The sequence below is a fragment of the Acidimicrobiales bacterium genome (genome assembly GCA_035512495.1).
GTDB lineage: Bacteria > Actinomycetota > Acidimicrobiia > Acidimicrobiales > CADCSY01 > DATKDW01.
Genome location: DATKDW010000052.1, coordinates 1 through 55814 on the forward strand (window position 1 = coordinate 1; position 55814 = coordinate 55814).

Annotated in this window: 60 protein-coding genes and 5 tRNA genes (1 of these 65 running past the window's edge); 26 read left to right on the forward strand and 39 right to left on the reverse strand. The window is 70.8% G+C overall.

The annotated features are described in order from the left end of the window. Window positions 1–15: 15 nt before the first annotated feature. The gene (locus tag VMN58_07025; protein ID HUF32947.1) at window positions 16–585 is read right to left on the reverse strand and encodes a TetR/AcrR family transcriptional regulator; all 570 of its coding nucleotides are present in this window, start codon (window positions 583–585) and stop codon (window positions 16–18) included. A gap of 87 nt (window positions 586–672) precedes the next feature. Here VMN58_07025 and VMN58_07030 point away from each other — a divergent pair, with 87 nt between their 5' ends. Beyond that, entirely contained in the window at window positions 673–2022 is a 1350-nt protein-coding gene (locus VMN58_07030) for a carotenoid oxygenase family protein (GenBank protein ID HUF32948.1), read from the forward strand. A gap of 93 nt (window positions 2023–2115) precedes the next feature. On the opposite strand, the gene VMN58_07035 is transcribed toward VMN58_07030, so the two are convergent. Next, entirely contained in the window at window positions 2116–3372 is a 1257-nt protein-coding gene (locus tag VMN58_07035) for a glutamate-5-semialdehyde dehydrogenase (GenBank protein HUF32949.1), read from the reverse strand. 145 nt (window positions 3373–3517) lie between these two features. On the opposite strand from VMN58_07035, the gene VMN58_07040 reads away from it, so the two are divergent. The 3 genes from VMN58_07040 to VMN58_07050 are packed head-to-tail and all read left to right on the forward strand — an operon-like array spanning window position 3518 to window position 6751. Further along, the gene (locus VMN58_07040; GenBank protein HUF32950.1) at window positions 3518–4270 is read left to right on the forward strand and encodes a hypothetical protein; all 753 of its coding nucleotides are present in this window, start codon (window positions 3518–3520) and stop codon (window positions 4268–4270) included. Window positions 4271–4273: 3 nt separating this feature from the next. Then, window positions 4274–5932: a murein biosynthesis integral membrane protein MurJ gene (murJ, locus tag VMN58_07045; GenBank protein HUF32951.1), complete on the forward strand. Its 1659-nt coding sequence runs from the start codon at window positions 4274–4276 to the stop codon at window positions 5930–5932. Window positions 5933–5962: 30 nt separating this feature from the next. Beyond that, the gene (locus VMN58_07050; GenBank protein ID HUF32952.1) at window positions 5963–6751 is read left to right on the forward strand and encodes a PspA/IM30 family protein; all 789 of its coding nucleotides are present in this window, start codon (window positions 5963–5965) and stop codon (window positions 6749–6751) included. Between the two features lie 9 nt (window positions 6752–6760). On the opposite strand, the gene VMN58_07055 is transcribed toward VMN58_07050, so the two are convergent. The 3 genes from VMN58_07055 to obgE are packed head-to-tail and all read right to left on the reverse strand — an operon-like array spanning window position 6761 to window position 10323. Then, on the reverse strand, window positions 6761–7942 hold the full coding sequence (locus VMN58_07055) for an LLM class flavin-dependent oxidoreductase (protein ID HUF32953.1): 1182 nt from the start codon (window positions 7940–7942) through the stop codon (window positions 6761–6763). Window positions 7943–7997: 55 nt separating this feature from the next. After that, window positions 7998–9095: a glutamate 5-kinase gene (gene proB / locus VMN58_07060; protein ID HUF32954.1), complete on the reverse strand. Its 1098-nt coding sequence runs from the start codon at window positions 9093–9095 to the stop codon at window positions 7998–8000. 1 nt (window position 9096) lies between these two features. Continuing rightward, on the reverse strand, window positions 9097–10323 hold the full coding sequence (gene obgE / locus VMN58_07065) for a GTPase ObgE (protein ID HUF32955.1): 1227 nt from the start codon (window positions 10321–10323) through the stop codon (window positions 9097–9099). Window positions 10324–10417: 94 nt separating this feature from the next. On the opposite strand from obgE, the gene VMN58_07070 reads away from it, so the two are divergent. Continuing rightward, window positions 10418–11494 carry an HD domain-containing protein gene (locus VMN58_07070; protein HUF32956.1) on the forward strand — a complete coding sequence of 359 codons (1077 nt, stop codon included), beginning with the start codon at window positions 10418–10420 and terminating at the stop codon, window positions 11492–11494. A 111-nt stretch (window positions 11495–11605) separates the two neighbouring features. Here the strand turns inward: VMN58_07070 and rpmA are convergent, their stop codons facing one another. From rpmA to VMN58_07085, 3 genes are all read right to left on the reverse strand, one after another. Beyond that, on the reverse strand, window positions 11606–11872 hold the full coding sequence (rpmA, locus tag VMN58_07075) for a 50S ribosomal protein L27 (GenBank protein HUF32957.1): 267 nt from the start codon (window positions 11870–11872) through the stop codon (window positions 11606–11608). A 1-nt stretch (window position 11873) separates the two neighbouring features. Further along, the gene (rplU, locus tag VMN58_07080) at window positions 11874–12188 is read right to left on the reverse strand and encodes a 50S ribosomal protein L21 (GenBank protein ID HUF32958.1); all 315 of its coding nucleotides are present in this window, start codon (window positions 12186–12188) and stop codon (window positions 11874–11876) included. 97 nt (window positions 12189–12285) lie between these two features. After that, window positions 12286–12720, reverse strand: coding sequence for a hypothetical protein (locus tag VMN58_07085; protein ID HUF32959.1), 435 nt, complete (start codon window positions 12718–12720; stop codon window positions 12286–12288). Between the two features lie 106 nt (window positions 12721–12826). Here VMN58_07085 and VMN58_07090 point away from each other — a divergent pair, with 106 nt between their 5' ends. Further along, the gene (locus tag VMN58_07090) at window positions 12827–13156 is read left to right on the forward strand and encodes a helix-turn-helix transcriptional regulator (GenBank protein HUF32960.1); all 330 of its coding nucleotides are present in this window, start codon (window positions 12827–12829) and stop codon (window positions 13154–13156) included. Further along, window positions 13153–13692: a hypothetical protein gene (locus VMN58_07095; GenBank protein HUF32961.1), complete on the forward strand. Its 540-nt coding sequence runs from the start codon at window positions 13153–13155 to the stop codon at window positions 13690–13692. The genes VMN58_07090 and VMN58_07095 overlap by 4 nt, the downstream gene beginning before the upstream one ends. Before the next feature lie 29 nt (window positions 13693–13721). Here the strand turns inward: VMN58_07095 and VMN58_07100 are convergent, their stop codons facing one another. The 13 genes from VMN58_07100 to tig all read right to left on the reverse strand — a co-directional run bounded on the left by VMN58_07100 (window position 13722) and on the right by tig (window position 28743). Further along, on the reverse strand, window positions 13722–15560 hold the full coding sequence (locus tag VMN58_07100) for an Rne/Rng family ribonuclease (protein ID HUF32962.1): 1839 nt from the start codon (window positions 15558–15560) through the stop codon (window positions 13722–13724). Next, on the reverse strand, window positions 15451–16302 hold the full coding sequence (locus tag VMN58_07105; protein HUF32963.1) for a TIGR03936 family radical SAM-associated protein: 852 nt from the start codon (window positions 16300–16302) through the stop codon (window positions 15451–15453). The genes VMN58_07100 and VMN58_07105 overlap by 110 nt, the downstream gene beginning before the upstream one ends. Next, window positions 16299–18224 (reverse strand): TIGR03960 family B12-binding radical SAM protein, encoded by a 1926-nt coding sequence (locus VMN58_07110; protein HUF32964.1) that lies wholly within the window; start codon window positions 18222–18224, stop codon window positions 16299–16301. Before VMN58_07110 ends, VMN58_07105 begins: the two co-directional genes overlap by 4 nt. 101 nt (window positions 18225–18325) lie before the next feature. After that, window positions 18326–20287, reverse strand: coding sequence for a penicillin-binding protein 2 (gene mrdA / locus VMN58_07115; GenBank protein ID HUF32965.1), 1962 nt, complete (start codon window positions 20285–20287; stop codon window positions 18326–18328). Window positions 20288–20339: 52 nt separating this feature from the next. After that, complete coding sequence (mreD, locus tag VMN58_07120) at window positions 20340–20846, reverse strand: rod shape-determining protein MreD (protein ID HUF32966.1); 507 nt, start codon at window positions 20844–20846, stop codon at window positions 20340–20342. After that, the gene (gene mreC, locus VMN58_07125) at window positions 20843–21676 is read right to left on the reverse strand and encodes a rod shape-determining protein MreC (GenBank protein HUF32967.1); all 834 of its coding nucleotides are present in this window, start codon (window positions 21674–21676) and stop codon (window positions 20843–20845) included. The genes mreD and mreC overlap by 4 nt, the downstream gene beginning before the upstream one ends. 15 nt (window positions 21677–21691) lie before the next feature. Further along, window positions 21692–22702, reverse strand: coding sequence for a rod shape-determining protein (locus tag VMN58_07130; GenBank protein ID HUF32968.1), 1011 nt, complete (start codon window positions 22700–22702; stop codon window positions 21692–21694). A 158-nt stretch (window positions 22703–22860) separates the two neighbouring features. Then, the gene (gene ndk, locus VMN58_07135) at window positions 22861–23274 is read right to left on the reverse strand and encodes a nucleoside-diphosphate kinase (GenBank protein HUF32969.1); all 414 of its coding nucleotides are present in this window, start codon (window positions 23272–23274) and stop codon (window positions 22861–22863) included. Window positions 23275–23334: 60 nt separating this feature from the next. Next, the gene (locus VMN58_07140) at window positions 23335–24651 is read right to left on the reverse strand and encodes a folylpolyglutamate synthase/dihydrofolate synthase family protein (protein ID HUF32970.1); all 1317 of its coding nucleotides are present in this window, start codon (window positions 24649–24651) and stop codon (window positions 23335–23337) included. Window positions 24652–24670: 19 nt separating this feature from the next. Beyond that, window positions 24671–25267 carry a hypothetical protein gene (locus VMN58_07145; GenBank protein ID HUF32971.1) on the reverse strand — a complete coding sequence of 199 codons (597 nt, stop codon included), beginning with the start codon at window positions 25265–25267 and terminating at the stop codon, window positions 24671–24673. Window positions 25268–25369: 102 nt separating this feature from the next. Further along, complete coding sequence (gene clpX, locus VMN58_07150; protein ID HUF32972.1) at window positions 25370–26650, reverse strand: ATP-dependent Clp protease ATP-binding subunit ClpX; 1281 nt, start codon at window positions 26648–26650, stop codon at window positions 25370–25372. Between the two features lie 27 nt (window positions 26651–26677). Continuing rightward, complete coding sequence (locus VMN58_07155) at window positions 26678–27355, reverse strand: ATP-dependent Clp protease proteolytic subunit (GenBank protein HUF32973.1); 678 nt, start codon at window positions 27353–27355, stop codon at window positions 26678–26680. Continuing rightward, complete coding sequence (tig, locus tag VMN58_07160) at window positions 27352–28743, reverse strand: trigger factor (GenBank protein ID HUF32974.1); 1392 nt, start codon at window positions 28741–28743, stop codon at window positions 27352–27354. Before tig ends, VMN58_07155 begins: the two co-directional genes overlap by 4 nt. 117 nt (window positions 28744–28860) lie before the next feature. On the opposite strand from tig, the gene VMN58_07165 reads away from it, so the two are divergent. The 7 genes from VMN58_07165 to VMN58_07195 all read left to right on the forward strand — a co-directional run bounded on the left by VMN58_07165 (window position 28861) and on the right by VMN58_07195 (window position 34092). Then, window positions 28861–28933 (forward strand) — tRNA-Pro (locus VMN58_07165). A gap of 42 nt (window positions 28934–28975) precedes the next feature. After that, window positions 28976–29049 (forward strand) — tRNA-Gly (locus VMN58_07170). A gap of 14 nt (window positions 29050–29063) precedes the next feature. Beyond that, on the forward strand, window positions 29064–29543 hold the full coding sequence (locus tag VMN58_07175; GenBank protein ID HUF32975.1) for a hypothetical protein: 480 nt from the start codon (window positions 29064–29066) through the stop codon (window positions 29541–29543). A 129-nt stretch (window positions 29544–29672) separates the two neighbouring features. Beyond that, window positions 29673–30557: a phenylalanine 4-monooxygenase gene (locus tag VMN58_07180; protein HUF32976.1), complete on the forward strand. Its 885-nt coding sequence runs from the start codon at window positions 29673–29675 to the stop codon at window positions 30555–30557. Next, the gene (gene hppD / locus VMN58_07185) at window positions 30557–31681 is read left to right on the forward strand and encodes a 4-hydroxyphenylpyruvate dioxygenase (GenBank protein ID HUF32977.1); all 1125 of its coding nucleotides are present in this window, start codon (window positions 30557–30559) and stop codon (window positions 31679–31681) included. Before VMN58_07180 ends, hppD begins: the two co-directional genes overlap by 1 nt. Before the next feature lie 4 nt (window positions 31682–31685). Continuing rightward, a complete protein-coding gene (gene fahA / locus VMN58_07190) occupies window positions 31686–32927 on the forward strand; it encodes a fumarylacetoacetase (GenBank protein ID HUF32978.1) in 1242 nt (413 codons plus the stop codon). A gap of 1 nt (window position 32928) precedes the next feature. Continuing rightward, window positions 32929–34092 (forward strand): homogentisate 1,2-dioxygenase, encoded by a 1164-nt coding sequence (locus VMN58_07195; GenBank protein ID HUF32979.1) that lies wholly within the window; start codon window positions 32929–32931, stop codon window positions 34090–34092. Between the two features lies 1 nt (window position 34093). On the opposite strand, the gene VMN58_07200 is transcribed toward VMN58_07195, so the two are convergent. Beyond that, window positions 34094–34167, reverse strand: a tRNA-Arg gene (locus tag VMN58_07200). A gap of 152 nt (window positions 34168–34319) precedes the next feature. On the opposite strand from VMN58_07200, the gene VMN58_07205 reads away from it, so the two are divergent. The 5 genes from VMN58_07205 (at window position 34320) to VMN58_07225 (ending at window position 36992) form a co-directional block, all read left to right on the forward strand. Next, window positions 34320–34396, forward strand: a tRNA-His gene (locus VMN58_07205). A 63-nt stretch (window positions 34397–34459) separates the two neighbouring features. Continuing rightward, window positions 34460–34531, forward strand: a tRNA-Lys gene (locus tag VMN58_07210). Between the two features lie 238 nt (window positions 34532–34769). After that, window positions 34770–36443, forward strand: coding sequence for an HNH endonuclease (locus tag VMN58_07215; protein ID HUF32980.1), 1674 nt, complete (start codon window positions 34770–34772; stop codon window positions 36441–36443). Beyond that, a complete protein-coding gene (locus tag VMN58_07220) occupies window positions 36436–36750 on the forward strand; it encodes a DUF4258 domain-containing protein (protein ID HUF32981.1) in 315 nt (104 codons plus the stop codon). Before VMN58_07215 ends, VMN58_07220 begins: the two co-directional genes overlap by 8 nt. Then, window positions 36750–36992: a YgiT-type zinc finger protein gene (locus tag VMN58_07225; GenBank protein ID HUF32982.1), complete on the forward strand. Its 243-nt coding sequence runs from the start codon at window positions 36750–36752 to the stop codon at window positions 36990–36992. Before VMN58_07220 ends, VMN58_07225 begins: the two co-directional genes overlap by 1 nt. 11 nt (window positions 36993–37003) lie before the next feature. On the opposite strand, the gene VMN58_07230 is transcribed toward VMN58_07225, so the two are convergent. The 11 genes from VMN58_07230 to VMN58_07280 form a co-directional block, all read right to left on the reverse strand. Next, the gene (locus VMN58_07230) at window positions 37004–38236 is read right to left on the reverse strand and encodes an AAA family ATPase (protein HUF32983.1); all 1233 of its coding nucleotides are present in this window, start codon (window positions 38234–38236) and stop codon (window positions 37004–37006) included. A gap of 58 nt (window positions 38237–38294) precedes the next feature. Next, a complete protein-coding gene (locus VMN58_07235) occupies window positions 38295–38477 on the reverse strand; it encodes a helix-turn-helix domain-containing protein (protein HUF32984.1) in 183 nt (60 codons plus the stop codon). A gap of 301 nt (window positions 38478–38778) precedes the next feature. Further along, window positions 38779–39114: a hypothetical protein gene (locus VMN58_07240; protein HUF32985.1), complete on the reverse strand. Its 336-nt coding sequence runs from the start codon at window positions 39112–39114 to the stop codon at window positions 38779–38781. Between the two features lie 121 nt (window positions 39115–39235). Beyond that, on the reverse strand, window positions 39236–40369 hold the full coding sequence (locus VMN58_07245) for a hypothetical protein (GenBank protein ID HUF32986.1): 1134 nt from the start codon (window positions 40367–40369) through the stop codon (window positions 39236–39238). After that, window positions 40366–40710 carry a sigma factor-like helix-turn-helix DNA-binding protein gene (locus VMN58_07250; GenBank protein ID HUF32987.1) on the reverse strand — a complete coding sequence of 115 codons (345 nt, stop codon included), beginning with the start codon at window positions 40708–40710 and terminating at the stop codon, window positions 40366–40368. Before VMN58_07250 ends, VMN58_07245 begins: the two co-directional genes overlap by 4 nt. After that, window positions 40711–40896, reverse strand: a complete 186-nt coding sequence (locus VMN58_07255) for a hypothetical protein (GenBank protein HUF32988.1) — start codon at window positions 40894–40896, stop codon at window positions 40711–40713. A 251-nt stretch (window positions 40897–41147) separates the two neighbouring features. Beyond that, window positions 41148–41726, reverse strand: coding sequence for a hypothetical protein (locus VMN58_07260; protein HUF32989.1), 579 nt, complete (start codon window positions 41724–41726; stop codon window positions 41148–41150). A gap of 160 nt (window positions 41727–41886) precedes the next feature. Beyond that, complete coding sequence (locus VMN58_07265) at window positions 41887–42507, reverse strand: DUF4272 domain-containing protein (GenBank protein ID HUF32990.1); 621 nt, start codon at window positions 42505–42507, stop codon at window positions 41887–41889. Between the two features lie 256 nt (window positions 42508–42763). Continuing rightward, window positions 42764–44077, reverse strand: coding sequence for an FAD-binding oxidoreductase (locus tag VMN58_07270; GenBank protein ID HUF32991.1), 1314 nt, complete (start codon window positions 44075–44077; stop codon window positions 42764–42766). Between the two features lie 1144 nt (window positions 44078–45221). Next, window positions 45222–45614 (reverse strand): SRPBCC family protein, encoded by a 393-nt coding sequence (locus VMN58_07275; GenBank protein ID HUF32992.1) that lies wholly within the window; start codon window positions 45612–45614, stop codon window positions 45222–45224. Window positions 45615–45905: 291 nt separating this feature from the next. Then, entirely contained in the window at window positions 45906–46886 is a 981-nt protein-coding gene (locus VMN58_07280; GenBank protein HUF32993.1) for a bile acid:sodium symporter, read from the reverse strand. Between the two features lie 144 nt (window positions 46887–47030). On the opposite strand from VMN58_07280, the gene VMN58_07285 reads away from it, so the two are divergent. The 4 genes from VMN58_07285 to VMN58_07300 all read left to right on the forward strand — a co-directional run bounded on the left by VMN58_07285 (window position 47031) and on the right by VMN58_07300 (window position 49109). Beyond that, the gene (locus tag VMN58_07285; protein HUF32994.1) at window positions 47031–47267 is read left to right on the forward strand and encodes a type II toxin-antitoxin system CcdA family antitoxin; all 237 of its coding nucleotides are present in this window, start codon (window positions 47031–47033) and stop codon (window positions 47265–47267) included. Further along, on the forward strand, window positions 47264–47593 hold the full coding sequence (locus VMN58_07290) for a type II toxin-antitoxin system PemK/MazF family toxin (protein ID HUF32995.1): 330 nt from the start codon (window positions 47264–47266) through the stop codon (window positions 47591–47593). The genes VMN58_07285 and VMN58_07290 overlap by 4 nt, the downstream gene beginning before the upstream one ends. Before the next feature lie 161 nt (window positions 47594–47754). Next, window positions 47755–48030 carry a GNAT family N-acetyltransferase gene (locus VMN58_07295; protein ID HUF32996.1) on the forward strand — a complete coding sequence of 92 codons (276 nt, stop codon included), beginning with the start codon at window positions 47755–47757 and terminating at the stop codon, window positions 48028–48030. 89 nt (window positions 48031–48119) lie between these two features. After that, window positions 48120–49109, forward strand: a complete 990-nt coding sequence (locus VMN58_07300; protein ID HUF32997.1) for a hypothetical protein — start codon at window positions 48120–48122, stop codon at window positions 49107–49109. A 96-nt stretch (window positions 49110–49205) separates the two neighbouring features. Here the strand turns inward: VMN58_07300 and VMN58_07305 are convergent, their stop codons facing one another. The 3 genes from VMN58_07305 to VMN58_07315 all read right to left on the reverse strand — a co-directional run bounded on the left by VMN58_07305 (window position 49206) and on the right by VMN58_07315 (window position 51141). Next, complete coding sequence (locus VMN58_07305) at window positions 49206–49646, reverse strand: PIN domain-containing protein (GenBank protein ID HUF32998.1); 441 nt, start codon at window positions 49644–49646, stop codon at window positions 49206–49208. Continuing rightward, window positions 49643–49963 (reverse strand): AbrB/MazE/SpoVT family DNA-binding domain-containing protein, encoded by a 321-nt coding sequence (locus VMN58_07310; protein HUF32999.1) that lies wholly within the window; start codon window positions 49961–49963, stop codon window positions 49643–49645. Before VMN58_07310 ends, VMN58_07305 begins: the two co-directional genes overlap by 4 nt. A 137-nt stretch (window positions 49964–50100) precedes the next feature. After that, complete coding sequence (locus VMN58_07315; GenBank protein HUF33000.1) at window positions 50101–51141, reverse strand: serine hydrolase domain-containing protein; 1041 nt, start codon at window positions 51139–51141, stop codon at window positions 50101–50103. 155 nt (window positions 51142–51296) lie between these two features. Here VMN58_07315 and VMN58_07320 point away from each other — a divergent pair, with 155 nt between their 5' ends. Beyond that, window positions 51297–51686, forward strand: coding sequence for an MmcQ/YjbR family DNA-binding protein (locus VMN58_07320; protein ID HUF33001.1), 390 nt, complete (start codon window positions 51297–51299; stop codon window positions 51684–51686). 25 nt (window positions 51687–51711) lie between these two features. Beyond that, on the forward strand, window positions 51712–52914 hold the full coding sequence (locus tag VMN58_07325) for an FAD-dependent oxidoreductase (GenBank protein ID HUF33002.1): 1203 nt from the start codon (window positions 51712–51714) through the stop codon (window positions 52912–52914). Between the two features lie 91 nt (window positions 52915–53005). Here VMN58_07325 and purE read toward each other — a convergent pair whose 3' ends face one another. Next, window positions 53006–53506: a 5-(carboxyamino)imidazole ribonucleotide mutase gene (gene purE / locus VMN58_07330; protein ID HUF33003.1), complete on the reverse strand. Its 501-nt coding sequence runs from the start codon at window positions 53504–53506 to the stop codon at window positions 53006–53008. Continuing rightward, window positions 53503–54633, reverse strand: coding sequence for a 5-(carboxyamino)imidazole ribonucleotide synthase (locus VMN58_07335; protein HUF33004.1), 1131 nt, complete (start codon window positions 54631–54633; stop codon window positions 53503–53505). The genes purE and VMN58_07335 overlap by 4 nt, the downstream gene beginning before the upstream one ends. Before the next feature lie 153 nt (window positions 54634–54786). On the opposite strand from VMN58_07335, the gene VMN58_07340 reads away from it, so the two are divergent. Continuing rightward, a complete protein-coding gene (locus VMN58_07340; protein ID HUF33005.1) occupies window positions 54787–55503 on the forward strand; it encodes an alanyl-tRNA editing protein in 717 nt (238 codons plus the stop codon). 22 nt (window positions 55504–55525) lie between these two features. Here VMN58_07340 and VMN58_07345 read toward each other — a convergent pair whose 3' ends face one another. Beyond that, window positions 55526–55814: the 3' end of a dienelactone hydrolase family protein gene (locus VMN58_07345; protein HUF33006.1), read on the reverse strand. It continues 431 nt past the right edge of the window; only the last 289 of its 720 coding nucleotides appear in the window; its start codon lies off the right edge, out of view — the gene reads right to left on this strand; it ends in the stop codon at window positions 55526–55528.

A 55814-nucleotide genomic window follows, 5' to 3' on the forward strand; every position in this document is an offset into this window, starting at 1 on the left:
CGCCGAGGGGACGGGTCACGGCGGCCCGAAGAGGAACGACGCGGCGCGGCGAGCGAGGTCTTCGGGGTCCTCGCCCTCCTGGCAGGGCAGGACCCCTGCCAGCCACAGGGTGGCCAGCCCGTGGACGAGGGACCAGGCGGCGACCGCGGCGTCGACGCCGCGCTGGCCTTCACCGGCCACGTCGGCCGCCGGGGGGTAGAGCAGCGCTGCCTCCGCTGCCAGGGCCGCCTTCAGCTCCGGGTCGGAGGCGTGGACGAGGTCGGGGCGGAACATCACCTGGAAGTGGGCCGGGTGGCTCGTGGCGAAGCCCACGTAGGCCACGCCGACCTCGAGGAACGAACCGGTGCTGGCCATGACGTCGGCGAGCGCGTCCGCAAGCTTCCGGTGCCCCTCGGCGGCAAGGGCGGTGAGGAGACCGGCCAAGTCGCCGAAGTGGTGGGCGGGCGCGGCGTGGCTCACCCCCGCCCGGCGCGCCACCTCCCGCAGCCGGAGTCCGGCGGGGCCCACCTCGCCCACCACCTCGAGGGCGGCGTCGAGCAGCGCCCGGCGGAGGTCGCCGTGGTGATAGGAGCGCTCCGTGGTCACACCGCGACGTTAGCCCGGACTTGCCATTGACAAGATCCCTGAGAGAGCGCATCTTGTCAATGGCAAGACCCGACGCCGGGAGGCACCATGACCGACACGACCGCCGTCGCCGACCCCTTCCTCAGCGGCGGCTACGCGCCAGTCGCCGACGAGGTCGTCATCGACGACCTGGCGGTCACCGGTCGCATCCCCGAGGCGCTCGCCGGCCGATTCCTGCGCACCGGCCCCAACCCGCTGGGCGCACCCCCCAGCCCCTACCACTGGTTCCTCGGCGACGGCATGGTCCACGGCATCGAGCTCGACGGCGGCCGGGCCCGCTCCTACCGCAACCGGTGGGTCCGCACCGACCCCGTGGCCGACGCGCTCGGCGAAGCCCGTCGCGAGGGGCCGGCCCAGCCCATGTACGACTCGAGCAACACCAACGTGGTCGCCTTCGCCGGCCTCACCCTGTCGCTCACCGAGGGTTGCCAGCCCTACGTGCTCGACGCCCACCTCGACACCATCGGCCGGGCCGATTTCGGCGAGCCCCTCCGCCACGGCATGACCGCCCACCCCAAGGTCGACCCGGTCACCGGCGAGCTGCATGCCTTCTCCTACTGGTGGGAGCCGCCGTGGCTGCTCTACCACCTGATCTCACCGGAGGGCCGGCTGCTGCGCACCGAGGCCATCGACCTCCCCGCTCCGGTCTCCATGCACGACTTCGCCATCACCGAGCACCACATCGTCTTCTTCGACCAGCCGGCGGTGTTCGACCTCGGGGCGCTGGCGACCACCGGCTTCCCCTTCCGCTGGACGCCGGAGAACGGCGCCCGCCTCGGCCTGCTGCCCCGGGACGGCTCCGGCGCCGACGTCCGGTGGGTCGACGCCCCGCTCGGCTACAGCTACCACCCATTGAACGCCTACGAGGACGGCACCTCCATCACCGTGGACCTGCCGCTGATCTCCAGCGCCCACGACGTCGAGGGTCCCCTCGGCGGCGGAGCCGACCGGTGGGCACGGTTCGAGCGGTGGACCGTCGACCTCGCCAGCGGCCGCCTCGGCGCCGACCTGCTCGACGATCAGGCCCAGGACTTCTCCCGGATCGCCCCCGGCCGAGTGGGTCTCCCCCACCGCTACGGCTACACCATCGAGCTCGGCAACGGCATGCCCTACGACGCGACCCGCACCTTCAAGCAGGACCTCCGAGACGGGACGCGGGCCGAGCACGAGTTCGGACCGGGCAACCACCCGGGCGAGCTGTCGTTCGTTCCCGACCCGGAGCGGGCGACCGACGAGGACGGTGGCTGGCTGGTGGGCCTCGTCCACCACGACGACGAGGAGCGCACCACGCTCGTGATCCTCGACGCCCAAGACGTCGCCGGCCCGCCGCTGGCCGAGGTGCGCATCTCCCGCCGCGTGCCCTACGGGTTCCACGGGGCATGGGTGCCCGCCCGGTGAAGCGTGCACCTTCTGGCACCAGGAACGCGCTGCTTCCCGGCGCGTTCCTGGTGCCAGAACGATGATCGGGGTCGCCCTGAGTCGTCGGGGCCGCTAGCCGCGCACCTGGCCGTCGCCCATCACCACGTACTTGGTGGTGGTGAGCTCGCGAAGTCCCATGGGACCCCGGGCGTGCAGCTTCTGGGTGGAGATGCCGATCTCGGCACCGAAGCCGAACTCCTCACCGTCGACGAAGCGGGTGGAGGCGTTGACGAGCACGGCGGCGGCGTCGACCTCGCGGGTGAAGCGGGTGGCGGCGACGAGGTCGGCGGTGACGATGGCCTCGCTGTGGCCGGAGCTGTGACGGTTGACGTGGGCGATTGCGTCGTCGAGCGAGTCGACCACCGCGACGCTCAGCTTGAGGTCGAGGAACTCCCGGCCGAAGTCGCCTTCCTCGGCGGCAGCGATGGATCCCTCGATTGCCCGGGCTGCCTCGTCGCCCACCAGCACCACCCCGTCGAGGGCGCGAGCGAGGCCGGGGAGGAGAGCCTGGGCCACATCACGGTGGACGACCAGGGACTCCATGGCGTTGCACACCGACGGGCGCTGGGTCTTGGCGTTGACGATGATCGAGGTGGCCATGTCGAGGTCGGCGGCGGCGTCGACGTAGACGTGGCAGTTGCCGTCGCCGTCGATCACGTAGGGCACGGTCGCGTTCTCGAGGATGGCGGTGATGAGCGAGTGCCCGCCCCTCGGGATGAGCACGTCGATGAGTCCGCGCAGCCGCATGAACTCGACGGCCGAAGCCCGACTCGTGTCCTCGACGAGGACGAGGGAGTCCTCGGGCAGCCCGGCCTTGGCCACCGCCTCGCGGAGCACCCCCGCGATGGCCTGGTTGGAGCTGATGGCGGCCGACGACCCGCGGAGGAAGGCGGCGTTGCCCGACTTGAGGCACAGGCCGAAAGCGTCGCTGGTCACGTTGGGGCGGTTCTCGTAGATGATCGCCACCACGCCGAGGGGCACCCGCACCTGGCTGATGCGCAACCCGTTGGGACGCACCCAGCCCTCGACCACCTGGCCGACGGGGTCGGGCAGCGAGGCAACCTGCCGGAGACCGGCCGCCATGCCCGCCACCCGGACGTCGTCGAGGCGGAGCCGGTCGACGACGGTGGCCGGCGTGCCCGCGCCCACGGCTCGCTCCACGTCGACGGCGTTGGCGGTGAGCACGTCGTCGCAGCGCTGCTCGAGGAGGTCGGCGGCGGCCAGCAGGGCGGCGTCCTTGGCCTCGGCCGACGCCATGGCCAGGGTGCGCGACGCCGCCTGGGCCCGTCGCCCGAGGGCCTCCATCGGGGTCGGGGGCTGATCGTCCACGCCGACGATCGTACCGTCGCCTCCCGGGGTGCTCCCAGGCCGGTGGTCCATCGCGACGACCTCACCACCTTGGCGGCCGACGTCGAGAGGGCGCCGCCCTCGTCGGGGATCGGTGCGCCGCCGGTCGGCCCATAGGCTTGCCGCCTTGCCCGACCGACGTCCCGTCCGCGCCACCGCCCGACCCGTACCGGCACGCATGGCCGATGCCGCGGTGTCGCCCGGTGCCGCGCTGGCGACGGTCGCTGGGGCAGCCGTCGGCCTCCTCGCCATGGCCGGACCACACGTCGCGGTGGTGGCCTTCGCCGTCGCCGGCTGGGCCGTCCGCGTGGGCGCTGCCGCCGTCACCGGCCGCCCCCACCGGGAGCGCATCGACCCGTTCACCCTGCGGGAGCCGTGGCGACGGTTCGTGAGCGCCGCGCTCCAGGCCCAGGCCCGCTACGACCAGACCGTCGCCCAGGCTCGGCCCGGACCGCTCCGCGACCGCCTCGAGGAGATCGGCAGGCGCATCCAGCGCGGCGTCGAGGAGTGCTGGCGGGTCGCCCAGCGCGGCCATGCGCTCGACGACGCCGTCAGCGCCCTCGACGCCCCCGGCGCCGAGCGCCGGCTGGCGGCGCTCGACGACGACCCCACCACCGCCGACGAGGTGGCTGGTGCCGTCCAGGCCCGGCTCGAGACCGCCCGGCGACTCCAGGCGGTGGCGGCGGAGGCCCGTGACCACCTCCGCGTGATCGACGCCCGCCTCGGCGAGGCCGTGGCGCGGGGCATCGAGCTGTCGGTGCGCTCGGGCGAAGGCGTCGACGTGGGCGGCTTCGGCGACGAAGTCGAGGAGCTCGTGCTCGAGCTCGAGGCGCTGCGGTCGGCGCTGGAGGAGACCGACGGCACCACGGGTCAGGTCTGAGGCTTGGACGAGCAGGAGCACGCCGACGATCCCCTCGGTGCCGCCCCCGCCGCCGCCACCTCGGCGGCCGCGGCCGTCGCCGAGGCGCCACCTGGCGATCTCAACCTCTTCCGCTCGTCGGCGGTCGTGGCACTGGGCACTGCCCTGTCCCGCTTCACCGGGTTCGGCCGCCTCGCAGCCACCGCCTACGCCATCGGCTTCACCCGGCTGACCGACACCTACACCCTCGCCAACACGACACCGAACATCGTCTACGAGCTGCTGCTCGGCGGCGTCCTATCGGCGACGCTGGTGCCGATCTTCGTCCAGCAGCGCGACGAGGGCGACGACAACGGGACCAACGCCATCGTCACCGTCGCGTCGGTCGGGCTCATCGGCGTCACCGTGGTGGGCCTCATCACCGCCCCCTGGATCGTGCAGGTCTACACCCTCGGCGTCTCGGGCTCGGTGGCCGCCGACCAGCAGCAGGTCGCCACCTCGATGCTCCGGCTGTTCATGCCGCAGATGCTGTTCTACGGACTGACGGCGATGGCCACCGCCGTGCTCAACGCCCGTCGCAGCTTCGCGGCACCCGCCTTCGCGCCGGCCCTGAACAACATCGTCGTCTCCGCCGTCCTCATCTCCCTCCCCGTGCTCGCCGGGGGCACGCCGACGCTCGAGGACGTGCGGGACGACCCCCTCCTGCTCTGGACGCTCGGCCTCGGTACCACTGCGGGCATCGTCGTCATGACGCTGGCCCTCTGGCCGGCGCTGCGGCGGGCCGGGGTGCACTTCCGCTGGCGGCTCGACTGGCGGCACCCCTCGGTCCGCCAGGTCGGCCGGCTCTCGAGCTGGACGTTCGGCTACGTGGTCTGCAACCAGGTGGCGCTGCTGGTGGTGCTCATCCTCGCCAACCGCACCGAGGGCGGCGTCTCCTCCTACACCGGGGCGTTCGTGTTCTTCCTGCTCCCCCACGCGCTCTTCGCCGTCTCGCTCATGACCACGCTGGTGCCCGAGCTGTCGTCGGCAGCCGGCCGCGGGGACCTGGTGGCGTTCCGCTCCCGCTTCTCCGACGGCGTGCGGCTCATGGCCATCGTCGTCCTCCCCGCCGCCACCGGGTACATCGTCCTCGCCCACCCGATCGTCACCGCCCTCCTCGAGCGGGGGGCGTTCACGGGCGCCTCCGCCGACCTCACCGCGACCACGCTGGCGGCATTTGGTGCCGGGCTGTTCGGCTTCTCCGTGTACCTCTTCGCGCTGCGCGGGTTCTACGCCCTGCGCGACACCCGCACCCCGTTCCTGATCAACGTCGGCCAGAACGTGGCGCAGATCGCCCTTGCCCTCGCGCTGGCGCCGGTGTTCGGCGTGCCCGGCCTGGCGGCCGCCTACGGGAGCGCCTACACGGCGGCGGCGGTGGTCGCCCTCGTTGTCCTGCACCGCCGGGTGGGCTCCTTGGAGGTGCGACGGGTCACCGCGACCGTGGCCCGCGTGCTCGTCGCGTGCGCCGTCATGGCGGCCGCGGTGACGGTCGTGTCGGGCGCGGTCGGCGGCGACGGCACCGGCATGGAGGCCGTGGTGCGGACCGCCGCCGGGGTGGGGGTGGGAGGCGTGGTCTATGTCACGGCGGTCTTCGCCCTTCGGGTGGAGGACGTCACCGCCCTGCTCGCCCGCCTTCGTCGGTGAGGAGGCGGGACACCCGCCTAGGCTGGCGCCATGTTCAAACTGCTCAAGCGGTCCTGGAAGTACCTGACGGCCTCGCTCACGGGGAAGTTCAACGCCGCTGCCGACCCCAAGGTCCAGCTGGAGCAGGCGATCGCCGAGGGCCAGGACGCCCACCGCCGGCTCAAGGAGCAGGCGGCCAACGTCATCGCCAACCAGAAGCAGACCGAGATGCGCCTCAACCGGGCCATGACCGAGCTCGAGAAGGCGCACGGCTCGGCCCAGCAGGCCGTGTTGATGGCCGAGGACGCGGCGACGTCGGGCAACGACAAGAAGGTCGAGGAATACACCTCGGCCGCCGAGTCCTTCGCCAACCGGCTCATCGCGCTGGAGCAGGAGGTCGAGGACCTCAAGTCGCTCCACCTCCAGTCCGCCCAGGCGGCCGACCAGGCCAAGACGGCGGTTGCCCAGAACGCCTCCGCCCTCCAGAAGCGCCTCTCGGAGCGTCAGCAGCTCCTCTCGCAGCTCGACCAGGCGGCCATGCAGGAGCAGGTCAACACGGCCATGGCCTCGCTGAGCGAGACCGTGGGCCAGGACGTTCCCACCTTCGACGAGGTGCGCGACAAGATCGAGGCGCGCTACGCCCGGGCCAAGGGCATGTCCGAGCTGCAGTCCGAGTCGGTCGAGACGCGCATGCTCGAGGTCGAGCAAGCCGCCCGCAACACCGAGGCCAAGGCCCGCCTCTCGCAGATCCGCTCACAGCTCGGGATCGGCGCCGCCAAGGCATCCAGCGACGCGCCCGAGGATGCACCGGCCGAGGCCGAGCCCGGGTCGGGCACCTGACCGATCAGCTCAGCGGGGTGCGGGCTCCTTGGTGACCGACTGGTAGGAGCGGCCGGCGTGGGCCTCGGTGTCGAGCTCCTCGAGCTCGATGTCGCCGGCGAGGACGGCCCGCTTCCATGCCTGGTGCTCGTCCTCCCGGCCGTGGAACTCGCCCATCACCTCGGTGGCGAAGAGCTCGAGGCTCGAGCAGATGTCCTCGTGGCGGTTCTTCCCGGCCTGGTTGAGCAGGATCACCTGGTCGACGTGGCTCTCCTCGAACTTGCGGAGGTGGCGGCGGATCGTCTCCGGTGAGCCGATGAGCCCTCCGAGGCGTTGGGCCTGACCCTTCGGGGTCTCCTTGAACACCTGGAACTGCTCCCACAGGTCGACGCTGCCCGGGTCGACCGGGCCGTGGCTGTTGTAGAAGCCGAGGGCGAACTGGAAGAACGAGGACCCCTCCGCCTTGGCCCGGGCCTCCTCGTCGGTGGGCGCGCACATGAACTGGCTCACCACCGCGATGGCGGGGTTGGGCACGTAGTCGGCCAGGGGGTCGAAGCCCTTGGTGTAGGCGTTGTAGTACGCGTGGACCCAGGCCTGGGCGGCCTCGGCGGACACGAACTGGAACCCGAGGGCCCCCATCCCGCGCATCCCCGCCATGCGGATGGTCTCCATCTGCGAGCAGGCCACCCAGAGCGGCGGGTGGGGCTTCTGGCGGGGCTTGGGGAGCACGTTGCGGGCGGGGAAGTCGAACCACTCGCCGTGGTACTCGCATCCCCCGTCGCCGAACATGGGGATGAGGCAGCGCACCGCGTCCTCCCAGATCGACCGCTTGTCGCGGAAGCGGCGGTCGAAGGGGTGCAGCTCGGTCACGCTCGACCCCTCCCCCAAGCCGAGCTCGACCCGGCCGTGGGAGAGCAGATCGAGGGTCGACACCCGCTCGGCGACGCGGGCCGGGTGGTTGGTGGTGAGCTGGATGATGCCGTGGCCGAGCCGGATGTCGGAGGTGCGCTGGCTGGCGGCGGCGAGGAACACCTCAGGCGCCGAGGAGTGCGAGTACTCCTCCATGAAGTGGTGCTCGACCTCCCACGCGTAGTCGTAGCCGAGGCGGTCGGCCAGCTCGACCTGGTCGAGTGCGTGCTGGAGGAGCTCGTACTCAGCGTCGGCGGTCCACGGCCGCGGCAGCTGGTGCTCGTAGAAGATCCCGAACCTCATGGTGGCCCCCTTCGACGCGAGCCCGCATCGTGGCACAGCCCGCCGGTGGAGCGCTCTAACCGGGCAGGACGACGAGGTCGTCGCGGTGGATCACCTCGTGGGGCACGCCTTCGGGCAGGTCGGCGGTGCGCCTCCCCAGCAGCGTCGTCAGCGTCACCGAGTCGATCCGGACCAGGCCCTTGGCGAACACCTCGCCGTCGGGACCGGCCACCTCCACCGCCTCGTCGGCGGCGAAGCGCCCGCGCACCTCGCACACCCCCGCGGCGAGCAGCGAGACGCTGCGCTCCGTGAGGGCACGCCGGGCGCCGTCATCGACCAGCACCGTGCCCGACGAGCCGACGGCGAAGGCGATCCAGAGCTTGCGGGCGGGCAGACGCTTGGCCCTCGCCCGCACCACCGTGCCGACCCCGGGGGTGCCGGCGACGGCGTCGGCGAGCACACCAGGGCGGTCGGCGCCGGCGATCACCGCCCGGACACCGGACCAGGCGGCGATCTTGGCCGCCGCCAGCTTCGAGGCCATGCCCCCGCTGCCCCGTGCCGTGCCGCGGCCGCCGGCGACGGCCTCGAGCCGGGCGTCGACCTCGAGGATCTCCTCGATGAGGCTGGCCTGGTCGTCGAGTCGGGGGTCGGCGGTGTAGAGGCCCGGGGTGTCGGTGAGCAGCACGAGCACGTCGGCGGACACGAGGTGCGCGACGAGGGCGGCGATGCGATCGTTGTCGCCGAAGCGGATCTCGTCGTCGGCGATCACGTCGTTCTCGTTCACCACCGGCACCACCCCCAGCGCCAGCAGGCGGACCAGGGTCATCCGGGCGTGGAGGTACTGCTGGCGGACCATGAAGTCGAGAGGAGCGATGAGGACCTGGCCACCGACGATCCCGAGGGTGGCCAAGGTGTCCTCCCAGACCCGCATGAGCCGGGTCTGGCCCACCGCCGAGACGGCCTGGAGCGTGTTCACGTCACGGGCTTCGGCCCGGTCCATGCCGAGCGCGGGCAACCCGGCGGCGATGGCGCCGCTCGTGACCACGACCACCTGGTGGCCGTCGGCCCGTAGGTCGGCGAGCTCGCCGCACACCTTGGCGATGGCCGAGGCGTCGATCTGACCCGAGGCGCTGGTGATCGAGGAGGTGCCGATCTTGGCGACGACGACGGCCATGTCAGGACTCGAACTCGAAGGTGAGGCGGCCGATGCGCACCTCGTCGCCCTCGGAGGCGCCGGCCCGGGCGAGGGCGCGGTCGATGCCGAGGCGGCGGAGCCGGTCGTGGACCAGGGCGAGGGCGTCGGCGTTGGTGAGGTCGTTGAGCGCGACCGCCCGCTCGGCCTGGCGACCGATCACCACGTAGGCGCCGTCGTCGGCCCGCTCGATCCGGAAGCTCTCGGCGCCGGGACGGTGCACCGCGTAGGCGGTCCGCTCCGGCTGCTCGGCCCGGGCGGTCGCCACCAGCTCAGCCATGCGCCCCACGAGGTCGCGGACGCCCTCGTTGGTGGCGGCGGAGATGCGCATGCCGTCCCAATCCTCGGTGGCGACATCGGCCTTGGAGCCGACCGTGAGGCGGGGCCGCTCGAGGAGGTCGGGCTGGTAGCGGCCGAGCTCGTTGAGGAGGATCCGCTCCTGGTCCTCGGGGGCGAGGCCGTCGACCGGGGCCAGGTCGACCAGGACCACCAGGGCTCGGGCCCGCTCGATGTGGCGGAGGAACTGGTGACCGAGCCCCTTGCCCTCGCTGGCGCCCTCGATCAGGCCGGGGATGTCGGCCACCACCATCTCGGTGTCGCCGTGTCGCACCACACCGAGGTTGGGGACCAGCGTGGTGAAGGGGTAGTCGGCGATCTTTGGCTTGGCCGCGGAGATCACGGAGATGAGCGTGCTCTTCCCGGCGTTGGGGACCCCCACCAGCGCCACGTCGGCCATGAGCTTGAGCTGCAGCTTGAGCCACCGCTCGACACCGGACTCGCCCTGCTCGGCGAAGGACGGGGCCCGACGGCGGTTGGAGAGGAACCGGGCGTTGCCCTTGCCGCCCTGGCCACCGGGCGCCGCCAGCCAGCGGTCGCCCTCGCCGACGAGGTCGGCGAGCACGGTGCCGTCGCGGTCGAGGACCACCGTGCCGACGGGCACCGGCACCTCGAGGTCGGCACCACCGCGGCCATGGGCCTTCTTGGAGGTGCCGTGTGCTCCGTCGTCGGCGCCACGGTGAGGGTGGTCACGGAACCCGAGGAGCGAGGCCACGTTGCGGTCGGCGACCAGCCACACGTCGCCGCCGTCACCGCCGTCACCGCCGTCGGGGCCCCCACGGGCCACGTGGGCTTCGCGCCGGAACGACGCCGCACCCGCGCCACCGTCGCCTCCCTTGACGTGGAGACCGCTCTCGTCGACGAACTCGGACACGACCCCCGAGGATACGGGCCACCGGAGCCCCGACCCCCTTCCGTTCCCCGCGAGGTGGCGGGGAGCGTCACCCAGCGTCGGTAGCCTCGACGTCGTGCGCGACCTCGACCCCCTCACCACGGCCACCGTCGCGCACTGGCCGGCGCCCGTCTCGGCCGGCCGCGCCACGGTGGTCGAGCGACCAGCCCGCGAATCGGCGGAGGACGCTGCCATGGCACCGGGCGCCACCCGGGCCGAGGGCGCCGGCTACCGGGCCACACCCGAAGAGCCCGACCGGTTCCGCACCTGCTTCCAGCGCGACCTCGACCGCATCCAGCACAGCCGACCCTTCCGGCGGCTCGCCGGCAAGTGCCAGGTCTTCATCGCCCCGGACGACGACCACCTCCGCACCCGGCTGACCCATGCCATCGAGGTGACGCAGGTGGCGGCGTCGATCGCGCGAGGCGCCAACCTCAACGTGGCGCTCACCACCGCGGCCGCCATGGGCCACGACTGCGGCCACGGCCCGGCCGGGCACGCCAGCGAGGGCGCCCTGTCGCCCTTCCTGCCCGGCGGGTACCACCACGCCGTCTACGGCGCCGACGTGGTCCTGACGCCCCTCAACCTCTGTGCCGAGACCCTCGACGCCGTTCGCAACCACAGCTGGAACCGCCCCGCGCCGGCCACCCCCGAGGGGGAGGTCGTGGCCTGGGCCGACCGCATCGCCTACGTCTGCCACGACTTCGAGGACGCCCTCGACGCCGGCATCGTCACCCCGGCCGACCTGCCCGCCGAGGTGACCGAGGTGGTCGGGACCGGGCGGTCGCAGCAGCTCGGGTCGTTCGTGGCCGCCATGCTCGACACCATCGCGGCCACCGGCACCGTCGCCCTGCGAGCGGAGGAGTCACAGGCGCTCGAGGCGTTCCGGGCCTTCAACTTCGAGCGGATCTACCTGCGGCCCGAGGCCCGCGAGCAGGCCGACCGGGTGATCGCCCTGCTGCGGTCGCTCACCGAGTGGTTCGTGGCCAACCCGCGGTCCATCGGCATCGACGGGGCGATCTCGGCGCCCGGGACCGAGGAGGCGGTGGCGGCGGCGGTCCGCTACGTCAGCGGCATGACCGACCGCTTCGCCCTCGCCCTGGCAGTCGAGCACCTCGGCTGGGACCCCGCCGCCCTGCCGAGAGGCGTCTAGTCAAGGACGCCTCGGCGCAGCCGAGTCCGATTCACCGGACCGCGAGCGGGTGGCGCCGACGGAAGGGGCCCGCCCGGAGCTTGCGGAGGGTGGGAAGGGCTCCCGTCGGGGTCAGGCCCCGTGAGCCCGTTGAGGGAGGACGTCGACGTGCTTGCGGCCCTTGCGGTCGGCGAACTTCACGAAGCCGTCGGCCGTGGCGTAGAGGGTGTCGTCGCTGCCCTTGCCGACGTTGTCGCCGGGGTGGACCCGGGTGCCTCGCTGGCGGATGATGATCGACCCGGCGGTGACCTGGTGGCCATCGTAGGCCTTGACGCCGAGGCGCTGGGCGTTGGAGTCGCGGCCGTTCCTGGTGGAACCGCCGCCCTTGGTCTTGGACATGTCAGCTCCCCTTCGAGATGCCGGTGATCTCGATGGTCGTGTAGCCCTGGCGGTGTCCCCACCGGCGGCGCTGGTTGGACTTGTTCTTGTAGGTGAAGCCCCGGATCTTCGGACCCTTGACGTCGCCCACGACCTTTGCGGTCACGGAGGCGGCGGACAGGTCGGATCGGGCCGACACCACGGTGTCGCCGTCGACGAGCAGGATGGGGGTGAAGGAGAGCTCGGACCCGACGTCGCCGGTGAGGCGCTCGACCTGGACCTGCTGGCCCTCGGCCACCCGCGACTGCTTGCCGCCGCTCTTGATGACTGCGTACATAGGGCTGCAACGCTACCAGCGCGGCGGCGCCCCGGCGAAGTCGGGTCCCGCCCGACGCTCCGGGCATCGCGCCCGCCGTGCCTGGCCCCGCCGGCGGTCATCGCTCGGCGCTGCTGCTCCCCTCGGCTTGGCGACTGCGCCACTGCTGACCGGCGGCGGCAAGGAGCAGCAGCGTCAGCACGGAGAACACGGGGATGTCCATCGCCGGCGTGCCCCCGAGGTCGGTGCCGACCGCGTGGGAGACGACGTGGGCTGCCGAGCCGATGCCGACACCGCCGAGGGCAGTGGCGAGCGCGTCGAGGCGCGTGAGCGCGGCGAGGAGGAGCACGGCGCCGAGCCCGATCTGGAAGGCGCCGATGTCCTGGATGAGGTGCTGGTTGTACGGCTCGAAGGTCGCCAGGGCGTCGAAGAAGGACCTGGGCGCGACCATGGCCCACAGGCCCGTGGCCAGGAAGAAGCCGCCGCCGACGGCGGCCACCACGCGAGGGAAGGTCCACGAGGTCTGCTTCGAGCGGTGATCGGTCTCGGGCATCGGTGGCCTCCTCGGGATCGGAGCGGCGACCGTACTCGCCGGGTGGACTGCGTGCCGACCCCACATGATGATAGCGGATCGTCTATCAGTTGGGTAGGCTCGAAGCATGGCGACGACGGCACCCTCGCTGCTCCTCCGAGCCCGCCGGGCGGGCGGGCTCTCGCAGCGCGAGCTGGCGGGGCGGGCGGGGGTCACCCAGCCGGTGATCGCCGCCTACGAGCGGGGACGACGCCAGCCCAGCCTCCCCACCCTGCGGCGGCTCGTCCGGGCGGCCGGCTACGACCTCGACATCGGGCTGCGCCCACTCCCCCCTCGCCCCGACCCCGAGCGGGCAGGCCGACACCTGGTGATGGCCCTGGAGCTGGCTGAGCACCTCCCCCGGCGGCGGCGCACCAAAGAGGTCGCCTTCCCGCGGTTCCCGGGTCCGGCCAGATGAGCGCGGTCGTCGACCTCGTCCTCGACGTCCACGCCGCCCTGGAGGCGGCCGGCATCCCCCACGCCTTCGGCGGCGCCATCGCCCTCGCCTACGCCACCGAGGAGCCTCGGGGCACGATCGACGTCGACGTGAACGTCTTCGTGCGCCCCACCGACGCCACCCGGGTCTTCGAAGCCCTCCCGATCGGGGTCACCTGGGACGGCGACGACGTTGCTGCGGTGGAGCGCGACGGCCAGGTCCGGGTGTTCTGCGGAGAGGTCCCCCTCGACCTGTTCTTCTCCACCCACGACTTCCACGATCGCGCCGCGGACGACACCGTGGTGGTGCCCTTCGCCGGCGCCCGGATCGCCGTGCTGGCGCCCGACGACCTGGCCGTGTTCAAGGCGTTCTTCGACCGCACCAAGGACTGGGCCGACATCGAGGCCATGGCCGCAGTCGACTCGTTCGACGCCGAGGTCGTCCTCGCCCGGCTCGGCGAGCTGCTCGGGCCCGGCGACCACCGCATCGAGCGCCTGACCAGCATCACGACGTCGTAGAGAGAAGGCCCGGGCGACGCCCGGACTGGTCAGTCGTCGCCGAGGAGGCCGGTCTCGAAGACGAGGCCCCGGCCGTCGCAGGAGGGGCAGCCGGCCGACATCGACTCGATGAGGCCCTCGCCGATGCGCTTGCGAGTCATCTCGACCAGGCCGAGCTCGGAGATGTCGAAGACCTGGGTGCGGGTCTTGTCCCGGGCGAGCGCCTCGCGGAAGACGCGGATCACGTCCTCCCGGTTCTTCTTGATCTCCATGTCGATGAAGTCGATGACGATGATGCCGCCGATGTCGCGCAGGCGCAGCTGTCGGGCGACCTCTTCGGCCGCCTCCAGGTTGTTGCGGTAGACGGTCTCCTCGAGGCTCGACTTGCCGACGTTCTTGCCGGTGTTGACGTCGATCACGGTGAGCGCCTCGGTCCGCTCGATGATCAGCGACCCGCCCGAGGGCAGCCACACCTTCCGGTCGAGGGCCTTGTGGAGCTGCTCGTGCACCCGGTGGTGCTCGAAGAGCGGCAACGGCGACGACTCGGGGTCGTGGAGCTCGACCCTGTCGGCCAGCTCCGGAGTGATGGAGGCGACGTAGTCGCGCACCTCCTCGTAGAGCTTGGGGTCGTCGATCACCACGCTCCGGTATGAGCTGTTGAACTCCTCCCGGATCACCCGCACGGCCATGTCGGGCTCGCAGTAGAGCAGGGCAGGCGCCTGTGACCGCTTGGCCAGCGCGTCGATCTGCTCCCACTGGCCGAGGAGGCGGGCCACGTCGCGCTCGAGCTCCTCGCGGGTCGCGCCCTCGGCGGCGGTGCGAACGATCAGGCCGTGGTCGGCGGGCTTGACCTTGTCGAGGATGCTCCGGAGCCGCTTGCGCTCGTCGTCGGCGAGACGTTTGGAGATCCCGTAGGTCGCCGAGCTCGGGATCAGGACCACGAAGCGACCCGGCAAGGAGACCTCCTGGGTGAGGCGGGCCCCCTTCGCCCCGATCGGGTTCTTGGTCACCTGGCAGATGATCGACTGCCGGGCCTTGAGGATGTGCTCGATGCGGGCCTTGCCCCCCTCCTCGACGTCCTCGGGGTCGAACTGGAGGTCGCCGCGGTAGAGCACGGCGTTCTTCGGGGTGCCGATGTCGACGAACGCCGCCTCCATGCCCGGCAGGACGTTCTGGACGCGCCCGAGGTAGATGTTCCCGTGGATCTGTGTGGTGTCGTCCTGGGGCCGGGACACGTAGTGCTCGATCAGGGCACGGCCCTCGAGCACCGCGATCTGGGTGGCTTCGGGCTGCGCGTGCACGGCCATGAGGTAGCGACCGACCGGTCGGCCCTTGCGTTCGCGGCCCTTGCGTCGCTCGAGGACCTCGTCGTCGACCTCGACCGGATCCCCGTCGAGCACCGCCTCCACCGGCCGCTCGCGCCGGCCCTCGCCTCGGCCGCGGCCGCCTTGCTGGCGCCCACGGGGCTCACCGCCGCCACCACGGCCGCCGCCACCACGGCCGCGGCCGCCGCGACGGCGTCGCCGGCGCTGCCCACCGCCACCGTCACCATCACCCCGCCCGTCGGCCCCGTCGGGCCGCTTCTGGTCGCCCGAGGGAGCGGGCGGCGGCGGGGGCGGGGGCGGTGCAGGCATGGTGTCGCCGATGCGCGGCTTGCGCCGCACCAGTGCTCGCTCGGCCGCCTCGGCCGACGGGGTGTTCTCGCGGATCCGGTCGGGCAGGTCGTCGGGCATGCGGTCGGCGTCGCTGCTAGGCGCCGCCCCCTTGGCGTCCTCGGTCTCAGTCCGGTTCTCGGACTCGCGGCTCTGGTCCGGCGACGACGAGGTCGCCCCATCCGGGGTGGGTGCTGCCAGGTCCGGGGTCGGGTCCGGGGCGTGGAAGTCGGCCATGGTGGAGGTCCCTTCTCGAGGCGGCAAGCGCCTCTGCCTGCGGGCGGTCCGTCGCGTCGGGAGCCGCGCACAGCGGTTCCTCCCGAGCGCCGTCGCGCCAGATCCATTGGGCTGTCCGCAGCACCGGCCCCTCGACGAGCCCCCCGTCCGGGGACAGAGCGCGGAGGAGCTCGGCGGGTCGGACACTGCGAGGGTGGACGGCGAGCTCGGCTCGGAGCTCGGCGCCCTGGGGGGTCGCCCCGGCCACGGTGAGGGCAAGGACGGCTGGGCGGAGGTCGTCGGTGACCTCACGTCCCTTGCGGGTGCGGGTGATGACCAGCTCGTCGGCCGCGAGGGCGGCCTCGACGAGCTCGTGGGCGCGGCTGGTGGCGAGGCCGCGCACGGCGATCCGCCAGTCGCAGGACGCGACCTCCTCCTGGAGCGAGGTGACGCCCGGGGCCACCGTCGTCGCTCCGGTGACGTCGATGCCGACGGGCAGCTCGGGGGACAGACGTCGGGGCAAGCCGGCCACGTCGACGGCCTCGCCGTCGACGAGGGTCACGTCGAGGAACTCCGCCACCGACTCGTGGCCGGTGGAGAGGGCGAGGCCGAACGCCACCTTGGGACGGGGGGTGAAGCCGGCGCTGCGGGCCACGGGCAGGCGGGCTCGGCGCAGGGCGCGCTCCCACATGCGGGCAACATCGCGGTGGCTCGTGAACCGGACCTTGCCGAGCTTGACGAAGCGGAGGCGGACGCGGGTCACGATGACCGCCGTCCGATGGCGACCGCCACGCCGGCCACGCCCTGGGCGGTGCCCTGGGAGCCTCCGGCCGGAGGCACGGCGGACGCCACCACGTGCTCGATCGAGTAGCCGGTGCACGCACCGCAGTCGTAGCAGGGGGTCCAGCGGCAGTCCTCGAGACCCACCTCGTCGAGGGCGTCGCGCCAGTCCTGCCAGAGGAAGTCCTTGTGGAGACCTGCGGAGAGGTGGTCCCAGGGCAGGACCTCGTCTTCGGTGCGGTGGCGGTGCACGTGGTCGTCGACCGAGAGCCCGTGGTCGGCCATGGCGCCGGTCCAGCGGGCGAGGTCGAAGTGCTCGGACCACTCCTGGAAGATCCCGCCCTCGCGCCACACCTGCTCGATGACCGGGCCGAGCCGGCGGTCGCCCCGGCTCATGATCCCCTCGACGAGGGTGGCCTCGGCGTCGTGCCAGCGCACCTTGACGCCACGGTCGCCGCTGGTGGCCTTGCGGAGCAGGTCGATCTTGCGCTGCAGCTCCACCGTCGTGTTCTGGCCGAACCACTGGAACGGGGTGAAGGCCTTGGGCACGAAGCCGCCCACGGAGACCGTGACCGAGGCGCTGCCCGTGTGGCGGCGCCCGATCTCCACACAGCGACGTGCGAGGTCGGCGATGCCGAGCGTGTCCTCGTCGGTCTCGGTGGGCAGCCCCACGAGGAAGTAGAGCTTGATGCGTCGCCAGCCCTGGGAGAACGCGGCGTCGACCGCCTCGTAGAGGTCGTCCTCCACGATGAGCTTGTTGATGACCTGGCGCATCCGCCAGGTGCCGGCCTCGGGCGCGAAGGTGAGCCCGGTCCGCTTGGCCTTCTGGATCTGGGCGGCGATGCCAACGGTGAAGGCGTCGACCCGCAGGCTCGGCAGGCTCACCGACACCTGCCCGCAGGCGCCGGGGTCGTCGACGGTGTCGGCCACGACCTGCTCGATGCCGCTGAAGTCGGCGGTGGAGAGCGAGGTGAGGGCGACCTGGTCGTAGCCGGTCCGGCGCAGGCCGGCGTCGATCATGGAGCGGACCTGCTCGGCCGGGCGCTCGCGCACCGGGCGGGTGATCATGCCCGCCTGGCAGAAGCGGCAGCCCCGCGTGCAGCCCCGGAAGACCTCGACGTTGAGGCGGTCGTGCACGACCTCCGTGAGCGGCACCAGCTGGGTCTTGGGGTAGGGCCAGTCGGCGAGGTCGGCGATGGTGCGCTTCTCGACCCGCTCGGGCGCCTCGGGGGCCCTGGGCGCGACCGAGGCAAGCCTGCCACCCTCGAAGGCGACGTCGTAGAGGGAAGGCACGTAGACCCCCGGGACACCGGCGAGGGCCCGCAGCACCTCGTCGCGCGAGCCCCGGCCGTTGGCCTTCCAGGCGGCGACGACCTCGGTGATCTCCCCCACCAGCTCCTCGCCGTCGCCGAGCGCCACAGCGTCGACGAAGTCGGCGAGCGGCTCGGGGTTGTAGCTGCAGTGGCCCCCGATGACCACGAGCGGATCTGCCGCCGTCCGGTCGGCAGCGCGCACCGCCACCCCCGCCAGGTCCACCATGTTCAAGAGGTTGGTGTAGGTGAGCTCGGCGGCGAGGTTGAACGCCAGCAGGTCGAAGTCGGCCGCAGGGCGGTGGGTGTCGACCGAGAAGAGGGGCACACCGTCCCGGCGCATGAGCGCCTCGAGGTCGACCCACGGGGCGTAGGTCCGCTCGGCCACCGCGTCGTCTCGCTCGTTCAGGATCTCGTAGAGGATCTGCAGGCCCTGGTTGGGCAGCCCCACCTCGTAGGTGTCGGGGTAGCCGAGGAGCCAGGCCACGGTCCCAGGGGTGTGCTCGGGCCGGCGGGCGCCGTCCTCGCACCCGATGTAGCGGGCCGGCTTCTGCACCTGGGCCAGCAGGGGCTCGAGCTGGGGCCAGACCGTCATGGTCTGGCCAGCCTACCGGCTGGCCCTCCCCCGACCCTTGACCGGCCGCGCTGCGCGACCGACGGCGACGCGACGTGGCGCTCGGGTCGGGCCGGCGACCGTCATTGACCCACGGACAGGGCGGGGTCAGGATCGGTGCTGGGATCCGGCGGCGGGCCGGCCCGGTCCGGGATCTCGAGGCCCGACAGCACGCCGAGGACCCGGCGAGCTGCGGGCGCGGCGGCGCTGGCGCCGAAGCCCGCCTGCTCCATGATCACGCTCACCGAGTAGCGGGGCTCGTTGGCCGGCGCCACGGCGGTGAAGAGGGCGGTGTCCTGCTTGCGGCCGGCCTGGCCGGTCCCCGTCTTGGCCGCCACCGGGTAAAGGTCGTGCGGCCACCCCTCGAACTGAGGACGGGCGGTGCCCCGGGGATCGGTGACCACCGCGACGAGGCCGGCCATGATCGGGGTGCGGACCTCAGGTGGCGTGGACAGGTCGGCCACCACACGGGCGCCGACCTCCCGAACGACTTGCTGCTCGCCGTCGACCCTGCGCTCCACCCGGAGCACCAGGTTGGGGGCGTGACGGGTGCCGGTGGCGAAGGCGGCGTAGGCGTTGGCCAGCTGGATCGGGGTGATCGCCAGCTCGCCCTGGCCGATGGCGAGGTTGACGTTGTCGCCGATGAACCACTGGCCCTCGGGGAAGGCGTCGGGGTTGTTCTCGTGGAGGCGCTTGCGGGACTCCGGCGTGGCGATGCGCCCCGCCGACTCCGACCCGAGCTCCACGCCGGTGCGCTCACCGATGCCCAGGCGCCGGGCCTCGTCCTGGATCCCCTCCTCGCCGAGGGTGCCCCGGCGCTCCCAGAACTTGGCGCCGATGTCGTAGAAGTACACGTTGCTCGACACGGCCAAGGCCCGGCGCATGTCGACCAGCCCGTACGCGGTCCCGCCCGAGTTGGACTTCACGCACCCGCGCGAGCAGTTGGGGATCGAGTAGCTGCCCGTGTCGTTGAAGGTCGACTGGGACGTCACGACCCCGGCGTGGAGCGCCGCTGAGGCCGTCATCAGCTTCCAGGTCGAACCCGGGGCATAGGTCCCCTGGGTGGCCCGGTTGGTGAACGGGGAGCCCGAGGCGTCACCGAAGAGGAACTCGGCCTGTTCGGGGGTGATCCGGTCGACCAGCTCGCGCGGGTCAAAGGTCGGGTAGCTGGCCATGGCCACCACCGTGCCCTCCATGGCGTCGAGCGCCACGAGGGCACCGGCATCGGCGACGAGGGGCGTGCCGTCGGTCGACGACGGCATTCCCCGGGCGGTCTCGAGACCGTCGGCGAGTGCTGCCTCGGCCTCTCGCTGGGCCTCCAGGTCGATGCTGAGCACGATGTCGGCGCCCTGCACGGGCGGTCGCTCGTCGACGATGCGGACCGGCCGGCCCAGGGCGTCGACCTCGAAGCGGGTCTCTCCGTCGCGCCCCCGAAGGTCGTCCTCGTACACGTGCTCGATGCCCGACTTCCCGATCCGGTCGCCGAGGCGGTAGCTGTCCTCGCGCTCGGCGAGCTCGGTGTCGTTGATCTCCCCGACGTAGCCGAGGACGTGGGCGGCGAGCGTCCCGTGGGGATAGGTGCGGACGGCGATCCGCCGGGCCACCACCGCCGGGTAGTCGGCCTGGCGCTCCCGAAGGTGCGCCATCACCTCGTTGGGGACGTCGGTGGCGAGCGGGACCGGCACGAGCCGGCTCACGCGCTGGTCGTCGAAGCGGGCCGCCAGGGTCCCCACGTCCACGCCGAGCACCACCGAGAGCCGGCGGATGAGGTCGGCTCGCTCCTCGGGCTCCTCGACCTTGGTGCGGTCGACCGCGACCACGTTGGACGCCCGGTTGTCGACCAGGACGACGCCGTTGCGGTCGAGGATCCGGCCGCGAGGCGCGGGGTCGTGCACCACGCGAACGGCATTGACGCGCGCCGCCAGCCCGTAGTCCTCGGCGCTGAGGACCTGGAGGAACCACAGCCGCGCGAAGAGGGCGGCGAAGAGCGAGAGGACGATCACGCCCACGATCCCGAGGCGCAAGCGGGGGGTGTCGGGGCTCACCCCGCGATCCTCCCACGGATGTTTCGGTCGTGTGACGTCGCGGCGCTCCCGATCAGCGGAGGACGAGGCCGGGCGCCGAGCGGCTGAGCGTCGCCCAGCGCATCACCCGGACCGCGACCGGGCTGAGCACGGCGTTGAGCACCGCCACCACGGCGATGATCCCGACGAGGCGGCCCGAGACCAGGTGGCCCTGGCCGACCACGGCGCCGATCCCGGCGTAGAGCGCCACGCCGGCGGCGCTGGCGGCGGCCACCGTGACCACGGGGATCCACCATGCCGCGTGCAGGATCGTCGACTGGAAGCTGCCGACACCCCACCCCACCAGGCAGTACGCCAGGGCGCTCAGCCCGAACGGCGTCTGCAGGAAGCAGTCGGCGAGGAGGCCGGCGCCGAACCCCACGATGGCGCCCCGGTCGGCGCCGGCGGCCACCCCAGCGGCAACCGCGATCAGGAGCATGAGGTCGGCCGCCACCCCGAAGACCCGCAGCTGGGGGGCCAGGGCGGTGTGGAGGAGCACCGCCACCAGGAGCACCGGCGGCAGCCGGGTCGCCATGGTCATCGCCGCACCTGCACGACCCGGACGTAGCGCAGGTTGGCCAGGTCCGCGACCGGCTCGATCCGGATGTCGAGCTGCTGTTCCCCGGGGGCCGGCTCGACCGACACGACGCGACCGACCACCAGACCGGCCGGGAAGTAGCTGGGCAGCGCGCTCCCCTCGAGGCCGCTGGTGACCACGACGTCACGCTCGGAGACATCAGCGCCGATGTCGATGAGCCCGAGCGATAGGGGCCGCCTGGGGCCGTCGCCCTCCGCCACGCCGGTCTCCCCCGAGTGCAGCCGTACGGCGACCGCCGAAGCGGGGTCGGTGACGAGGCGCACCGTGGCACGAGAGCCCGAGACGTTGACGACCCGCCCGACGAGCCCGGCGCCGGTGACGACGGGCATGTCGACCGCGATGCCGTGCTTGGAGCCACGGTCGAGCTCGATGGTCTGCTCGAAGTTGGAGATCGGCGCCGACACCACCCGGGCGGCAACGGTGGGGGCACCGGCGACGTCGTCGAGGCGCATGAGGCGCAACGCCTCGCCCAGCTCTGCGGCAGCGCCCTCATCGCGGTGGCCCTCGCCCTCCAGCTCGGCGATGCGGTCCCGCAGCCGGGCGTTCTCCTCCTCGAGCTCTCCGTAGCCGGTGATCCCGCCGACGGTGTCACCGACCGGCGAGAAGACTGCGCCGACCGCGTCGCGGACGGGGGCGAGGGCGTCGGCCGCACCGTCGCGGACCGCGCCGAGGACCCCGGCGTCACTCCGGAAGTCGAGGGTGATGATGGTGATGGAGAACAGGACCAGGAACAGCAGCGTGAAGCGCGTGCGCCCGGGGGAGCGGAGTGCCACGAGGCGCGGCCTCGGCTAGTGGTGACTCGATGAGAAGAGGACGCCCTTGAGCGCCTCGAACTCCTCCAGCGACTGACCCGCGCCGATCGCCACCGAGTGCAGGGGGTCGTCGGCCACGAAGATCGGCATGCCGGTCTCGGCCTGGAGCCGCTCGCTGAGCCCGAGCAGCAGGGCGCCACCTCCGGTGAGCACGATGCCCTGCTCCATGATGTCGGCGGCCAGCTCGGGCGGCGTCTTGTCGAGGGTCGTCTTCACTGCGTCGACCACCGCGGCGACGGGCTCCTCGATCGCGGCGCGGATCTCCTCGGTGGAGGTGATGATCGTGCGCGGCAGCCCGGTGACCAGGTCGCGACCGCGGATCTCGGCGGTCAGCTCCTCCTCCAGCGGCCAGGCGGACCCGAGGTTGATCTTGATCTCCTCGGCCGTCCGCTCGCCGAGGGCGAGGCTGTACTCCTTCTTGACGTACTGGATGATGGCGTCGTCGAGCTCGTCGCCCGCCACCCGCACCGACTGGCTGGCCACGATGCCCCCGAGGGAGATGACGGCCACCTCGGTGGTGCCCCCGCCGATGTCGACGATCATGTTGCCGGTGGGCTCCTGGACCGGCAGACCGGCTCCGATGGCTGCTGCCATCGGCTCTTCGATGATGTAGGCGGGCTTGCGGGCGCCGGCGTACTCCGCGGCCTCCTGCACGGCCCGCTGCTCGACGCCGGTGATGCCCGACGGGACGCAGACGACCATGCGGGGCTTGACCCACCGGCGCTGGTGCACCTTGTGGATGAAGTAGCGCAGCATCTTCTCGCAGATCTCGAAGTCGGCGATCACGCCGTCCTTGAGCGGGCGGATGGCCTGGATGTGGCTCGGCGTGCGGCCGATCATCCGCTTGGCCTCGACGCCGACGGCGAGGGGGCGGCCGTCCTTGACGTTGATGGCGACCACCGAGGGTTCGTTGAGCACGATGCCCCGCCCGCGCACGTAGACGAGGGTGTTGGCCGTCCCAAGGTCGACGGCCATGTCGCGACCCATGATGTTGGTGAAGACGTTGTCGGACACGCGGACATGCCTCCGAGACGTTGTGGAGGGCGGAGACGCCAGGCTACGGCTCGGCTCGGAGGTCGACAAGCGCGGCCGCCGGGGCGAGTCCCGCCCCCACTGGTCGGTCGCCACCTGGATCCGGGCCCCGTTCAGCCGCTGAGGCCGGGGAAGAACAGCCCGATCTCGCGCTCGGCAGACTCCGGCCCGTCGGAGCCGTGGACCAGGTTCTCGGTGAGATCGACGGCCAGGTCGCCGCGGACGGTGCCGGGAGCCGCCTCGCGGGGGTTGGTGGCGCCCATCATCGTGCGCACGACCTTCCAGGTGTCGCTCGGGCCCTCGACCACCGCCAGGATCGCAGGTGAGCGGGTGATGAAGGCCACGAGGTCGTCGAAGAACGGCTTGCCCTCGTGCTCGCCGTAGTGGCGACGGGCGATGTCGGCGTCGATGGTGCGCAGCTCGACGGCGACGAGCCGCAGCCCCTTGCGCTCGAGCCGGCCGAGGATCTCCCCGGCGAGGCCCCGCTCGACGGCGTCGGGCTTGCAGATCACGAAGGTGCGGTCCATAGGGGCACCGAGGCTACGGGCGCCGGTGACCGGAGCGAGAATCGCCTCGTCGGCCGGACCTCACGGTCTGGTGCGGCGCCGCCAGGCAGCGCGGGCGGCGCCCACCACGTACAGCGAGCCGGTCACCAGGACGATGTCGTCCTCGGTGGCGAGGGCCGTCGCCCGGTCGAGGGCGTCGGGCACCGAACGGACCACGTCGGCCTCGACGCCGAGGGAGCGGGCCGCCGACGCGACCTCCTCGGCAGCCATGGCTCGGGGCATGTCGGCGGCGCAGGCCACGACCACCCGTGCCGACGCGGCGCCGAGGGCCTGCAGCATCTCCACCGGATCGCGGCCCTGGTTCATCCCGACCACGAGGATGCGCTCCCCCGCCACCGAGAAGTCATCGAGGGTCGCCGATGCGGTCAGCGCGCCGGCGGGGTTGTGGGCACCGTCGATCACCACGAGGGGCTGTCGCCCGAGGACCTCGAAGCGGCCCGGCACCTCGACGCTGGCCATCCCCTCGCGGACGAGGTCGTCCTCGAGCGGGCGGCCGAAGAACGCCTCGGCGGCGGCCACGGCGAGGGCGGCGTTGTCGCCCTGGTGGGCACCGTGGAGGGAGAGGAACACGTCGTCGTAGGTGGCACCCGGGGTACGCAGGCTGACGGAGCGTCCACCCACGGCCACCACGTTGTCGGTGCAGTCGAGCTCGCGGCCCCGCACCCACGTCGTGGCGGCGCCCGCACCCTCGAAGACCGCCGCCAGGGAGGGGTCGGTCTCGCCGAGCACCAGGCTCGCTCCCGGCTTGACGATGCCCGCCTTCTCCAGGGCGATGCTGTGGCGTGTGGGGCCGAGGTACTCGGTGTGGTCGAGGCTCACGTTGGTGACCACGGCGACCGCGCCGTCGGCGACGTTGGTGGCGTCCCACCGGCCCCCCATGCCGACCTCCAACACGGCGACGTCGACGGCGCTGTCGGCGAACCACCGGAACGCCGCCAGCGTCAGCAGCTCGAAGCGGGACGGCCGCAGGCCGCTCAGGGCCTCCAGCTCGACGACGGCCCCGATGGCCTCGGCCAGCGCCTCGTCGTCGATCGGCTCGCCGTTGCGCGAGAGCCGCTCGTTGACCCGTTCGAGGTCGGGGCTCGTGTAGGTACCGACCGACAGCCCCGATGCGGCGAGCAGGGCGCTCACCATCCGCACCACCGAGCCCTTGCCGTTGGTGCCGGTCACGTGGATCACCGGCTGGGCGTGCTGCGGGTCGGCCATCAGGGCGCAGAGCGCGACCATCCGGTCGAGGGTGGGAGGCGCGCTGCGACCGCCGTCGGGTGACGGGGCCATGGCCTCGAGGTTGATGTGGTCGTCGAGCTCCGCCAGGGCCCGGTCGATGCTCCAGCCCACTCGACGGCGAAGACGAGCGCTAGAGGGAGACGACGACGCGGCCGTCGCTCGCCTCGGCGAGGCGACGGAGGGCGTGCTCGGCAGCGTGCTCGACGTGGGGGCGGGCCTGCTCGGCCGCCTTGGTCGCCTTGCGCCTGGCGACCTCGACGTGGGGGCGGGCCTGCTCGGCGGCCTTCGCCGCCCCGACCATGGCCACCTCGGCGGCGTGCTCGACATGGGGGCGGGCCACCTCGGCCGCCTCGTTCGCCCGGTCCCTGGCCACCCCGGCGGCGTGGACCACGTGGGGGCGGGCCTGCTCGGCCGCCTTGGTGGCCCGATCCCTCGCCACCTCGGCGGCGTGCTCGACGTGCGGGCGCGCGGCCTCGGCGAGGGCACCGGCGCTGGCCAGCGCGGAAGCCAGCGAGGGGCGCTGGGCAGCAAGGGCGCGGGCCCGCTTGCGGTCGCGGCGGTCGAGGACCCACCCCACCAGACCACCCACGGCGGCGGCCTCGGCGGCGGCCTTCAGGACCCGCTCGGCGGCCTGGTCACCGGCGTCCTCGCTGCGGGCCGCCTGGACCCCGGCGACAGCCGCACCGACCGCACCTCCGAGCAGCACACCCTTCCAGACCTTGCGCATCGTCCGCGTCCCTCTCGTCGTCATCAACCACGTCGGCTCACGCCAACGTACCGCAGCCGGTCCTACCCCTCCACGGGGGCGGGAACCCACCCGGGCCAGCGGTCAGGACGCAGCGCGGCGGGGACGCTGGGAGCGGGAGGTGTCCGAGCGCGGCACGAGGGTGGGGTTGACCTTGGTCTCGACGACCTCGCGGTCGATGACGCACTTGCCGATGTCGGTGCGGCTCGGGATGTCGTACATGACGTCGAGCAGCACCTCCTCGAGGATGGCGCGCAGGCCGCGGGCACCGGTGCCCCGGAGCAGCGCCTGCTCGGCGACGGCCTGGAGGGCGTCGTCGGTGAGCTCGAGCTCGACGTCCTCGAACTCGAAGATCCGCCGGTACTGCTTGACCAGGGCGTTCTTCGGCTCCACCAGGATCGAGACCAGGGCTTCGATGTCGAGGTTGGACACCGCGCCGATCACCGGCAGGCGGCCGATGAACTCGGGGATCAGGCCGAAGCTGAGGAGGTCCTCGGGCAGCACCTTGGTCAGGAGCTGACCGAGCTGCTTCTCGTCGGCCCGGCGGATGTCGGCACCGAAGCCGACGCCCTTGGTGCCGACGCGGCTCTCGATGATCTTCTCGATCCCGGCGAAGGCGCCGCCGCAGATGAAGAGGATGTTGGTGGTGTCGATCTGGATGAACTCCTGGTGGGGGTGCTTGCGCCCCCCCTGGGGCGGGACCGAGGCGGTGGTGCCCTCCAGGATCTTGAGCAGCGCCTGCTGCACGCCCTCGCCCGAGACGTCGCGGGTGATCGACGGGTTCTCGCTCTTGCGGGCGATCTTGTCGATCTCGTCGATGTAGATGATCCCGGTCTCGGCCTTCTTGACGTCGTAGTCGGCGGCCTGGATCAGCTTGAGGAGGATGTTCTCGACGTCCTCGCCCACGTAGCCGGCCTCGGTGAGGGCCGTGGCGTCGGCGATGGCGAAGGGCACGTTGAGCATGCGGGCCAGCGTCTGGGCCAGCAACGTCTTGCCGCAGCCGGTGGGGCCGAGCAGGAGGATGTTGGACTTGGCCAGCTCGACGTCGGCATCGTGGGACGTGGCGCCGTACTGGACGCGCTTGTAGTGGTTGTAGACCGCGACCGACAGGATCTGCTTGGCGTGGTTCTGCCCGACGATGTAGTCGTCGAGGAACTCGTGGATCTCACGGGGCTTGGGCAGCTCCTCGAAGTGGAGCTCGGCCGTCTCGGAGAGCTCCTCCTCGATGATCTCGTTGCAGAGGTCGATGCACTCGTCGCAGATGTAGACCCCGGGGCCCGCGATCAGCTTCTTGACCTGCTTCTGGGACTTCCCGCAGAACGAGCACTTCAGCAGGTCGCCCCCACCCTCGCCGATCCGTGCCATGTGTCCCCCGCCCTCGTCGTCTGGTGCTCAGGCCGTGGCGGCCGCGTCGGCAGGTGCCGGCACGCGGAAGCTCACGACCTCGTCGATGATGCCGTAGTCGAGCGCCTCGGTGGCGGACAGGATGAAATCGCGGTCCGTGTCCCGATGGATCCGGGCGACGTCCTGGCCGGTGTGGTCGGCGAGGAGCTCTTCGAGCATGGTGCGCATGCGCTCGATCTCCTTGGCCGCCAGCTCGATGTCGACGGCCTGGCCCATGGCCTGGCCGTACGGCTGGTGGAGCAGCACCCGGGCACGCGGCAGGGCGAGGCGCTTGCCCTTGGTGCCGGCGGCGAGCAGCACTGCCGCGGCCGATGCGGCCTGGCCGAAGCAGATCGTCGAGATGTCGGGCTTGACGAACTGCATCGTGTCGTAGATCGCGAACAGCGCGGTGATGTCGCCGCCCGGGCTGTTGATGTAGATGTTGACGTCCTTGTCGGGGTTCTCCGACTCGAGGTGCAGCAGCTGGGCGACCATCAGGTTGGCGATCGTGTCGTCGATCGGGGTGCCCAGGAAGACGATGTTCTCCTTGAGCAACCGGCTGTAGAGGTCGAACGCTCGCTCCCCCCGGTTCGTCTGCTCGACCACGGTGGGCACGAGGTAGTTGAACGCCTCGAGCCGCTGGCGACCGCCGGCGAGGACCTCGAGGTTGCGGGTGGGGTCGGTCATCCGGTCTGCTCCTCGGCGGTCTCGCCAGTGGGGTCGTCGTCGTCGCCGCCGGCTGCGGCGTCGGGGGCGTCGGCGGGCGGCTCCAGCGCTGCCCGGTCGACCGGTGCGCCCTGCTCGTCGACGACCTCGGCGTGCTCCGCGAGCCACTCCAGCGCCTTCGTCTTCTTGATGTCCGAGCGTACCGCCTGCACCTGTTCGCCGCGCTCGAGCTGGGACCGCACCTGAGCCGGCTTCATCTCCAGGCGCTCGGCCAGGCGGCCGATCTCCTCCTCGAGCTCGTCGTCGTCGGCCTCGATGCCCTCGGCGTCGATCACGGCGCGCAGGGCGAGGTCGGCCTTGGCCGATCCGATGGCCTGCGAGCGCAGCTCGGCGGTGAGCTCCTCAGCGCCCTGGCCGCTGGCCTCGAGGTACTGCGCCACGGTGGCGCCCTGGGCCTGGAGCCGGGCGACGAGGTCCTGGGCGCGCCGCTCGACCTCGCTCTCGACGAGCGCCTCTGGGGGGTCCTCGTCGACGAGCTGGACGAGGGCGTCGATCACGCCCTGGCGCAGCGCCATCTGGGCCTGCACCCGCTTCATGCCGCTCAGGCGGGTGCGGATGTCGGTCCGGAGCTCCTCGAGCGTCTCGAGCTCGGAGGCCTCTGCAGCCCAGGCGTCGTCAAGGTCCGGGAGCACGCGCTCCTGCACGTCCTTGACCAGCACGCGGAACGTCAGCGTCGAGTCCTCGTCCGGGTCGGGGTGCTCGGCGTCGAAGGTGAGGATGTCGCCGACCTTGGCTCCCCGGAGGTGCTCGTCGAGCTCGACGACGACGGCCTCCGAGCCGAGCTCGTAGAGGTAGTCGTCGGCGGTGAGGCCCTCAACGGCCTCGCCGTCGATCGAGCCGCCGATGTCGATCTTGGCGTGGTCGCCGTCGACGGCCGGGCGGTCGACGCTGCTCAGCTCGCCCGACTGGGCCCGCATGCGCTCGAGGTGGCCCTCGACCTCCTCGTCGGTGGCCACGGGGCTCGGCACCTCGACCCGCAGGCTGGCGTAGCCGGGGACGTCGATGCGGGGGCGGACCTCGACGACCGCGTCGAAGGCGACGGCGCCGGACTCCTCGCCGGCGGTGATGTCGATCTCGGGTGGGGCGATCACGTCGGTGTCGGTCTCGGAGACGGCCTGGGCGTAGTACGTGGGCAGCGCCTCGCGGAGCGCCTCCTGGCGGGCCGCCTCCGGGCCGATGCGGGCCTCCAGGATGCGGCGGGGGGCCTTCCCCGGACGGAAGCCGGGGATGTTCACCTCCCGGGCGATCCGCTTGAACGCGGCGTCGAGGGCCTTGTCGAACTCGGCCTCGTCCACCTCGACGCTGAGCTTGACCTTGTTGTCTTCGAGGTTCTCGACGCTGGTCTTCACAAGCGGGGAAGTGTACCGGCCCCTTTGCCGCTCCTCGTCCGGGCAGTCACCCGAGGGCTGCGCGGGTGATGCCCGCGGCACCGTCCGGCCGAGGATGCGCGCCTAGCCTGGGCGCCCCGGGTAGTAGCGCAGTTGGTAGCGCACCACGTTTGGGACGTGGAGGTCGTGGGTTCAAGTCCCACCTACCCGACCCAGGGGTCCGCGACTTGGGCGCGGTAGCGTGGTATCAGTTGCGGGTGTAGCTCAATGGTAGAGCTCCAGCCTTCCAAGCTGGCGGCGCGGGTTCGACTCCCGTCACCCGCTCCAGACGATGACCCGAGGTGATCGCGCTGCAACGTCGCATGCCCCCCGCACTCGCCGCTGCGATCCTCGTGGTGCTCCTCGCCGGGATCACCCTGGCCGTCCTCCAGCCGGGCGACCTCGGTGACGACGGCGCCGCGCCGGCGACGACCACGACCACCACCACGACCACCACCACGACGACCACCACGACCACCACCCCGGACAGCACCACCACCCCCGACAGCACCACCACCCCCGACGGCACCGACGGCACCGACGGCACCACCACCCCCGACGGCACCGACGGCACCGCAGCGCCGACGACGCCGGGCGACGACTCGGCCCGGAGCCCCTCCGGGGGCGGTTCCGGGCTCGGCACCGGGGGCGCGGGCACGGTCCGGCCCGACGGCGACCTCGCCGACACCGGTGGCGTGACCTCCCCGCTCCTCCCCGCCGCCCTGGCGCTGGGCGCCCTGGGCCTCCACCGCCTCGCCCGGCGACGCCCGGCGGCGGGCTGAGCACAGAGCACCTCGCGCACCTCTCCACGTCATCGGCAGACGATCTGCCCGTAGGGCCACCGAGACGCTGGACGATCCGGCATCGGTCACCCATGATGGGGGTACACGAACACAGGCACGAGGTGCCCCATGGCCGCTGGATCGCTGTACTCCCCCGTCCGCCGCTCCCTGGGCGGCGCCGTCGAGGTCGACCTGGGTGACGACCACCCGGGTGTCTCCGACCCCGCCTACCGGGCTCGGCGCAGCGAGCTGGCCTCGCTCTCGATCGACTGGCAGCCGGGCGATCCCGTGCCCCAGGCCGAGTACACCGACGTCGAGCACGAGGTCTGGCGCCTGGTCAGCCGCGACCTCGGACCGCTCCACCAGCGCCACGCCTGCCGGGCGTTCCTCGACGCCAAGGAGGAGCTGGGCCTCCCCGAGGACCACGTCCCCCAGCTCGACGAGGTGACCGAGCGCCTGGGCCCGGTCTGCGGCTTCCGCTACCTGCCCGTTGCCGGACTCGCCCCGCTCCGGGGGTTCTACGGGGCCTTCGCCGACTCGTCGTTCTTCTCGACCCAGTACGTCCGCCACCACTCCGTGCCGCTCTACACGCCCGAGCCCGACATCATCCACGAGGTCATCGGCCACGCAAACCAGCTGGCGCACCGACCCTTTGCCGAGCTCTACCGCCTGGTCGGCGACGCCGTCCGACGGGTCACCACCGACGAGGCGCTCCGGTTCCTGTCGCGGGTCTTCTGGTTCAGCTTCGAGTTCGGGGTCGTGTGGGAGGACGGCGAGCCCAGGGCCTACGGGGCCGGGATCCTGTCGTCGTCGGGCGAGTGCGCGAACTTCGCGGAGGCCGACCTGCGCCCGCTCGACGTGGCGGCCATGGGGACCCTCCCCTACGACATCACCCGGTACCAGCCGGTGCTCTTCGCCGCCCGCTCCACCGACGAGGTCGTCGACGCGATCGGCGCCGTCATGGCCGACTACGACGACGACACCTGCCGACGGCTCCTCCAGGAGGCCTCCTGATGACCACCATCGACACCACCGCTGGCAAGGTCGCCCCCCGGGAGCTCCTGCGGGGATGGGACTCGCTCGAGCTCTGGGTGGGCAACGCCCGGGCCTTCTCGGGTTGGCTCTGCGCCGCCTTCGGGTTTCGGGTGATCGCCTACGCCGGGCCCGAGACCGGACGCGACGACACCGCGTCGTACGTGCTCGCACAGGGACGGGTCCGCCTCGTCGTCACCGCCGGCCTCGACGAAGACTCCCCCGTGGTCGACCACGTGCGGCGCCACGGCGACGGCGTGCGCGACGTCGCCTTCCAGGTCAGCGACGTCGACGCCACCTTCGCCTCGGCGATCGCCCGCGGGGCGACTCCGGTGCGGCCGCCGTCGAGCGTCGAGGATGGCGACGGGGTCGTGCGCCTCGCCACCATCGGCACCTACGGCGAGACGCAGCACACCTTCGTCGACACCTCGGCCTACCGGGGGATCCACCGGCCGGGGTACACCACCGAGGGCCTGCCCCCCGAGCCCGCCGGCGACCCGGTCGGGATCGAGGGCATCGACCACGTCGTCGGCAACATCGAGAAGGGCCGCCTCGACCACTGGGTCGAGTTCTACCGGTCGGTGCTGGGCTTCGAGGAGTTCCGGAGCTTCAGCGCTGACCAGATCTCCACCGAGTTCTCGGCCCTCATGTCGACGGTGGTCTGGGACGGGACCGAGATCAAGCTCCCGCTCAACGAGCCGGCGGACGGCAAGCGCAAGAGCCAGATCGCCGAGTACCTCGAGGCGTACCACGGGCCGGGCGTGCAGCACATCGCGATGGCCACCGACGACATCGTGGCCGCGGTCGCCTCCCTGCGGCGCCGGGGACTGCGCTTCCTCGAGGCACCGGCCAGCTACTACGACGACGCCCGTGCCCGCCTCGGCCACCTCGACCTGCCGTGGGACGACATCGAGCGGCTCGGGATCCTCGTCGACGAGGAACCCGACGGCTGGCTCCTGCAGATCTTCACCGAGATGGTCACCGACCGGCCCACCGTCTTCATCGAGGTCATCCAGCGGGGTGGTGCAAGCGGGTTCGGGGAGGGGAACTTCAAGGCCCTCTTCGAGGCGATCGAGCGGGAGCAGGCCCGCCGGGGCCACCTGTGACACCGTGAGCCGCTGGGCCGACGCCGCCACCGGCACCGGGTTCCCGATCGAGCACCTCCCGCTCGGCGTCGCCCGCCTCCCGGGTGGCGAGGTCCGCTGCGTGAGCGCCCTCGGCGACCGGGTGGTCGACCTCGCCTCGGTGCCGCTGCCGGTGGAGCCCGCGACGTTCGCTGCAGCCTCCCTCAACGGGTTCCTCGCCCTCGGCCCGATGGCATGGCGCGCGGTGCGGGGCGCGCTCCGCGACCTGCTGGCCGGACCGGACGACACCGCGATCGACGTAGCGCTGCACCCGCGGGCGGACGTCGAGATGCTCCTCCCCGTGGAGGTGGGCGACTACGTCGACTTCTACGCGTCGCTCCACCACGCCACCAACCTCGGCCGCCTCTTCCGCCCCGGGGGCGATCCCCTCCTGCCCAACTGGCGCCACCTACCGGTCGGCTACCACGGGCGCGCCGCCACGGTGGTCCCGTCGGGCACACCGGTCGTGCGCCCCCGCGGCCAGGTCGTCACCGGTGAGGGTCCACCCGAGCTGGTGGCCACCCGGGCACTCGACCTCGAGCTCGAGGTCGGCTTCGTGGTCGGGGCCGGCAACGAGCCCGGTCGCCCGATCCCCACCGGAGCGGTGGCCGAGCACGTGGCCGGGATCGTGCTGGTCAACGACTGGAGCGCCCGCGACATCCAGGCCTTCGAGTACCAGCCCCTCGGTCCCTTCCTGGGCAAGTCGTTCGCCACCTCGGTGTCACCGTGGCTGGTCTCGCTCGAGGCGCTCGAGCCCTTCCGGGTGCCCGCACCGGTGCAGGAGCCCGAGCCGCTCGCGTACCTGGCGACCAGCGGCGACTGGGCCTACGACCTCACCCTCGAGGTGCTCCTCCAGACCGCCACCATGGCCGATGCCGGCGAGGAGCCGGTGGTGGTGAGCCGCACCGGCTTCGCCGACCTGTACTGGACCATCCCCCAGCTGCTGACCCACGCCACCGTCAACGGCGCCCGCACCCGCACGGGCGACCTCTACGCCTCGGGCACGGTGTCGGGTCCGGCCCCCGGCACCGAGGGGAGCCTCATCGAGCTGTCCCATCGAGGAGAGCGGCCGATCGAGCTGCCCGACGGCTCCACTCGTGGCTTCCTCGAGGACGGCGACACGGTGGTGCTGCGAGGCTGGGCGGGAGGCGACGACCGGCCCCGGATCGACCTGGGCGAGGTGCGAGGCACGGTTGTGCCCGCCCGCCCCCATCCCACGGAGGTCTGACGTGCCCCACTACCGCCGTACCGGCGAGGTCCCGGCGAAGCGCCACGTCCGCTCCCCCGGGCCCGACGGAGGCCTCCTGTTCGAGGAGGTGATGGGCGAGGAGGGCTTCTCCGGGGAGTCATCGATCCTGTACCACCTGCGCTCGCCGTCGGCCGTCCTCGCCGCCGAGGAGGTCACCCCACCCGACGACGGCCTGACCCCCAACCAACCCCTGCTCCCCCGCCACCTGCGCACGTCCGAGCTGCGAGCCGGTGGTGATGCCGTGACCGGGCGGCACCTGCTCGCGGGCAACGAGCAGGTCCGGCTGGCATGGGTTGCGGCCGACGCCACCAGCCCCCTCTACCGCAACGCCGCCGGCGACGAGCTGCTCTTCGTGCAGGCCGGGTCGGGCAGCCTCGAGTCGGTCTTCGGCACGCTGGCCGTGGGCCCGGGCGACTACGTCGTGGTGCCCACCGGGACCACCCACCGCTGGGTCGTCCCAGACGGCGGCCACCTCGACCTCCTGGTGGCCGAGGCGGCCGGACACGTGCGCCCGCCCGCCCGGTACCTGTCGACCCGCGGGCAGCTCCTCGAGACCGCCCCGTACTGCGAGCGCGACCTCCGCAGCCCGGACGGGCCGCTCGTGGCGCCGCCCGACGGCGAGGTCGACGTGCTCGTGCGCCACCGGGGTGGACGAACCCGCTACACCCTCCCCTCGTCACCGTTCGACGTGGTGGGCTGGGACGGTTGCCTCTACCCGTGGGCGCTGTCGATCCACGACTTCGAGCCGATCGTCGGCCGGATCCACCAACCGCCCCACGTCCACCAGACCTTCGAGGGGCCCGGGTTCGTCGTGTGCTCGTTCGTCCCCCGCCCGTACGACTTCCACCCGGACGCGGTCAAGGTGCCCTACCACCACTCGAACGTCGACAGCGACGAGGTGATCTTCTACTCCGACGGCGACTTCATGAGCCGGGCCGGGGCGGGGATCGGCGTGGGCTCGATCTCGCTCCACCCCGGCGGGTTCGTCCACGGCCCGCAGCCGGGCAGCGTGGAGCGGGCCGCGGACCAGACCCACACCGAGGAGGTGGCGGTGATGATCGACACGTTCCGGCCGCTGCACCTCGGCGCGGCCGGTCGCAGCGTCGAGGACCCCGACTACCCCTGGACGTGGGCGAGGGGCTGAGCGCCCCCGGGAGGACTCGAACCTCCGACCCGCTGCTTAGAAGGCAGCCGCTCTATCCATCTGAGCTACGGGAGCACGCCGACCGCGGGAATCGCCCAGGAGGCGCCCGGTGGCCAGGTCAGAGGATGCCACAGCCCCTCTCCGCGCTCGCGTGCGGCCGCCTGATCCACACGCTCGGTACCGATGGCAGCACCCTCGCCGCCCTGTGCCATCCTTGACGGGTCCTGGTGGCCGTAGCTCAGGTGGTTAGAGCGCCGCGTTGTGGTCGCGGAGGTCGGGGGTTCGAGTCCCCTCGGTCACCCCAGTCGGAGTGGGAACGTCCCCCGGTCGTCGCACCGGGGGGCGCCCGCTACGCTCCGGCACCCTTGCGCCTCTAGCTCAATGGCAGAGCAACGGACTCTTAATCCGCAGGTTCTGGGTTCGAATCCCAGGGGGCGCACTCACCGACACTGCTCTGACCAGGGCTTGTGCTGGTCCGGGCGGCCGTCCGCGGTGCATCGGATGCGCGCCTGGCGCGTATCCGGGCGCGATACACCTCCCGATACACCTCCCGATACACCTGCGCGATGCACCTCGGCGCTACCGTGGTCTCTGCGGTCGACGGCCCCGCGATCCATCGAGTCGTCCTTCTCATCCCCGCCTGCCAGGTCGGCAGGCGAGCGGCACAGGAGGACGCCATGGCATCGCTAGGAGCGCGCTTCGAGGCACAGGTCGACCGGTCGGGCGAGCACCACCGCTGGCTCGGCGCCACCAACCCTGCCCGGGGAACGGGCCGGCTGAAGGTCGACGGCCGCCAGGTCACCGCCCACCGGGTGGCGTGGGAGCTTGCCCACGGGCCGGTACCGGCCGGCGCTCGGGTGCTGGCGTGCGACGAGGAGCCGGCCTGCGTGCGGCTCGACCACCTGAAGCTCGACGGCCCTGATGCGGCCGATGAGGCGCCCAAGCCCCGTGCCCGCAAGGGCATGGGGTCGCTCCGCCGGTTGGGCCCGGGCAGGTGGAAGCTCACGGTCACCGGCACCCATGCCGACGGGACGACCGACCGCCTGTACCGGGTCGTCCACGCCGACACGGAGCAGGCAGCGCGCGCCGAGCAAGCCCGCGTCGTCACCGAGGTGCGGGCGGCCGACGGGACGACCCGCGCCGAGGCACATCGGGTCGACCTCGACGCCGCCGTGAAGCGCTTCCTCTACGAGCACCTCCTCGACGAGCGCGGCCGGGAGCCCAAGACGGTCGACGACTACTGGAAGCTCCACCGCCGGTGGTTCGCGCCGGCCCTCGGCCGCCGGCCCGTCCGCGACCTCACCCGGCCGATGTTCGACGCCCGCTTCGGCGAGATGCGCCGTGCCGGGTTGAGCCGGTCCCGGATGAACCAGGCCCGCAGCCTCTACGCCCCGCTCTTCCGCTGGGCGATCCACCAGGGCATGACGGCGAGGAACCCCATGAGCGGCTTCGAGCTGCCGACGAGCACCCATGTCGCTCGTGAGATCACGCCGCCGGAGGTGGAGGAGGTCGCCCTGCTCTTGGGCACAGCGTTCGAGGTCGTCCCCGAGGTCGCCGAGGTGCTCGTGCTCGGGGCGACGACCGGGATGCGCCGCGGAGAGCTGGTCGGCGTGCGCGAGTCGGTGCTCCGACTGGACGAGGGGTGCCTCCGGGTGACGACCGCCGTCTCCGGCAAGCGGGTCAAGCCGACGAAGACGCGCACCGAGCGCGACGTCGCCCTCGACGACGACACGGTTGCGATGCTCCGGCGCATCCTCCAGCAGCGGTACGAGCTGGCCGAGGCAGCAGGTGTCCCGATCGCCGAGGATCCTTACCTGTTCAGCGTGGCCGTCGACTCGTCGACGCCCATGTCACCCGACTACGTGACCAGGCGGGTGGCCGTGCTCAAGAGCCACCTCGGCATCGAAGCGAAGCGCCCCGAGACGATCGCAGCCGAGGACGAAGCACTGCGCCTGCATCGGGAGGCTCGCCGCCCGCGTCCCTCCGGGCGGACCGGGCCGACGCCGAAGGGCGGGATGTCGTTCGCCGAGATCGGGCGCTCGCTCGGTCGCAGCGAGCGGTGGGCGGCGATGGCGGTCGCTGCCGCCGAGCGCCGCGAGGCGTGGGCGCCGGCCGGAACGACGAGCCGGTTCGACGGTTCGGTGCTCGCGCTGCGCAAGTTCACCTCGAGCGAGCTGCTCGACGCCGGCTTCAGCGTGAGTGCCGTCGCGCAACGGCAGGGCCACGGTCCACAGGTCCTCGTCAAGCACTACGGCAAGCGTCGCCTGTCCGCCGACCGGAAGGCAGCCGAGCACCTCGGAAGAGTCGTCCACCTCCCGCTTGCACCGACCAGGATGGATGCGAATGGCTGACCCGCTCCCGCGACCGAAGGTGTGGCGACATCGCAAGCTCATCAGCGAACACGCCTTCGACAAGCTGCGCCTCCTCGACTGCACCTTGGCCGAGTTCGAGACCGCCATCGAGTCGGCCGAGATCATCGAAGCGGTCGAACTTCCAGGGGCCTCCGGAGCCGCGAAGGAGCTGGTGCTTGCCATCGAGTGGACGCGGCCGCTCCACCTCGTCGTCGTCGTCGACGACGACCGGGCAGAGGAGCGGATCGTCACCGTCTACGAACCGGACCCGCAACGGTGGTCCGGGGACTACCGTAGGAGGCGCTGATGCGATGCGAACGCTGTGATCAAGGCGAGCGTCGGCCCGTGAAGCGGGCAAAGCTCGCGGAACGCGACGGCAGGGTCGCTGTGGTGCTCGGCGTGCCGATGGAGGAGTGCCCTGCGTGCGCAGAGCGATGGCTCGCTTGGGACGTCGCAAAGCAGCTCGACGCTCTCCTGAGGGACATGCTCGCGGGCGATGTCGAGGTAGCGACTCGGCACTACACGGCGAGCGATCTCCCGGCGGCATAGAGGCCTCTTCCTCACCGGCCGATGCCCATCCCTCGGCTCCTGCTGGCCATCTCCTGGGCGGCCGAGCGGGCGACCGCGTCCCGAAGGGTCACGAGCCCGTCCGGCGGCTGGTGCCCGACGCCGTGGGCCTCGATGGCGTCGGCGTCGTCGCTGACGACGTAGACGCGGTTCGCCATGCGGCCGCGGGAGAGGCCGGTGTAGGCCGCCTCGCGGTAGGACAGGTCGTCGACGAGGAGCAGGCCGACGTCCACCGTGGCGCCCTGTGCCTTGTGGACCGTGGTGGCGTAGCCGTGGGCGAGGTGCCCGGCGGCGAGGTAGCGGTGTCGCACCTCGACCGTCCGGCCTTCGCAGGTCTGGACGATCAACGCCTTGCGCTTGGGATCGACGGCGGTGACGGTGGCCCGGGTGCCGTTGAGGAGGCCCATGCGGTAGTCGTTGCGGCCGGCGATGACGCTGTCGCCCACGGCGAAGGCTCGGCCGGCCACCTGGACCTCCTTCCCGGTGAGCAGGCCGGCCTCCACGAGCTGGTGGCGTGCCCGGCGGTTGAGGGCATCCACCTGGGACCGACGGCCGGCGAGCATGAGCACGTCCTCCCCGGCGCCTCGGGCGGTCGCCCAGTCAGCGACCATCGCGTCGTAGACGTCGTCGCTGTTGTCGGCGACTCGAACCCGTCCGGCGGCGAGGTAGGCGTCGACGGCCTGGTTCGGGTTCCCATCGCGGAGGGCGGCGAGGGCGGTCTGCTCCCAGGCCTCGGCCTGCCGGCGGTTCTGACGGAGCGTCACCGAGCCGAGCTCCGCTCCGAGGGCGGCGAAGGCCCCGCCGGCGTTGATCTCCGGCAGCTGGCGGTGATCGCCGACCAGGACGACCTTGGCCCGACTCTCGGCTGCGAGGTCGAGGAGCCGGGCGAGGTGGCGAGTACCGACCATGCCGGCCTCGTCGATGACGAGCACGTCGCCGGGCAGTCGGCCGCCGTCGCGCTCCACGGCGCGCAGCAGCCGGTCGATGGTCGACGATTCGATGCCGGAGCTTCGCTGCAGCTCGGCGGCCGCACGGGCGGCCAGGGCACAGCCGATGACCCGGTACCCGGAGGTCGCCCAGCGCCGGTGAGGGCGTTGAGCGCCCTCGCAACCGTGTCCTTGTTCAGAGACACGGCCGCACCGAGGCTCCTCACGCTGGCGCGCACGACGACCGCATCGCCATCCTGTTCGCGCTGGCCGAGCAAGAGCTCCTCGAGCACGAACCATGCCACGGGCCCAAGGTCCCGTCGCAGCGGCGCCGACCGCGCGTCGAGCTGGAGGGCGCTCATGCCGTGTCCGAGCGCTCTGCCCGGAGCAGGTCGTCCAGGCAGCGCCGAGGGATGATGAGGCGCCGACCGAGCCGGATCGACGGGATCTCGCCCCGCCGCACGAGGTCATAGGCGAAGGCACGGGAGATGCCGAGAAGCCGTGCGGCTTCGTCGACGGTGAGCGTGAGCCGCTCGTCCATCAGGATCCTCCGAACACAGAGGGGCGCGGGGCGCCGTCAGATGGAAGGAGCGCTGCACGGCCGGCTCCTCGACGACCTCAGGCGGTTGAGGGGCACCAGGTGATCCTGAGAGACCCTCCAGTCCACTAGGCCGTTCAGCGGACCAAAATCTCGCGCCAGAAGTGAGAATCCATCCGAGGCGTCATCGGGCTCGGAGCGGCCACAGCGCCGTCGGGTCGGGCGTCGATCAGGGCAGGCCCCACTGCTCCAGCCGCAGCAAGCAGCGCTTCCTCGTCAAGCATGACGACCTCAAAGGCAGCTGTCAGGTGTCGTCTCTGCGACCAGCGCTCTCGGCCCACCAATCGCGCTCCTCGCCTCGGTCGCGCATGTGTGCAAGCGCGGTCGCGGCCTGCAGCCACTGGCCGCCGCTCGATCCACAGAAGGTCCAGAGCTGCCCCGCAGCCCGCTTGTAGCGGTGGATCAGATCGTCGAGCTCGAACTCGTCGATCTCGCCCGCATCAAGCAGGTCGAAGCCCTCGCGAACGTGCTCGAGCAACACCCGGAGCTGTTCCTGGTGGTAGGCCCCGACAATCGCACGCGCCTCGCGCCGCTTCGCCTTCTCGCTCGAAGCGTCAGGGGCACGCTCTTTCTCGGCCATGAAGTCTGAACGTAGTTCTGCCACACCCTGAGACGCTCGCGAATGGCTGATCGGAAGAGGTGGGCCGCGCCGAGTATCGAAGGCACGTCGGTGCGGCGTCGCGGGACTTCGTTGGGGCCGGTCAGTAGACGATCAGGCGTGCAGGTTTGCGAAGTGCTTCGCCATTCTCCAGGTGGAGAACAATCACCCCTTCGTACTCGCCGGGTGGCAGGTCGATCGGCCCGAACGTGGCGTAGGCCACGGTCCGGTCGGCGTCCGTGGTGTACCAGCGTTGGGCTCCGTCGATGAAGGTGCGCTCCGCAGCGGCGGGATCGCCCTCTGGGCGGAGAGTGAGCCGGGTGTCGGTGATGCGGACGGTGCAGGAACGCTGGACGGCAGCGATCGAGATGTAGGCGGAGGTTGTGTCGTTGCGGGAGACGCCTGCCTCGTCTGGCTGCTGGTCGACGGTAAGCGTTCCGGGGTCGCAGGCGGGAATCTGCGGCTCGAGACGGATCGGAAGGCTGGCAACACGGCCGTCGTGCTGAGGCACACGCAACTCGTAAGCCCCCGGCTTCGTGAACAGCTCGGCGGTGAACACGTCTTGGCGTGACTCCCCAGGGGCCAGGTCAACAGGCGCATGGCGGATCATTGGACAGGCAGGACCCGTTCGGGGTGCCGGCTCCCCCTCAGCAGTGAAGAGCACCCCCGGGCCAGGACAGCGCTCGAAGATCATGGAGCAGGTCTCCGTGCCTTCGTTCGTGACGGTCTCGACGTAGTCGGCCCGGCCGCCCGCTGCTGCGGCGATCTCATCGGGCGTGCCCGTCGTGGCCCAGACGGTCTGGCTGCGAAGGCCCTGGCAGTTCTCACCGTCCGGTGGATCGACGATTTCTGACACGGTTCCCACACGAGCCGGCGCTGCGGGCGTCGTGGAGGACGTTGTGGTCGCTGCCGTGGTTGTAGTTGTTGTCGTCTCGTCCGGGGTCTCTGTAGCTGCGCTGGTCGGTGCTGTCGAGGTTTCTGGCGCCGTGCTCGCTTCGTCATCGGCCGAATCGGCGACGGTCTCGAGGCTGGAGGAGCTTCCGGTGGTGGCGAGGACCGCGACGAGGCCAGCGACGAGCAGGAGGACCGCTGCAGCGGCGAGCACGACGGGACCCCGCCTGGCGTCTGAGGCCCACGAGGTCTTCCGGCGTTGATGGAGTCGTACGTCGTCGATCGGGATCGGGTCGTCGATGTCTTCACTCCAAGCTCGGATCTGCGGTTCGAGATCGTCGGTCACAGGACCACCCCCAGTCGTTGACGAAGTGCGGTCACGCCTCGCTCGACATGGCTCTGCACCGTGGACTTTGTGACCCCGAGCACCTCGGCCGCCTCGACGAAGGACCAGCCGTAGCCATGCACCAAAGCGACAGCGGATCGCTGCTTCGTCGGCAGCGCTGCCAGCGCGGACGGGAGACCCGGCTCGTATCTCGTCTCTCCGTCACTGATCGGCGCGCCGAGCCATCCTTGACGGCGTCGACGGGCCTTGGACTGCCCGACGCGGTAGAGGTAGCCGACTTCGTTGTCCAATGACCGCAACCGATCCCGGTCGCCGCCCGACGCAGGTTCGGCCCGCCACACCTACAGATTCTGCCTCTCTTCTGCCATCTCGAGTCGCTGCTCCACTGAGACAAGCCGCTCTTCAAGCTCAGGATCGCGCCGCCCGGTGAACCAGAGCACCAACGCGATGATCATGAGAACAGGCGAGAGGAAGTAGGCGACTGTCTGCAACCCAGCAAGATCCACGACTACCTCCGAGGCTGTCATCGGCCGTGGTCAAGATTGGCCTCGACCCTTTCTTATCATTTCGGCACCGACCCCCTGATGTCCTTGTAGGAACCCCTTCGCGGAGCCTGTCTTTCTAATCGCGCAGGCACCGAGTGGACGGGCCGGGCATCGCCGGACGCTGCGCACCGAGTCCGCGCCGACCTGAGAATCGCGAGCGGTCAGCTGCCACGTGCGGCTGGCCATTCCCGCACCATCAAGCGGCACGTAGGGGCGGTCATCCCGGAGCGCGCTCAGTTGTCGTAGCGGCCAGTCAGGGTCGTCGCGAGTTCGAGCAGCTGGCCCCGGCTGATTCCTGACTGGTAGGCCGTGAGTCCGAAGTTGTCGCCTTCGTCGTTGACCAGCACGGAAACGGCCCCGTCGATGCGTGGTTCTTCACTGGGTCGGGAGTAGGTCGCCGCCAGCCCAGGCGTGTCGAGAATCTCCACGTCATCTCCCCACGCGCTTCGGAACGTCTCGATATCCGGGAATCTGCCGAAGTTCAGCTGAACGATGATCGCAGCATCCCCGCCGACAGCCCGATAGATGCAGTGCTGCCCCGCCGCTGCGTCGACCATCGGGATGTCTTCATCGGGGATCCGCTCACCTTCGCTCTCGGCGAACTCGACGAATCCAACCTCGGCGACCTCTGCCCCGAACAGCTCACTTGCATCAGCTTCTCGAAGCAGTCCGCAAGGGCCGTCGAGCGCGACTTCCTCACCTGAGTCGCTACAGCCGGCCGCTCCGAGCACCGCCAGTAGTGCTCCCAGACCGACCGCTCGCTGCCATCTGGTTCGAAGCATGCTTGGAGCCACGGGGTACGGATTCGACATCAGACTCGTGCAATCCTCCTCATCGGGTACTGCCTATCGCTGACAGCGGTGTGCCTCCGCGCGGTTCCCGGCTCGAGGGCGTCCGCGCCACGCCGATCAGGCTTGGTCGCGTGCGGCTACCACATCCGGAGAACCGGCTTGCGTCGCCGCCACCGAGCACTTATGTATCGAGTGAGACCTCGTCCCAGTCCTCGCTCGATAGGAGCCACTCGAGTGCTCGACGTCGTTCCACGATTGCCAGCGGCACTGCACGGGAGCTCCAAGCCGTCCCCCTAAGCGTCGCTTCGACAACGCCCCAGTGAAGACAGAAGGCAAGGTCGAGCGCAGCGATCAGCTCGGCCTTGCTTCGGAGGTGAGCACGCGTCACCGCAGCCTCAACACCCTGCGGATCAGGGGGAGGGTGCGGCACCGCCTTCACCAGGTGATTCGGTGCTTCGACTGTGAAGTCGAGCGCGTCGGGAATGAGCTGGACCGCCCAGGCAAGAGCAAAAATCGCTTCGGGTCGGGCCGCCTCCTCGTCGTCCGGCGAGTGAGCCTCTGCGAGTAGGTACGCAACCTCGGTATCCGACAGCGCCTCGTCGAGACCTTCACCCGCGACCCAAGCTCGAGCGACGGCGGGCTGACATCCGTACGCGGTCGCGGCGACTGCTGACAGCACGCCGATGCGGCGCACGACGGCGTCAGTCGATCTCGGACGGAGTCCGCCATCGAGGAGTGGGAAGTGCTCGGGAGGCGTAGCAGCACCGACTTCCTGCACATCGGCCAGCGACTTCGCACGCACCTCACGGAGCTTCGGCCGACGTCGCAACACCCGCACAGATTGCCGGTTGAGCCAGCGTCGCCGCCACTGCGAACTGGGTGATCGGAGCGGTCGCGTCCAGATGGCGCTCCGAGGCCACCAACACACGGCACCTCGGCGCGTCCTCTACCCGGTGATGGGGGCACATCGCAGTGCGGCTCCACGACCAGGACGTCGTGCTTCCGGCGTTGTGGCACCTTGCTGCGACGTAACCACCGACGGCGGGAGACGAGACCGCCTACGCGCCGGCGCTGGGGGCGATGTTCGGGTTCAGGTGGAAGATGTTGTCGGGGTCGTAGCGGCGCTTCAGCTCAACCAGGCGCTCCCAGCACGGGCCGTAGGCGGCGCGCACTCGGTCGGTTTCGTCGTCGCCCAGGTAGTTCATGTACACGGAGTCGGCCATGTACGGCGCGAGCTCTTGGAACGTCTCGCGCACCCAGGCGATGTTGGCCTCGTCGCCGCCCGGGTCGGGCCAGACGCCTGCCATCACGAGGTTGTAGCCCGGTTCGCGATGCGGGAACGCGGTGGCGGTGGCCGGCACGCGGCTGACCGCGCCGTGTAAGTGCTCGATGACCATGCCGGTCATGATCGACGGTGTCTTCTCGAACGCCTCGGCCATTAGGGCGACTGTGTCAGAGGAGATGTCCTTGAAGAACGCGGACTTCCAGTAGTTGCGGGCGCCCTTCGGGAAGCCGTCGTCGAGCAGCGTGTTCTGCACGGGATATGGGAGGGGCCCGAGCATGTCCATCAGTGGCGTGGCCGCGGAGCGGAGAGCGTTCGCCGCCTTCTCACCCTCCTCGAGATCGCCGCAGTGGCACATGGCCATGGCAGCGATCTTGTGACCGGACCCGTCGGGGGCGTGAGTCATCGCCATCACCATGACCAGCTCGTCGGGGTTCTCGGCCGAGAACTCTCCGAAGAACTCCCACACCTTCGGTGCGTCGGCGAGCGCAAACGCGATGAGGCCGCCATAAACCATGGACACCGGGTGTGCGTCGTACTCGAACGAGGACGCCACACCGAAGTTACCGCCGCCGCCCCGGACCGCCCAGTAGAGGTCGGCGTCTTCCACGGCGCTCGCGGTGCGGATGTCTCCTTCGGCCGTGATGAGCTCGACCGATCGGACGTTGTCGACGGCCATGCCGTACTTGCCCATCAGCCACCCGAGGCCGCCGCCCAACGTGAGCCCAGCGATGCCGGTCGTCGAGATCATGCCTCCGGTCGTGGCCAACCCGTAAGCGTGGGTGGCCCGGTTGTACTCGTTCCACGTGAGTCCGGCCTGGGCGCGAACTGTGCGGCTCTTCGGGTCGACATGGAGCCCCTTCATCGGTTGCACGTCGATCATCAGCCCGCCTTCGGTGACGGCTCGGCCCGCAACGTTGTGACCGCCCCCGCGGCTCGAGATCTCGAGATCATGCTCGCGGGCGAACTTCACCGCATCGGCGATGTCGGCGGTGTTCTGGCAGCGCACGATCAGCGAGGGTCGCTTGTCGATCAATCCGTTGTGGACCTGCCGGACGTCGTCATAGGCCACGTCGGAGGCGGTCAGCACCTGACCGGAAAGCCCAGCCCGGAGCTGGTCGAGTGACTCCTGAGGAATCGATCCACTCATGACGTATCTGCCCCCATATAAGTTTGGCTCGGGTCCCCCACAGACGCGGTGTTCCCGTCTCCGGAGGAGGACCGTGCGTTACAACCGTTACACCCTGAACCCTAACGCTGTGCGTCTTGCGACGCGGCCGGGCGTGTAGCCCACCGTCGACGACGGTCCCGGCGGAGCCTGCCCTCTGTCGACCACTCACAATCGCCCGCTCTCGCAGATCCGTCGTGAGATGCGGCCCGTTGACTGCAGCCTGACGCGACCCATCTCGAAGCGCAACACATCCAGACATGGGACACCGACGCCTTCGGTGAGGTAAGTCCGCGCGATTGCCGGCTCGCGCGCTTCCAAGGCCAGCGCGACTGAATGATCGGACCTCAGCGCCGCTCCTTGGCGCGTATCCAGGCGCGTATCCCTGTGCTACAAGGTGTATCGGGAAGGACAGGATGGACGAGCGAGCAGACGAAAGCGCAGGTCAGAGCACTGCAGCGCTCTCGGTGGACGCTCCAGGGCCAACTCTTAATCCGCAGGTTCTGGGTTCGAATCCCAGGGGGCGCACTCACCGACACTGCTCTGACCTGGGCTTGTGCTGGTCCTGTGCAATGCGCCGATGCCTGACTCATGCTGGCCGTGTGCGGCGCATCTCGGTGGTGGGAAACTCAGGCTCGGGGAAGACGACCCTGGCGCGCTGCACAAGACCCGGCCCCCCCTCGGCAAACTCGGTGCCTACTGGTTGACGGTGAGACGAGTGGATGGTGCCGGGAAGCGGTGCACCCACGTCCCATCCTTGCGGTTGCGCTCCCGCATGGCCGCTCACGCGAACCTCTGTGCCCGCCGAACGTGACGGAACGGCCCATTGAGCGGATCTCCAGCGTCGTAGTCGTCGCCTCGGATAGCCCTCATGAACGCATCCGCCTGCATGGCGGTCGCCACAGCCCTTTCCCCCGGTGCGAGCCCGTGACCTGGTGCGCTCACGATTCGAGGGGCGCCAGCGGGAGCGTCCGAGAGGTCTTCAGCAGGACACGGCTTCCTAACCCGGACCGTTCAAAGGGCGCGCCTATCCGCTCGAGTCCTAAGCGAGCGAGGACCGGTCGCTCTAGCCCTCGAGGCGCTCCTTGAGAGCGACGAGGCCCTGATCGAACATCGGCTCCAGCGCAGGACCGATCTCATCGGGGGTCACCTCGGTGACCCACGTGACGGTCGACGACCCGTCGTTGTCGGCGACCTCCATCGTGGCGCGGTGGCTATCGATCGGCATCGGTGCGGTGGTGATCGTGTACTCGAGCCGCCTGTTCGCGTCGTCGACGCTGGTGATCTCCTCCTCGAGGTCACCACCGCCTTCCATCGTGCACTGCCGGTTGCCGTTGTCCAGCTTCTTCGATGCCGACAACGCCGGGAGCCAGTCGGCGATGTTGTAGACGTCGCCGACGACGTTCCAGACCTCGCCCGGTGAACGGTCGATCTCGATGGTCTTCTCGATGCGTGCCATGGTGGCTTGCCCCCCTGTGTTTACGGTGCCCCGACGTTAGCCACTATCCGCGGACGAGGTGATCGGCTTCCTCAGCGTCCGCCGAACGGACATGGCGGCACATCACCGCTGCTCGTGAACCTGCCTCCTACGCGTCCCCCATGCCACTTACTGCACGCCCTGGGGGGGCGTCTACCGTCAACCATCGGGCACCGAGTTTGCCGAGGGGGCCCGGCCCATTCGCATCTCCACTTCGTGCTGCTGTGCTCGCGTGCGGAAGTCGACGCCTTTCTCGCCGCGGCCAATTGACGGTCACCGGGCCGGAGGGGTTCCGACGTGGTTGCGACGGCCAGGCGCGATCCGTGGCACGACTCGCAGGTACACCACGATGCCGAGGAGTTCGACCAGCGACTGGAACACCACGACCACCGCTGCCGCCGACCAGGGACCCGGGAGCGCCAGCGCGAGTGGTAGGACCACGAACGAGTTGCGGGTCCCGGCACTGAAGATCAGCGTGCGGGTGGCCGGCGGTTCCAGACGAGCGACCGCGGCGATCCCTCGGCCGAGAACGAGTGCTGCGACGAGGAACCCGAGATAGATCACGCCGACCCGTCCGAGGATCTCGACCGAGTCGGTCACGACCGACGCCTGAGACGCGGCGATGAGGAAGACCACGGTCGCGACCAGCACCACCGGCAGCGCAGAGAGCCGCGGGAGCAGTCGACCCGTCGGCTCATGACGCTCCGCTCGTCGCTGCGTCACCCATGCGGCGACGAGCGGGACGACGATGAGGGTGACGAAGACGGTCACCGCAGTGCGAAGTCCGGTGAGCTCTCCGAAGGACTCCCCGACCAGCACGCGCACGTACACCGGCAGCAGGAACAGCTGCACGGCGAGCAGGACCGGGGTCACCGCGAGGGCCCGTCTGGTGTCGCCGCCGCCCAGGTGGCTGAACGTGAGGAACCAGTCGGTGCAGGGCATCACCAGGACCAGCACCACACCGAGACGTACCGCTGGATCGTCGGGGGCGAGCGGCAACAGTGCCCACACCACCACGGGCAGCACCGCGAAGTTGGTGACCAAGACGGTGATGACGAACCGCGCGTCGCGCACGACGCCGGGTACGTGCGCAAGCGGCATCTGGAGGAAGGTCACGTACAGGAGCAGACCGAGCGACGGCCACACCGCCACCTCCACGGCATCGCCGATGCTGGGAGCAGCGAGGCCCAGCGCAAGTCCTGCGGTGATCGCGCTCAGGTACAGCCAGACCTGATGTCGCTCCAGATGCTGCATCGTTCCAGAGTGTCACCGCCCCGTGCCCGATCGGTATGCCGGCAGCTCAGCAGTCACGATGCGACTCTGACCGCGCCGGGGCCGGCCCGCGCTCCCGGCCGGGGTCCCGTGCCCTGCATGCCATGTCCGTGGCATACTCATGCCATGGCCCGGGAACGAGTGAGCACGACCGTTGACGGAGATCTTCTCGCGGAGGCGCGGGCGCGCCAGGCGGGACTGAATGACTCCTCCCTGTTCGACGCGGCGCTTGCAGCTCTGGTCCGCGCAGGTCGCGCAGCCGAGATCGACGCCGCCTATGCCGCGTACGACGAACACCCACTCGCCGAAGCGGACGAGTGGGGCGATCTTGCATCCTTCCGGGACGCGAATGCGGCCTCGTGACCGGCGTTCCTGAGCGGGGCGAGGTCTGGTGGTGCGAGCTGCCGGATGTCGGTCGGCGGCCAGTCGTCGTGCTGTCCCGCGACGCGGCCATCCCACGACTGCACCGAGCGCTGGTCGGACCGTGCACCACGACGATTCGCGGCCTGCCGAGCGAGGTCGTTCTCGAGCCGGGCGACGACCCGGTGCCCCGTCGGTCTGCCGTCAACCTGGACTCGCTCGAGAGCGTCAGCATCGGCGTTCTCGTCGAGCGGCTCGGACGACTGAGTGACGACCGAATGGAAGAGGTCTGCGACGCCGTGGCCATTGCAGTCGATTGCCGACGCTGACGAGCCGCACCAACGGCCGGGGCTTGCGGCGACGAGCGGACCACGTCGCGATCGGGCAATCTCTACGGGTGGCAACCGCCACCATGGCGACGAGCGGGGGCGAGCGTGGTCGAGGTTCGCAGAGCCAGCACGGGTGTTTAGCGCTGAGGATGCTCACGTCGATGGAGACGCGCCACAAGATGCAGAGCGAGCCGCACTACTACCTGCCCTTCATCGGTACCGACCCTGACCACCGGGGCAAAGGCCAGGGGACCGCTCTGCTCGCCGACATGTTGCTTCGTTGCGACGAAGAGGGCATGCCCGCGTATCTGGAATCGACGAGGATCGAGAACCGGGCGCTCTATCACCGCCACGGCTTCCAGGTCCTCGACGAAATGCACTGGCCCAGGGGCGGCCCCCCTTGGTGGCCGATGTGGCGAAAGCCTCGGGCCACCTGACCGACTTCTACGAAGCCGAGCTCAGCGGAGACTTCGACTGTGTCTGTTACCTACCACAGGCGCGGCCCGAGTCCCGTACCATCCCCTCCGTGAAGCTGCGCCGCTTGATCATCGCGTCCACGCTCGCTCTGGTCGCCGCCTGCTCCTCCGGTGGTGACGAGACTGATGTCGCGACCGTCGACTTCGGCGCCGCGCTCAGCGCTACGGCGGAGATCACCCACTACCGGCTGACCCAGTCGACGGGGCAGACCACCGACGTCGCCGCGCTGGGACTGTCGGGGTCGACCGAGCCCGACCCGGATCAGCCGACCGTGATCGGCCAGGTCACGCCCGAGCGTTCCTACGTGGAGATCGACTTCGACGCCGTGTTCGCCAGCTTCCCCGGAAGCGAGGCCGGCAAGATGCGGATCTGGTCCGACCCCGAGCGGGTCGTCATCGACACCACCGACCTCGGCGCAGCCTTCGCTGGTGTCGATGCCGGCCCGATGGAACCGGGGATCGGCTACGTCGACCTCACCAGAGTCGAGTCGGAGGCCTCGGACCTGGTGGCCGCGATCACAGGCGGGGGCATGCCCGACCTCACCGAACTGGCTACCTCGCTTCCCGCTGCGCTCTCCGGGGTCACCGAGACCGAGACCGGCGTGTTCACGGGCGCCATCAGCCACGCCGATTTCCTCACCACGATGGGCCAGGACGTCGAGACGCTATCCCGCACGACCGCCGCAGGCCTCGCCCTCACCTTGGACGTTGACGTGAACGCGCTCACCCGCGTCTACGTCGACGCGTTCACGAACTCGGCGGCCGAGATGACCGTGGTGGTCGAAGGCGGCGTCGTCCGCGAGATCCGCGAGGTCTTCGACGTCACGGTCGTGTTCGATGCCATGCTGCGTGACGACTCCCTGTTCGACTCCGCAGCAGAACAGTCCGAGTTTGAGACGACGTTCGCCGACGCCGTGTGGATCATCGAGACCGTGATGACGTTCGAGCCGGACCCCGCGCTGGTGGTCGAACCGCTACCGGCGACCGACGACGACCGCACCGACGCCTGGGTCGAGTTCCTCCGCGGCGCCGGATTCTGATCGGAAGTCGTCGGGCCTGCCTGCTGATCGCGGGCGCTTCTGACCTTCACCGTGGCGGAGCGGCGCGTCGCTGGGCATCGGCACGTAGGGGCGGCATCACGAGGGCGCGGGCGGTGACCACCGAGAGCCGTCAGTTCCTGGCAGGACGGTGACTGCGATCTGCTCGTGATGGCACGCATCCAGGAGCGCCGGGTCAGAGGTTGCGAGCGGTCGGTCGATGCGTCGGGCGACTTCGGCTGCCATGCAGTCCGCCAGGCTGATCGGACAACGTGTTCGGTGGTAGCGGCGAGCACGGAAGCGGCCGGCCGCTGAGGCCACCTCGCCATCAATCACGACGGCGTCGTCAAGACCCAGCTGCGCGAGGTCAAGGCTGGCTTCCTCTTCATCGGCCCCTCCGAGCCGAACAAGGTGGTCGATCACCTCGGCGACTCCGACTGCCGTCAGTGCACCGCCGGCATGGATGAGATCCTCGACTTCGCCGGCAGCCGCTTCGTCCTTGAGGAACGCAAGTACCGCGTAGGCGTCGAGGATCGTCAACGACGGCTCGGTCGGTCGGTGTCCACTCGCCGCGAAGCCCGCCGGGCACGACTCGTTGCCGGTCCCTGCTTCGCGTACTTGCCACGCAGCTCTCCGACCGGTTCAGCTCCAACCGGTCGCATGACGACACGGTCGCCGAGGTCGACGACGAGGACCTGCCGAGTGTTCCACCGGGCTCTCGTCTCGGCCGGGATCGAGACTTGGCCGTTCCGGGACACCGTCATCACGTGCGAGGCCTCGCTCATCGCCTCATTGTACGCCACGCGTGCAGTGTTGTATGCGGCCATGCCGAGTGCTGCCGGCTTGCCGACGACCACGCCGAGATCAGATGATCGCGAGCGCAGCCGAGGCGCGAGTGGATGATCGGAGCGGTCAGCTCCCGAAGCGGTCCCGCCTGGAGAGCTGTTGGTCAACGGCACCTCGGTACGGCGTCCAGCGCCGACCAGGAAGGCGCTTACGCAGTCAGGACGCGGTACGTCTCGTTCACGAGATCAGCTGCCCCACCGCTGGCCATCTGGTTCATGACGTACCCGATTCCGAGCCGACGCGACGCATCGCCCATACCGACGGAACCGCCCATGCCGGTGTGGCCGAATGTCGACGTGTTCATTCCGGGGAAGAGCTTCCAGAACAGCTGATAGCCGAGCCCAAACTCGCCAGCCGGCCCGTCCCCGTTTAGCAGCGGCTGCTCCTGGATGGCGCCTTCGATCGTCTTGGCTCGAAGCACCCGCACACCGTCCAGTTCACCCCCGCACGCGAGAGCGGCGTACACGCGTGCGAGGCCGTGGGCGGTGCCATGGCCTGTCGCAGCGCCGTCTCCAGCGGCACGCCACTCGCGGGTGTTCACCAAGTCGTCATCGCCGATGATCTCAGCGCATCGGGAATCGTGCTCAGGCCCGAAGGCCATCATGAAGTCCGCACCGAGCGGCTCGGCGATCTCTTCGCGGAAGAACACATCGAGCGAGCGTCCGTCAATCCGCCGGACAATTTCCCCTATGAGATAGCCGAAGGTTCCCCCGTGATATTCACTGCGGGAGCCGGGCCTCCAGACCGGCGCCGACCGAGCGAGCGCTGTCGTGAGTATCTCCCAGTCGAACCGCTTGTCCGGCGGGTACGGCGCCGTCGTCCACGGGAGCCCGGCCTGATGGCTGAGCACCATCCGCACGGTGACCTGATCCTTGCCTTCCTGGGCGAATTCGGGCCAGTAGGTGGCGACGGCTTCGTCTACGTCAAGCAGACCACGGTCGACGAGCACTTGAGCGCACGTCGCCGTCATTCCCTTCGTTGCCGAATAGACGGTGGCGATGGTGTCGCGCTGCCACGCACAAGTCCGGTGCGCGTCCGCCCAGCCGCCCCACAGATCGACGACCTTGCGCCCGTCCACGTACACGCAGACTGCTGCGCCCACCTCGCTTCCCTTGAAGCTCCGCTCGAAGATCTCATACACCGACTCGAACGCAGGCTCGACGGTTCCATCGACGTGTCCCTCGCTCACAGCGATCTCGCTCCTGAGTCCTCGCACTGAGAACCTCGACGACCGGCATGAACAAGATTCTGCCACGCCGCAACCGAGCAGCACTCCGCATGCGTCAGAGCGTAAGTTTGGACGGTGAGCGGAGACGGGCCTTCCGCACCAGGGAGTCTCGCCCCATGACTGAATACGCAGACGTGCCCTCCGAAATCGTCCGCCGTGTCCGTGCAGCATGCGCTCACTTGCCGGAGGCATACGAGGAGCAGGCGTTCGAAGGGGTCCGGTGGCGGATCCGCGGCAGCACGCTGGCCCACGTAATCGCGAGGGACTACGGGGAGGGGCCGGTCTCCCACGTGACCTTCCACGCACTCAGTGAGGAGCTTGACGCGCTGGTCGCAACCGGCGATCCATTCTTCCCGGGGTGGGGCGCTGGTCTCGTCGCAATGGTGCTACGCAGCGACGGAACGACTGATTGGGACGAGGTCCGGGAATTGCTCACGGAGAGCTACTGCTTGCTCGCTCCGAAGAAGCTGGTCGCTCGCCTCGATACATTTCGACCCGACGTATAGAGGGCCTGGCGGTAGGGTCACGCCCGTGGTGGTCGGGCACGTCGTCGTCGTCGGAGCGTCGCTCGGCGGCCTGCGCACCGTGCAGAGCCTGCGGTCGGCCGGCTTCGAGGGGCGGGTCACGCTCGTCGGCGACGAGGTCCACGCCCCCTACAACCGCCCGCCGCTGTCCAAGCAGGTCCTCGCCGGTGAGTGGGAGTCCGGGCGGACCGCGCTGACCGACGACGCCGGGCTGGCGAAGCTCGACATGGACCTCCGCCTCGGGCAGCGGGCCACCGACCTCGACCTTGACGACCGCAGCATCGGCCTCGCCGATGGCGAGCGCATCGGCTTCGACGCCCTGGTTGTGGCCACGGGGGCGTCGCCGCGCCAGCTGCCCGACACCCCCTCCCTCGAGGGGATCCACCTGCTGCGGACCCTCGACGACGCCCTCGCCCTGCGTGCCGCCTTCGACGATGCCGCCCGGCTGGTGGTCGTCGGTGCGGGCTTCATCGGCGCCGAGGTGGCGGCGACGGCGCGGGAACGCGGTCTCGAGGTCACCGTGCTCGAGGCACTGCCGGTGCCGCTCTCCAGAGGGCTCGGGCCGACCCTCGGCCCGGCCGTCGCCGCCATCCACGGGGACCACGGCGTCGACCTCCGATGCGGCGCCGCCGTCGCTGCCATCGAGGGTGACGCACGGGTCGAACGGGTGCTGCTGAGCGACGGGAGCACGGTCGAAGCCGACCTGGTGGTCGTCGGCATCGGGGTCGTGCCTAAGACGCAGTGGCTCGAGGGCTCGGGGCTCGAGCTGCGCGACGGCGTGGTCTGCGACGAGACGTGCCAAGCGGTGGGCGCCCCTGGCGTCTGGGCAGTCGGCGACGTGGCCCGATGGCACAACCCGCTGTTCGAGGAGGAGATGCGGGTCGAGCACTGGACCAACGCCGTCGACCAGGCCCGGGCCGTCGCCTCCAACATCGTCGGCGACCCCGCCCCCTACGCCCCCGTGCCCTACGTGTGGTCCGACCCGTACGGGTCCAAGATCCAGGTCCTCGGTCGTCCCGGCCCGACCGACGACGTCGAGGTGGTCAGCGGATCCTTCGAGGAGCGCCGTTTCGTCGCCCTCACCCACCGCGACGACCGCCTCACCGCCGTCGTCGGGCTCGACGAGCCCCGGAACGTCATGCGCTTCATGCGCCTGCTCTCCTCCCGCTCGTCGTCGGCGGATGCCCGGGCCTTCGCCACCGACCTCTGAGGCCCTCCCGCTGAGACCGGCCGCGTAGGGTCCCGATCACGACGACGGAGGGAGCGGGGACCGTGGGCGAGGGAGAGGGCCTGTCCGTCTTCTACCCCCGGGCAGGCGGGACCCGCTTGGCGCGTGAGGCGTCGGCCATGGTGGCCCGGAGCGTCCGCAGGCGCTCGGCCAGCTCGGGGTCGCCCACGGCAAGGATCTGGGCGGCGAGGAGGCCGGCGTTGCGGGCGCCATCGACGGCGACGGTGGCCACGGGGATCCCCGCGGGCATCTGGACGATGGAGAGCAGCGAGTCGAGACCCGACAGGGCGGTGATCGACACGGGCACCCCGATCACCGGGAGCACGGTGGTGGACGCCAGCATCCCGGGCAGGTGGGCGGCGCCACCGGCGCCGGCCACGATCACCTTGGTGCCGCGCTCGTGGGCGGTGGTGCCGAAGTCGATCATGTCGTGGGGCGTCCGGTGGGCCGACAGCACCCTGGTCTCTGCCTCCACCCCGACCTCGGCCAGGGCGTCGACGGCGGCGCCCATGACCTTCCAGTCGCTGTCGCTTCCCATCACCACCGCCACCGGCGGCACCGTAGCGGCGCTCACGGTGCATCCCGCCCGATGAGCACGTCGGCGGCCCGACGAGCAAGGTCGGCCGCCACGTCGAGGTCGTCTGCAAGCACCGTCACGTGCCCGACCTTACGACCCGGCCGGGGTGACTTGCCGTAGAGGTGCACGTGCACGGGTCCGAGGGCCAGCGCGTCCGGCAGTCGGGCGTGCAGATCGTCGTCGCTCGACTCCGTGATGACGTTGGCCATGGCGACTGCCGGTGCCCGCAGGTCGGTGGGGCCGAGTGGCCAGTCGAGGACAGCGCGAAGGTGGTTCTCGAACTGGGACGTCACCGCCCCCTCGATGGTGAGGTGGCCGCTGTTGTGGGGCCGCGCCGCCAGCTCGTTGACGAGCACCGCACCGTCGACCACAAAGAGCTCGACGGCGAGCAGCCCCGTGGCGTCGAGGTGCTCGGCGATGCCACGAGCCACCTCCGCCGCTTCGGCGGCGATGGCCGGGTCGACGCGGGCCGGGGCCAGGACCTCCCGGCAGATGCCGGCGCGCTGGACGGTCTCGACCACCGGGTACACCACGGCCTCACCGCCGGGGCGGCGCGCGACGATCACCGCGAGCTCGCGGTCGAGGTCGAGCACCGGCTCGAGGACCACGCGACCGCAGCGCTCGAGCACGGCGACCGCCTCGTCGGCACCCTCGACGAACCACACGCCCCGGCCGTCGTAGCCGCCGGTGGCGGCCTTGACCACGACGGCGGGACCATGCCGCTCGACGAAGTCGGCCACCGCTGACCGGTCCTCGGCGACGGCGAATGTCGGCACGGGGAACCCTGCCTCCGCCAGCCGCCAGCGCTGCTCCGACTTGTCGACCGCCAGCGCCAGGGTGCGCCCCGCCGGCCGCACGGCGATCCCCTCGGCCTCGACAGCGGCCACCGACGCCGCCGCCACGCCCTCGTGGTCGAAGGTCACCACGTCGCAGGTGCGCCCGAAGGCGATCAGCTCCGCGGGGGTGGTGGCTCCACGGGCCACCTCCACCCCCGCCGGGGTGACCGGCACCTCGTCGGGCCCGGCGAGGATGCGCATCCGGACATCGAGCGAGACCGCCGCCTGGGCGGTCATCCGCGCCAGCTGCCCCGCCCCCACCATCCCCACGATCGGCGCCTGCGCCACCCGGTCTCCTCCTCGACTCGTGCCGTCGACCTCATGATCGCCCAGACCGCCCGCCAGGAGCAGATCCGCCGACGGCTAGGTTCGCGGCACCCGAGGCAGCCAAGGAGCCCAGGTGGTCGAGACCTCCAGTCGAACCGGAGAGGACGGAGCGACGTGAGCACCGACCTCGTCTACCTGCGCGACGCGTACCTCCGTCGCGTCGACGCCATCGTCACCGACGTCGACCGCGGTGCCCGACGCGTGGCGCTCGACCGCACCGTGTTCTATGCCACCGGTGGTGGCCAGCCCCACGACACCGGCACCCTCGCCGGTCTCGAGGTGACCGACGTCTCCAAGGTGGGCGAGGTCGTCTGGCACACCGTCGGCGAGGGCGACCTCCCCGAGGTCGGCGCCAGCGTGACCGGCGAGATCGACTGGGACCGCCGCCACGCCCTAATGCGGACCCACACCGCCCTCCACGTGCTGTGCGGCGTCATCTGGCACACCTACGGCAAGGCGGTCACGGGCGGGAACATGGAGCCGCTGACGGCCCGGATGGACTTCGAGTTCGACCCGCTCCCCGAGGACTTCAAGGCCGAGGTCGAGCGGCTGGTCAACGCCGAGCTCGAGGCCGCCCGGCCCATCGAGGTGGGGTTCCTGCCCGTCGACGCAGGCGGCGAGGTCGACGCCGAGTGGATCCGCACCAAGGTCAACATGATCCCCGAGGGCGTGACCGAGGTGCGCTACGTCGACATCGTCGGCCTCGACAAGCAGGCCGACGGCGGAACCCACGTGGCGTCCACCGACGAGGTCGGGCGCATCCGGGTGCTGAAGACCGAGTCGAAGGGCAAGGGCAACAAGCGCATCCGCATCGAGGTCACCGACCCGTAGGTCGCGACCAGCCAGCCGTGGTTCAGAGCCTGCGGCGCAGGAGCGAGTGGACCCGCTCCCAGTGGAGCTCGGAGGCGGCCCGGTCGTAGCGCGGGCCGGCCGGTGCGAAGCCGTGCTCGGCGCCGGTGATGAGGTCGAGGGTGTACGGGGCCCCCGCCTGCTCGAGGGCGTCGCACATGACGGGGATGGTCTCCGGCGGGGCCGTCGGGTCACCGTCGACCCAGGCCATGTAGACCTCGGCCTTCACCGTGTCGAGTCCCACGTGCGGCGAGTCGGGTGTGTCGCGGACCATCCATGCCCCGTGGATCGAG

Excerpts from the sequence above, each read along its gene's own strand:
- VMN58_07030 (HUF32948.1), top strand. The coding sequence starts at position 673 with ATGACCGACACGACCGCCGTCGCCGACCCCTTCCTCAGCGGCGGCTAC.
- VMN58_07050 (HUF32952.1), top strand. The coding sequence starts at position 5,963 with ATGTTCAAACTGCTCAAGCGGTCCTGGAAGTACCTGACGGCCTCGCTC.
- VMN58_07055 (HUF32953.1), bottom strand. The coding sequence starts at position 7,942 with ATGAGGTTCGGGATCTTCTACGAGCACCAGCTGCCGCGGCCGTGGACC.
- proB (HUF32954.1), bottom strand. The coding sequence starts at position 9,095 with ATGGCCGTCGTCGTCGCCAAGATCGGCACCTCCTCGATCACCAGCGCC.
- rpmA (HUF32957.1), bottom strand. The coding sequence starts at position 11,872 with ATGTCCAAGACCAAGGGCGGCGGTTCCACCAGGAACGGCCGCGACTCC.
- rplU (HUF32958.1), bottom strand. The coding sequence starts at position 12,188 with ATGTACGCAGTCATCAAGAGCGGCGGCAAGCAGTCGCGGGTGGCCGAG.
- VMN58_07085 (HUF32959.1), bottom strand. The coding sequence starts at position 12,720 with ATGCCCGAGACCGATCACCGCTCGAAGCAGACCTCGTGGACCTTCCCT.
- VMN58_07090 (HUF32960.1), top strand. The coding sequence starts at position 12,827 with ATGGCGACGACGGCACCCTCGCTGCTCCTCCGAGCCCGCCGGGCGGGC.
- VMN58_07095 (HUF32961.1), top strand. The coding sequence starts at position 13,153 with ATGAGCGCGGTCGTCGACCTCGTCCTCGACGTCCACGCCGCCCTGGAG.
- VMN58_07100 (HUF32962.1), bottom strand. The coding sequence starts at position 15,560 with ATGGCCGACTTCCACGCCCCGGACCCGACCCCGGACCTGGCAGCACCC.
- VMN58_07110 (HUF32964.1), bottom strand. The coding sequence starts at position 18,224 with ATGACGGTCTGGCCCCAGCTCGAGCCCCTGCTGGCCCAGGTGCAGAAG.
- mreD (HUF32966.1), bottom strand. The coding sequence starts at position 20,846 with ATGACCATGGCGACCCGGCTGCCGCCGGTGCTCCTGGTGGCGGTGCTC.
- VMN58_07130 (HUF32968.1), bottom strand. The coding sequence starts at position 22,702 with ATGGGTCGCGACATGGCCGTCGACCTTGGGACGGCCAACACCCTCGTC.
- ndk (HUF32969.1), bottom strand. The coding sequence starts at position 23,274 with ATGGACCGCACCTTCGTGATCTGCAAGCCCGACGCCGTCGAGCGGGGC.
- VMN58_07145 (HUF32971.1), bottom strand. The coding sequence starts at position 25,267 with ATGCGCAAGGTCTGGAAGGGTGTGCTGCTCGGAGGTGCGGTCGGTGCG.
- clpX (HUF32972.1), bottom strand. The coding sequence starts at position 26,650 with ATGGCACGGATCGGCGAGGGTGGGGGCGACCTGCTGAAGTGCTCGTTC.
- VMN58_07155 (HUF32973.1), bottom strand. The coding sequence starts at position 27,355 with ATGACCGACCCCACCCGCAACCTCGAGGTCCTCGCCGGCGGTCGCCAG.
- VMN58_07180 (HUF32976.1), top strand. The coding sequence starts at position 29,673 with ATGGCCGCTGGATCGCTGTACTCCCCCGTCCGCCGCTCCCTGGGCGGC.
- hppD (HUF32977.1), top strand. The coding sequence starts at position 30,557 with ATGACCACCATCGACACCACCGCTGGCAAGGTCGCCCCCCGGGAGCTC.
- VMN58_07215 (HUF32980.1), top strand. The coding sequence starts at position 34,770 with ATGGCATCGCTAGGAGCGCGCTTCGAGGCACAGGTCGACCGGTCGGGC.
- VMN58_07220 (HUF32981.1), top strand. The coding sequence starts at position 36,436 with ATGGCTGACCCGCTCCCGCGACCGAAGGTGTGGCGACATCGCAAGCTC.
- VMN58_07225 (HUF32982.1), top strand. The coding sequence starts at position 36,750 with ATGCGATGCGAACGCTGTGATCAAGGCGAGCGTCGGCCCGTGAAGCGG.
- VMN58_07230 (HUF32983.1), bottom strand. The coding sequence starts at position 38,236 with ATGGTTCGTGCTCGAGGAGCTCTTGCTCGGCCAGCGCGAACAGGATGG.
- VMN58_07235 (HUF32984.1), bottom strand. The coding sequence starts at position 38,477 with ATGGACGAGCGGCTCACGCTCACCGTCGACGAAGCCGCACGGCTTCTC.
- VMN58_07240 (HUF32985.1), bottom strand. The coding sequence starts at position 39,114 with ATGGCCGAGAAAGAGCGTGCCCCTGACGCTTCGAGCGAGAAGGCGAAG.
- VMN58_07255 (HUF32988.1), bottom strand. The coding sequence starts at position 40,896 with ATGACAGCCTCGGAGGTAGTCGTGGATCTTGCTGGGTTGCAGACAGTC.
- VMN58_07260 (HUF32989.1), bottom strand. The coding sequence starts at position 41,726 with ATGTCGAATCCGTACCCCGTGGCTCCAAGCATGCTTCGAACCAGATGG.
- VMN58_07275 (HUF32992.1), bottom strand. The coding sequence starts at position 45,614 with ATGGCACGCATCGAGAAGACCATCGAGATCGACCGTTCACCGGGCGAG.
- VMN58_07280 (HUF32993.1), bottom strand. The coding sequence starts at position 46,886 with ATGCAGCATCTGGAGCGACATCAGGTCTGGCTGTACCTGAGCGCGATC.
- VMN58_07285 (HUF32994.1), top strand. The coding sequence starts at position 47,031 with ATGGCCCGGGAACGAGTGAGCACGACCGTTGACGGAGATCTTCTCGCG.
- VMN58_07295 (HUF32996.1), top strand. The coding sequence starts at position 47,755 with ATGGAGACGCGCCACAAGATGCAGAGCGAGCCGCACTACTACCTGCCC.
- VMN58_07320 (HUF33001.1), top strand. The coding sequence starts at position 51,297 with ATGACTGAATACGCAGACGTGCCCTCCGAAATCGTCCGCCGTGTCCGT.